We start from the raw sequence: 53,638 nt of genomic DNA, 5'->3' as shown, positions 1-53,638 counted from the left end.
GCGCGATCAGCACGATCTCCTCGAAGGCGCCGCGATGTGCAAGCCGGTAGAGCCGCTCGGCGATATCGTCGGCGAAGCGCTCCTTGCCGATACGATGCCAATCGGTGTCCTGAACCGCACTGCGATGGACCGAGGGGCCGTCATTGTAGCGGCCCGGGCGGTCGCTGCCTTGTTCGCGGGTGGCGGGATTTTCCTGCTCCATTTCCTGTACCACTTGCAGGTCGGGGAATCGCGTGTCGCCCCGGTTGCGCAGGAACAGCGCCTTCTCACCGTCGGCGACCACAATCCACAGCCCATGCTTCAGCTTGATGTCGCTCATATCGGCTCCTCCGTTTCCTGACCGACCCCAGATGAGGCCGCATGGCCCGATGCCCTGCAGTCCGGGGCTTGCATGGCAAACGTCGGCTCCGCCAAATTCGTTCCGAGACGATGGCTCATCGCTGGTCTAAGACCGCAGTCAACGCCCTGCAGCATTAATCTACTAATTTGGTAGAATTTAGAAAAAAACGTTTTGCGACGCCGAGCGCAAGCGACTAAAAGGGCCGCAGATCGGGGCCAGCAACAGCATATTGAATCCACCCGGCTCCCGGCTGTGGAATAATTTTCTCCTGCCCTTCGCAGTTGCGAAAAAGCGATTGCCTGCCATCGCCGGATGCGCGAGTGCTTTCCTTCTGGTTTTTCGCGCCGCCGCGTAAAACTGGCAGACTGTTCCAGGATTCCTTGTCGTCATGCCTGAGGCCAATGCCAAGCTCAACGCCTTTCCCGTTTTCATGCGGGTCGAGGGCGAAGCGGTGGCCATCGTCGGCGGCGGCGAGGAGGCACTGGCCAAGGCCCGGCTGCTCGACCAGTCAAGCGCGGTGCTGCGCATCATCACCGATGCCGCCGAAGCCGAGTTGCTGAGCTTCATCGCTGCCACCAGCGCCGTCCACATCGATGCCGCCTACGATGCCGCGCATCTGGAAGGCGCGACCTTGGTGTTTGCCGCCAGCGGCGAGGAAGCGCACGACCGCCGCGTCGCCGCCGACGCGCGCCGGCTGGGCATTCCGGTCAATGCAGTCGACCGGCCCGAGCTTTGCGATTTCTTCACGCCGGCGCTGGTCAACCGCGCCCCGGTCGCGATTGCCATCGGCACCGAAGGGGCAGGCCCGGTGCTTGCCCAGATTCTGCGCAGCCGTATCGACCGCATGCTGTCGCCGTCGCTCGGTGCGCTGGCGACGCTTGCCGCTTCGTTCCGAGGTGCTGCCGAGCGACTGCCGAAGGGCAATGGCCGCCGCCGCTTCTGGAGCGATTTCTTCGCCGGCGCGCCGGCACGCGCCGTAGAGGCCGGAGAGCTTTCGCAGGCGCATGATGCAGCACTCGACCTGCTTGTCTCCAACGCGCCGGCTGCAGGCCACATCGCGCTGGTCGGAGCGGGGCCGGGCGCGGAAGACCTTTTGACGCTGCGGGCGCATCGGTTTTTGATGGAAGCCGACGTCATCGTCTATGACGCGCTGGTTCCGGAGGCGATCGTCGTCATGGGCCGTCGCGACGCCGAGCGCCTGCCGGTCGGCAAGCGCAAGGGCTGCCATTCGAAGAGCCAGGCCGAGATCAATGCGCTGCTGGTCGAGCTTGGCCATGCCGGCAAGCGCGTCGTGCGGCTGAAGTCGGGCGACCCGCTGGTGTTCGGCCGGGCTGGCGAGGAAATGGCCGCACTTCGCGACGCCGGCATCGCCTATGAAGTGGTTCCCGGCGTCACCGCGGCCTTTGCCGCAGCCGCCGATTTCGAACTGCCGCTGACGCTGCGTGGCGTGTCCTCGTCGATGGTGTTCACGACCGGCCACGATCTTAAGGGCAATTCGCTGCCGGACTGGGCCAAGCTCGCCATCTCCGGCGCAACGGTCGCCGTCTATATGGGCCGCTCGGTCGCGGCCGAGGTTGCGGGACGGCTGATCGAAGCCGGTCTGTCGCCGGACACGGCGGTCGCCGTGGTCGAGAATGCCAGCCTCGGCAACCGCCGGCGCTTCCACGGCACGCTGGCCGATTTGCCGTCGCTGGAGGCGCGCGCCGACCTCACCGGCCCGGTGATGACCATCATCGGCGATGCGGTCGCCGGCGCCAATTTTGAACGTTCCGAGCCGCTCGCGGCACACAGGCATGAGGGCGTTGCCAGCACGGCCGCCGAAGGAGTTGAGCAATGAAGGTTCTGACCGCAAACAGGCTTACCGACGGCATCGCCGTCTGGTACGCCGATGGCGGCTGGGCCGAGACGATCGGCAATGCCGACCTCGCCCATGACAAGGCGGCCGAGGACCGGCTGGAGGCGATCGGTGCCGCGGCCTACGCCAACAATGAGGTAGTCGACGTCAATTTGATCGACGTCACCGTGGTTGACGGCGTGGTCGAAGCGGTGCGGCTGCGCGAAAAGATCCGCGCCGCTGGCCCGACCATCCGTGGCGACCTCGGCAAACAGGCCCATCCGGAAACGATCCGGGCATAATGTGAAAGCGGGCGGACGCGCCCTGAAAGACGAAGCATGTACCGTTACGATGAGTTCGACCAAGATTTCGTTCAGGCCCGTGTCGCCGAGTTCAGCGACCAGGTCCAGCGGCGGCTTGCCGGCGAGATCACCGAGGACCAGTTCCGGCCGCTCAGGCTGATGAACGGTGTCTATTTGCAGCTGCACGCCTATATGCTGCGCATAGCGGTGCCCTATGGCACGCTGAACAGCCAGCAGCTGCGCATGCTCGGCCATATCGCCCGCAAATACGACAAGGGCTATGGCCATTTCACGACGCGGCAGAACATCCAGTTCAACTGGCCGGCGCTGTCGGACATCCCGGCGATCCTGGCCGATCTGGCCAGCGTCGAGATGCACGCCATCCAGACCAGCGGCAACTGCATACGCAATGTCACCGCCGATCATTTCGCGGGTGCCGCCGCCGACGAGGTCGCCGATCCGCGCCCCTATGCCGAAATCCTGCGGCAATGGTCGTCGGTGCATCCGGAGTTTTCGTTCCTGCCGCGCAAGTTCAAGATCGCGGTGACCGGTGCCGAGCGCGACCGCGCCGCCATCCAGACGCACGACATCGGCTTGCATTTGAAGAAGAACGCGGCCGGCGAACTCGGTTTCGCCGTCTATGTCGGCGGTGGCCAGGGCCGCACGCCTATGGTCGCCAAGAAGATCCGCGACTTTCTGCCGGAAGCCGATCTTCTCTCCTACTGCACGGCGATCCTGCGCGTTTACAACCTCTACGGCCGCCGCGACAACAAGTACAAGGCGCGCATCAAGATCCTCGTCCACGAGACCGGGGTCGAGGAGATCACCCGCCAGATCGAGGCCGAATGGCAGGAACTGAAGGACGCCGAGCTGAAGCTCCCGGAAGCCGACATCCGCGCCATCGACGCCTATTTCGCGCCGCCTCGGCTGACCGCGCGGCCGGAAGGCGATGCGGCGGTGAAGCTGGCACGGCTCGATTCCAAAAGCTTCTCCGAATGGCTCGACCAGAATGTCGTGACCCACCGCCATCCCGACTATGCGGCAGTGACGATCTCGCTGAAGGGCATCGGCGAGGTGCCGGGCGACGCTTCCGACAGCCAGATGGAAGCGGTTGCCGACATCGCCGAGAAATACGCATTCGACGAGTTGCGTGTCAGCCATGAGCAGAACCTGATCCTGCCGCATGTCGCGCGCGCCGACCTCAAGGCGGTATACGATGCGCTGGTCGATATCGGCCTGGCGACGGCCAACTCCAACCTGATCAGCGACATCATCTCGTGCCCTGGCCTCGACTATTGCGCGCTGGCCACGGCGCGCTCCATTCCGGTGGCGCAGGAAATCTCGCAGCGCTTCGCCTCGCTAGAGCGCCAGCGCGAGATCGGCGAGCTGAAGCTGAAGATCTCCGGCTGCATCAACGCCTGCGGCCACCACCATGTCGGTCATATCGGCATTCTCGGTGTCGAGAAGAAGGGTGCCGAGCTCTACCAGGTCACGCTCGGCGGTTCGGCCGACGAGAACACCTCGGTCGGCGAGATCATCGGCCGCGGCTTCTCGTCGGAGGAGATCACCGACGCCATCGAGCAGATTGTCGAAACCTATCTCGGCCTTCGCCTCGATCCCTCAGAACGATTCATCGACGCCTACCGCAGAGTCGGTCCCGCGCCGTTCAAGGAGGCGCTCTATGCTGGCGAAACCAAGGCCGCTTGACCGGATCGTCGACGTCGAGGCCGGCATCGCCGCCGAGGCGGCGGGGCTCGACGCGCTCTATGGTCACCTGAACCCGCTGCAGATCATCGAGCGTTCGACGCGGGAGATCTTTCGCGGCGGCATCGCCGCCGTGTCCTCGTTCGGCGCCGATTCGGCCGTGCTCCTGCATATGATCGCCGAGATCGACCGCACGCTGCCGGTGATCTTCCTCGATACCGGCAAGCATTTCGAGGAGACGCTCGGCTATCGCGACGCGCTGGCGGCCGATTTCGGATTGACCGATATCAGGGTGATCAAGCCCGAGGAGGCCGCGCTCGAAAGGGTCGATCCGACCGGCAACCTCAACGAGACCAACACCGACGCCTGCTGCAATGTGCGCAAGGTCGAGCCGCTGGCGCGCGGCGTCGAACCGTTCCGCGCCTGGTTCACCGGACGCAAGCGCTTCCAGGCCTCGACGCGCGCGGCACTTCCTGTCTTCGAAGCGGTCGGTTCGCGCATCCGCATCAACCCGCTGGCGCATTGGACGACGTCGGACCAGGCCGCCTACATGCGCGCGCATGCGCTGCGCGAAAATCCGCTGGTCGCCTATGGCTATCTGTCGATCGGTTGCTTCCCCTGCACGCAGCCGGTGCAGCCGGGCGAGGACGCGCGCAGCGGCCGCTGGGCTGGGCACGCCAAGACCGAGTGCGGCATCCATCTTTCCGGACTGGAGAAGTCGCTGACCGACGCATCGCTTTAGGGTATGTTGGTGTTCAGCCGGCCTGCAAACGGTGGTTCCTGCGCTTCCGGTGCTCACGTACCAAAGTCGCTGACTGGCGCGCCGCTCCAGAAATTTTGAGCTTTAGGACTTCTTGATGACTGAATTGACGACGGAGACCCGCCTCTGGACCCCGACGGGTTTTCGCGAGGACGAGTGGGTTCATGCCGAAAGCGCCGATGCGCTTACCGGCAATGGCCGCTTCATCCTGCCGCTGCAGGCGTTTCTGGGGCTCGACGCGGATGTGCGCCGATCGGCGAAGGAGCGCCTTGGCGTCCAGCTTCTGCCTGGCGACGAACTGGACAAGATCGCCGGGCTGCTCGACCAGTTGTCGCTGGTGGCGCTGGCTTTTCCGGCGTTCAATGACGGGCGGTCCTTCTCCAAGGGCGAATTGCTGCGCACGCGCTATCATTTCCAGGGTGCCGTGCGCGCCACCGGCCAGGTTCTGGTCGATCAACTGCCGCACATGCTGCGACTCGGCTTCGACGAATTCGAAGTGTCGAACCCGGTGCTGCTGAAGCGGCTCGAGGAAGGCCGCACCGGCGGCCTGCCGCTTTATTATCAGCCGGCCGCCGAGCCGGAGGCCAAGGGGCCGAAATACTCCTGGCGACGCAAACGCACGGGCTGACCCTGCGGTAACGCGTTGACGTCTTTACAACGCTCGCAAGCAGGCCTTCTCTCCGGCATCCGGACGGAAACATCCGCCGGATGATCGGGAGGAGAGCATGCGCTACGACTATGTCATCGCCGGTGGCGGTTCCGCCGGCTGCACGCTGGCGGCAAGGCTCTCTGAAGATCCCTCCAAAACGGTGTGCCTGATCGAAGCCGGCGGCGTCGGCAAGGACCTGTTCATCCGCGCGCCGGCAGGCGTGATTGCGCTGCTGCCGGGCCGGCCGAAGCTCAACAACTGGGCCTTCGAGACGGTGCCGCAGCCAGGACTTGGCGGCCGCAAGGGCTACCAGCCGCGCGGCAAGACGCTCGGCGGCTCCAGCGCCATTAACGCCATGCTCTACATTCGCGGGCATCGCAGCGACTATGACGGATGGGCCGACGTCGGCTGCGACGGCTGGTCGTGGGACGAGGTGCTGCCCTATTTCCGGCGCGCCGAAGGCAATCAGCGCGGCACTGACGCGCTGCATGGCGGCGACGGGCCGTTGCGAGTCGGCGAGCAGCAGGAGCCGCGTCCCGTCGCCCGCGCCTTTGTCGAGGCCTGCGGCGAAAACCAGATCCGATACAACGATGACTTCAACGGGGACGAGCAGGAAGGGGCAGGGCTCTACCAGGTGACGCAATTCTGGGGAGAGCGCCGCAATGGCGAGCGCTGTTCGGCGGCCGCCGCCTATCTGCATCCGGCGATGGACCGGCCGAACCTGACCGTTGTCACCGGAGCGCATGCCACCGGCATCGTCCTTGACGGCAAGCGCGCCACGGGCCTGCGCTACCGCGTGGGCAAGAACGAGGCGGTGGCGCAAGCCAAGCGCGAGGTCATCGTCTGCGGCGGCGCCTTTGGCTCGCCGCAGCTGCTGTTGTTGTCCGGCATCGGCCCGGCGGCCGAACTGGCGATGCACGGCATTCCGGTCGTCCATGAGGTGCCTGGCGTCGGCAAGAACCTGCAGGACCATCTCGACTTCATCATGGCCTGGACGTCGCGAGATGCCGACATGATGGGCATCGGCCTGCGCGGCACGCCCGGCCTGCTCGGGCATATGCTGCGCTGGCGCAAGAACGGCACCGGCATGATCGCCACGCCCTACGCGGAAGCCGGCGCCTTCCTCAAATCCGATCCGACGATCGGAAGGCCCGACCTGCAGCTGCATTTCTGCATCGCAATCGTCGACGATCACGGCCGCAAGCTGCATATGGGCTACGGCTTTTCCTGCCATGTCTGCGTGCTCCGGCCCTATTCGCGCGGCGAGGTCGGGCTGTCGACGCCGGACCCGCTGGCGCCGCCGCGCATCGACCCGCGCTTTCTCGAGGACGAACGCGATGCCACCCTTCTGCTCAAGGGGGTCAAGACGATGCGCGGCATATTGGAGGCGCCGGCGCTGGCGAAATACCGTCGCAAGGAAATCTACACCGCCGGCGTTTCAAGCGATGACGAACTGATGGCGCATATCAGGGCGCGCGCCGACACGATCTACCACCCGGCCGGCACCTGCAGGATGGGTGTCGATGAGATGGCCGTCGTCGACCCGCAACTCAAGGTACGCGGGATGCAGGGGCTGCGCGTCGTCGATGCTTCGGTGATGCCGACCCTGATCGGCGGCAACACCAATGCGCCGACGATCATGATCGCCGAAAAGGCTGCGGATATGATCCGCGCCGCAGCCTGAACGGTTTTATTGGTCGGACCAGGATTGTCATGCGGAAGCCGGGGACAAGGGTCTGGCCGGGCTTTTTAGCAAGTGCAAATCAATCTGGTCTGACCAATTGTGCGATTTGCGCTTTTCCTTTCGACGTCTTGCCCTTAGGATAGATCTATTATTTCGTGACCCGAAATAAATGGCCAGCAAGGGAGGAACCAGAATGGCAGGCAAGAAGATATTGATGCTCGTTGGCGAGTTCAGCGAGGAATACGAGATTTTCGTCTTCGAACAGGCCATGCATGCGGTTGGCCATACGGTCCATGTCGTGTGCCCCGACAAGAAGGCCGGCGACATATTGAAAACGTCGCTACACGATTTCGAAGGCCATCAGACCTATACGGAAAAGCTCGGCCACGACTACATCCTGAACAAGACCTTCGCCGAGGTGAACCCGGCCGAATACGACGCCGTCTATGCGGCCGGCGGGCGCGGGCCGGAATATATCCGCATCGATAAGCGGGTGCAGGCGCTGGTCAGGCATTTCCATGAGACCGGCAAGCCAATCTTCACCATCTGCCACGGCGTGCAGATCCTGATCGCGGTCGACGGCGTGGTGCGTGGCAGGGAAGTCGCGGCCCTGCAATATTGCGAACCGGAGGTTACGCTGGCCGGCGGCATCTACATCGATGTTGCGCCGACCGGCGCCCATGTCGACGGCAATCTGGTGTCGGCCAAGGGCTGGCCGGGCCTCGCCGCCTTCATGCGCGAATGCCTGAAGGTGCTCGGCACCGAGATCCGCGACGGCAAGGCCCTGATGCGCGACGAGCGCAAGGCGGCCTGAGCTGACTTAGGTGAGAATGCCGCCGCACCACTGGTGCGGCGGTCTTCTTTACGCGGCCATTCGGGCTTCGCGGAACGACACAAGTTTCCGGCGGCTCTCGTCCCACAGCGCAAGCTTGACGCAGCGCAGGCTGTCGAGAAGCGTGACGCGGCCGATGTCGCGCAGTTCCGGAAAATCGCGCAGCACTTCCGGAAGCCGGTAGCACGGCACCTTGGCCGAGAGGTGGTGGACGTGATGGACGCCGATATTGCCGGTGAACCAGTTCAGCACGGCCGGCAAGTCGTAGTAGGACGATCCATGCAGCGCGGCATGCTGGAATTCCCATTCGGTATCCTTCGCCCATTCCGTCTCTTCGAACTGGTGCTGGACGTAGAACAGCCAGACGCCGGCCGAACCGGCGAGAATGACGATCGGCAAGTGGACAACCAGGAACGCGCCTAGCCCGACGAACCAGATGAGGATCGCGGCGACAAGCGCGATGCCGAGATTGGTCGCCATGGACGACACCCAGGGCGTCAGGCCGCCCCGCATCATGCCGACCGGCAGCCTTTGCTCGAAGATGAAAAGCCAGATCGGCCCTAGGCCGAACATGACCAGCGGATGGCGATAGAGCCGGTAAGCAAGCCGGCCCCGCCATGACATTTGCCGGTATTCGGCGACGGTCAGGGTCTTGATGTCGCCCATGCCGCGCTCGTCGAGATTGCCGGCGCTGGCGTGATGGGTGGCATGGGCGCGCCGCCAGCAATCATAGGGCGTCAGCGTCAGGACGCCGAGCGCGCGGCCGATCCAGTCGTCCGCATAGCGATTGGCGAAGAAGGAGCCATGGCCGCAATCATGCTGGATCATGAAGATGCGCACCAGAAACCCGGCCGCGGGAAGAATGAGGATCAAACCCCACCAGTGGCCGTAGGAATAAGCGGCCGAGGAGAGCGCCCAGAGCGTCACGAAGGGGATGAGGGTGATGGCGAGTTCGAGCGCGCTGCGCCGCCGGTCAGGCTTCTTGTAGCGCGCCAGAATCTTCAGCCAGGCGCGCTTGCTATTGGCAACCGCCTCGGGGGAAATCATGTTCATCAGGAAGCATAAGCAACAGGCCCCGCCGCCGCAAGGCAAAGCTCACGCAAAATTACTGCGCGTAATTGTCGCGCGATGGCAGGCCATGGCGGCTGCGACCGATGTTCCCGTCTTCAGGAATACACGCCTAGTGGCGCTCGCTGGCGGCCACGCTGGCCTCCGCCCCGTCAAGACGGTCGAGCAACTCCCTGAGATGCTCGGGCAGGTCGGCCTGCAGGCGGAATGCCGGCAGGGTGCGCAGGAACCGCTTCGTCGTCTCGGTGCCGACCTGGCGCTTGATATCGGCGGCGAGTTCCTCGCGCCTGTCGCGCTTGTTGCCTGTCATTGTCCCAAAATCCTGTGTTGGCTTCGAAACTCCTCCAGGCCGGTAATGGTTCCCGCATTGCAGCGGCCTGGCAAGAAAACCCGGCCGTTACGGTAAAATTTGAATTAATATCGAAAGAGCGCCGGCAGCCTCCAATATGGCTTGCCCCTTGATTTTTGGCCGCCAAACCTCGATATCGGGCGCAAATCCAGACCATTCGAAAATGACGGGAAACGGCGATGAGCGACCAGGCAAAAGACGAACGCGCGCCCGAGGAAATCGAAGCCACTGAGGCGGCGGCGGGCGAACGTACCGAAGGCAGCGTCGACGGCGACTACGAAGCGCTTGTGCGGCTGCTGAAGGAAAACGAGGAACTGAAAGATCGGGCCCTTCGCGTTGCCGCTGAGATGGAGAACCTGCGCCGCCGCACCGCGCGCGACGTGCATGACGCGCGCACCTATGCGGTTGCCAATTTCGCTCGCGACATGCTGTCGGTGTCGGACAATCTGCGCCGCGCGCTCGATGCCGTCCCGGCCGAGGCCAAGGCCGCGGGCGACGCCGGTTTCAAGGCGCTGATCGAGGGCGTCGACCTCACCGAGCGCGCCATGCTGTCGGCACTGGAGCGGCATGGGGTGAAAAAGCTCGCGCCGGAAGGTGAGAAGTTCGACCCGAACTTCCATCAGGCGATGTTCGAGGTGCCCAATCCCGAGGTTCCCGCCGGCACCGTCGTCCAGGTGGTGCAGCCGGGCTATTCGATCGGCGAGCGCGTGCTCAGGCCGGCGATGGTCGGCGTCGCCAAGGGCGGCCCCAAGCAGGCGGCCGGCGAAGCACCGGTCGAGCCGGGACCGGTGAATGAGCAGGCGGAAAAGGACGCATGACCGGGGAATAGCGCGCTATTCGGCCGCCGCAACCACCATCAAAGCCGGAGGTATGATCGACGACGCCCCCGAAACCTGTCCGATTTCAGGGGCGATCAACCCAGTCGCCACTTCTGCTGTGCAGCGCTTGCCATGTCCTCAACCAAGCAGTTCGCACCCATAGCGCCTGACCACATCGGGAAATGTCTCCATGTCCGGCATTCCTTCGCCGTCCGGAGGAATGCGCCTGTCGTTGGCGGGCACACTGGTTGCCCTCAAAAGGTCCTCGAAACCACCGGGCGTGAAGAAAAACAGCATCCGGGCCGGCCCACGCTTGACCGTATAGCGGTGCGGCACATCGCGTGGCCCAAAGAGAAACGAACCGGGCCCAGCCATTATCTTCTTGCCGCCGATCTCGAACTCGATCTCGCCTTCCATCACCTGGAATGACTCGTCCTCGCGATGATGGACATGCAGCGGCGCCTCGCCTTCGTTCTCGAGCACTTCGATCAGCGTGAACTGGCCCGCCGTCTGGGCTGCCGTCGCCTTGATCACCGCCAGCGAGCCAAGCCACCAGCGCGCCTCTCCTTCTAGGGCGTGGCTGCAAAAGGCGCTGGGGATGCCCCTGTCAGCTTCACCGCCTGCCACTGCCGCGACAGAGTGGTAGCCGACCTTGAGCGAGGCGATGTTGACCATCGAGCAATAGTTTGTGATGCCGGGCAGCGTGGCCCAGACCTCTCGAGCCGCCTTTGCGCTGTCCATGTCCGCCCATTCAAATATCTCCGTCCAGCCTCCCGCGGATTTGAGGAGGCGACGATTGAGGAAACCCTTGAGCTTCCGCACCTCGTCATTCACTTCATCCCTGGTTTGCAAGAACATCTGCTCGGTGAATCCGGGCTTCAATGCAAATTCGGTGACTTCAACGACTTTCGTGTCCATGACTTCCTCCTTCGCAATCTGGCTTTCGCCCTTGTTTCGCCTCCTCATTCTCTTCGTTCAAGATGTGCTCGTCCGGCCCTTGCCCTTGAGCCAGCAGAGCGCCATTCCCGTTGCCGTTTCGGCGGCGAGATCCACCGTCATGCCGCGTATCCGCATCGCGCTGAACGTCGGAAAGTCGAACAGGAAGCTGATTGCCTGAACGACATCATCGCCGGGATCGTCCTTCGCCAGTGCCTCGCGCACGAAGCCGGCCACCATGTTCCGCAGATACTCTTCCCATTCCCGCATGGCCGGAAGCTCCCGCTCGCGCAGGTCGCTCTCGAGATGCCGTCCACCACGATGGTAGAAGGCGAATAGCGCGTTCGCGACCCGGCGTAACCGCTCTTTTGGGTCTGTCGCCCCGCCGATTATCTCGGTCACTGTTTCGGGCGACGGAGGACGCAGGCGCTCCATCAGCAATTCGCCGCAGGCAGGCACCAGGTCATCCAGGGTAGGAAAATGCTTGTAGACGGTGCCAACGGCGACATCGGCCTCCGTGGCGATGTCCTTCCAAGTCGTGCCAAAGATCCCGTTCTGGGTGTGCAGCTTGATTGTCGCTTCGAGAATCCGCTGCCGCGTCTTGGCGAAGGCGACAGTCCGGGAACCCATGCTGTAGCGGCGAGGAGACATAGTCGCTCACTCGAAAAATTTGAATGAACTATTCAATCATTTAATTTGCCTAAGGTCAATCCAGTTTCGTGGGGGCCACTCGCTATTCCCCGCTCACTATTTCATTATTCACCCATGAACCCGATCGACCTTCTCGACTATGCTGGCGTCGCCGTCTTTGCGGCGAGCGGGGCACTTGCGGCCTCGCGCAAGCAACTCGACATTATCGGCTTCCTGTTCCTGGCCAGCGTCACCGCCATCGGCGGAGGCACGTTTCGCGACGTCATCCTCAACCTGCCGGTGTTCTGGGTCGGCAACTCCAGTTATGTGCTGATCTGCATGGTGGTCGCGGTGCTGGTCTTCTTCAGCGCACACCGGGTGGAATCGCGCTGGAAACTGCTGCTTTGGCTCGACGCCATCGGCCTTGCCGCCTTTTCGGTGATGGGCGCGGCCAAGGGTCTGGCGATTACCGGGTCGCCGGTCGTCTCCGTTGTCACCGGCGTGCTGACGGCCACTTTCGGCGGCATCCTGCGCGATCTGCTGGCCGGCGAGCCGTCGGTGCTCCTGAGGCCGGAGATCTACGTCACGGCCGCCCTTGCGGGTGCCACGCTGTTTACACTCGGCGATCTTGCCCGGCTGCCGCCACTGGCATCCGGCCTGGCGGGCTTTGCCGCGGCGTTCCTGGTGCGCGGCGGCGCGCTCAAATTCGGTTGGACCTTTCCGTCCTACAAGAGCCGGCCCGGCCGGAGGCCAGAAGACATCCCCTGAAAATCAGGATGCTGAGCGAGATGCCTGCCACGCCTTGAGCAGCGCCTTCGGCGCTTGCGCCATAAAAGTGCGTTCGAGCCGGTGACGCAATTCGTCGGGTGCAATCACATGCACCCTGACGAGGATCGCCGGCCAACCCTTGTAGTGATCGGTCTCGAAATAGATTTCCGGTGCTGCTTCGAGCAGCATCTCCTTCTCGTCGAGCGGACACATCAGCACAACGGTGTCGGCATCCTTTACCCTGGCCAGCAGCTTCTTGCCGACCTTCAGCGCCGGCGTGCCATAGGATGTGCTTTCGATGACGTCCGGCAGGTCGCGCGCGGCAAGCCGCAATGTCTGCAAAGCACCGGAAAGATCGTTGCCCAACGTCTCAGGCGGCGAAGCGCTGGGCTTCCCCGCCATAGTAGTTGACGTAGCGGGCGCCGATCTCCTTGACCGGCATGACCACGAACACGTCGACGGTCGAGAATTCGTGATCGATGACGCAGCCGTCGCCGATGCGGGCGCCGACGCGCAAATAGCCCTTGACCAGCGGCGGCATCGCCGCGATCGCCGCCTTGGCGTTGATTGCCTCGATCGGCATCAGGTCCATCGAGCAGTAGCGGCCGGCGACTGCCCGGACATCCCAGGCCGAGTCGGTGCGGCAGTGATGGGCAAGATAGGTGAGCGCCTCGGCATGCGCCGCCGGCACGACGCCATGGAACGAGGCGCAGCCGGTCATCACGCCGATGCCGTAATGGTTGATATATGCCCAGATGCCTTGCCACAGCGCCTCGATGGTGCGCTTGGAGCGATATTGCGGCAGGACGCAGGAGCGGCCGAGTTCGAGGAAGCGCTGGCCGGGGTGGCGGGCGATCAGCTTGGTCAGTTCGAACTCGCCTTCGGAATAGAAGCCGCCGGCCGTCGCCGCGATTTCCTGCCGCAGCAGCCGGTAGGTGCCGACGATGCGGCGGTGCTCGGGGCCGGCAAGCGAAGTGTCGAGGACGAGCAGATGATCGCAGAGCGGGTCGAAACGGTCGGCGTCGCGACGATCCTGCGCCTGGAACAGATCCTTCCTGGCTCCAAGCTCGTCATAGAATACCCGGTAGCGCACTTCCTGCGCGGCGGCGATTTCGGCCGCATTGCGGGCCAACCGCACTTCGAGATTGCCGATACGGCCCAGAGGTGCCCCAGTTGCGACGGCATCGGCGGTCCGCGCGGCGAGCATGGCGCCGCCGGCGTTCGGCCGAGTGTCACATTCAGGCATAACTGTATGCACGAGTGATTCTCCTTCGAGCCATCCCTCTTGGCACGGGGATACGGTGTAGGTGCAACAGGATTGTGACAGTACCGTGATACGGCGCGACGGGCAATACTTCGTCGGCTGGCGAATACGGTCAACCGGCTACGTTTACGTGATGAGAGACAGCCGATGCGGGCGTCAGGCCGCGACCTGACCCTCGACGGCGTGGACCAGGGCGTCGGGGTCGAGAGGCTTGGTGACGAAGCCGCTGGCGCCGTGGGCGAGCACCGCGTGACGGGTCTTTTCCTGGCTATCGGCCGACAGCACCATGATCGGAACCGGCGGCACGGCCATCTCTTCTTCATGGCGGCGGATGGCGGCTATCGCGTCCAGCCCGTCCATGACCGGCATATGCAGGTCCATCAGCACCACGTCGAAGCGGTGCTTGAGCCCGGCATCGGTGATGGCCTCGACGGCTGCCTTGCCGTTGCCGACCACCTTGACGCGGTGCCCGGCCTTGAGAAGCGTGGCGCGGGCAAGCATGGCGTTGATGTCGTTGTCTTCGGCGATCAGCACCGACAGGCCGTGCTCGCGGCGGCCAGCGCCGGCACGCACGGGCGGGGCGCCGTGCTTGTCCGATTTCGGCTGGGGCAGGACCGGCGCATGGCTGGTCAACAGCACGCGCAGCAGCGTCTCGCCGCGCACCGGCCTGGCCAGGAAGGTGGCATAGCCATTGGCGCGGAACTCGCCAAGCATGCCGCGATCGGTCGGCGCGATCAGCGTGATCGCCTCGCAATCGGCAAAGCCGTTCTGGCGCAAGCGCTTGAGCAGGCGTCCATCGCTGTTTTCCATCGCCGCATCGACCAGCAGCACGTCGCAGCCGGCGGCGAAAGGTGTCGCTTGGGCAAGCGTCGTCGCCAGATCGACCGCGCCGCCATGGGCGCGGATGGTGCGGGCGATGGCGTCCGCCTCGATGGCGTTCTTCGAAACGATCACGGCACGGCGGCCGGCCAGGATGCTCTGCCGGTTCTGCGGCGGCTCGGTTGCCGCAGTGGCGGGGAGCTCGAAGACGAATTCGGATCCCTCGCCAAGCCGGCTCGACACCAAGATCGAGCCACCCATGGCATTGACCAGGCGCCTTGAGATGGCGAGGCCGAGGCCGGCGCCGCCATGCACCCGGGTCGAGGTGCCGTCGGACTGCTCGAACTCCTCGAAGATGCGTTCCATGTCCTCCTCGCGCAGGCCGGGACCGGTGTCGGTGACGGTGAAACAGATACGGTCGGTGGTCTCGGTGCGCGCCCGCGCCACGCTCACCAGCACGCCGCCGGTGTCGGTGAATTTGATGGCGTTGCCGATGAGGTTGAGCAGCACCTGGCGCACCCGGCCGGGATCGGCGGTGATCATCTGCGGCACGTCGAGCTCGACATAGCAGCCAAGCCCGATGTTCTTGCCGAAGGCGCGCGCCGCCATGAGTTCGATGATGTTGTCGGCGATCTCGCGCAGCGATGTCGGCTGCGGTTCCGGGTCGAAACGGCCGGCCTCGATCTTGGAATAGTCGAGCAGGTCCTCGATCAGCGCCAGCAGGGCGCTGGCCGAGGTCGAGACGGCGCCGACATAGGTCCGCTGCTCGGGCGACAGATCGGTGTCGACCAGGAGCTTGGCCATGCCCATGATGCCGTTCATCGGCGTGCGGATCTCGTGGCTGACGGTGGCCAGGAAGCGCGACTTCGCCTGGCTGGCATATTCGGCCCGCTCGCGGGCGGTGATCAGCGAGGATTCGGCGCGCTTGCGTGCGGTGATGTCGCGGGCGATCGCGCGATGGGAGACGGTGCCGTTGTCCTTGTCGCGTACCGACAGCTCGATCCATGAAAACCAGCGCGGGCCGCTCGGCGTGCGAATTGCGACGTCGGTGGAACTCAGGCATTCGTGATCCGAGAAGGCGGCGTCGGGAACGATGCCGACATCGATGCCAAGCTCGGACAAGGTCTTGCCGGCAAGGTGCCGCTGGTCGATCTCGACGAGATCGGCGAAAACCTTGTTGGCAAAGACGATGTTGCCGTCGCGATCGCGATGGACAACGAGATCGCCGAGTGCGTCGATCAGCCCGCGGAAGCGCTCCTCGCTCTCCTGCATCTCCCACATGCGGTCGGCCAGCGTCTCGATCTCGGCGCGGCTGCGGGCGGCGGTCTCGTCGAGCAGGGCCGCCGTGCGGCGTTCATTGCGCTTGGCTCGCAGGTGCATGCCGAGACCGGCCAGGCCGGTCGCTAGCAAACCGATGGTGACGAAGATCGGTGCGCCGGTCAGGTGAGCCAGTCCAGCCAACACGGCGGTGGCGACGATGGTCAGGAAGGGCAGGCCTTCGGGGTTGGCCGGCGGCGATGCGGGTGCCAGCGGCGGCGGTGCGATAAGCAGCCGCTTTGGCGCCTCGGGGCCCGGCCCGTCGACGCCTTCGGCACTGCTCGGAGCTCTGATGCCGGATTCCGCGATCATGCGGAAAGCCTTGCCACAGAGAGATTATGGAAGACTGCGGCGGATCGTTCGAATTTTAGCGATCGCGCCGTTTTGCCTTGTCAACGCTGCATATCGACCACGACGCGGCCCCTGATCTTGCCGTCGACGATGTCGCGCGCGGCCGCGACAATACCGTCGAAACCGATGGTCGTGGAAAGCGTGGCGAGCTTCTTATGGTCGAGATCGGTGCCGATACGGCGCCATGCCTCGAGTCGGACCGGCTTCGGCGCCATGACTGAATCGATGCCGAGCAATGAGACGCCGCGCAGGATGAAGGGTGCGACGCTCGCAGGCAGGTCCATGCCGCCGGCCAACCCGCAGGCGGCAACCGCGCCGCCATAGGACGTCATCGACAGCACGTTGGCCAGCGTATGGCTGCCGACCGCGTCGACGCCGCCGGCCCAGCGCTCCTTGGCCAGCGGCTTTGCCGGCTGGGCAAGCTCATCGCGTGAGATCACTTCGGCAGCCCCGAGATCGATCAGGTAGGGGCTTTCGGCATTACGGCCGGTCGAGGCGATGACATGGTAGCCGAGGCTGGACAGGAGCGAGACCGCGACCGAGCCGACGCCGCCGGCGGCACCGGTCACCACCACCGGGCCGCGATCGGGCACGATGCCGTGCCGCTCGAGCGCGATGACGCAAAGCATGGCGGTATAGCCTGCCGTGCCGACCGCCATCGCATCATGCGGGCTCATGCCCTCAGGCAGCGGCACCAGCCAGTCGCCGTTGACGCGGGCGCGACCGGCGTAAGCGCCGAAATGCGTCTCGCCGACGCCCCAGCCGTTTAGGATGACCTTGTCGCCCTTGCGCCAGTCGGCATGGGACGAGGAGACGACGGTGCCGGCGAAATCGATGCCCGGCACCAGCGGCCAGCGCCGGATGACCGGCGCCTTGCCGGTGATGGCCAGCCCATCCTTGTAGTTGACCGTCGTCGCTTCGACCGCGACGGTGACGTCGCCTTCCATTAGCTCGGTCTCGGTTAGGTCGGTCACCGCCACTGACTGCTTTTTCTCTGCGTCGCGCGAAACGAGGATGGCTTTGAAGGTTTTGGACACTTTTTTCTCCTCGAAATTGCGATGCGCGGACTGTGCGGCGACGGCCCGGCGAGGTCAATCTTTCAAGCGAGTCGGGCGTTCAGGCGTCCGGCCCCTGGGGCTTGGCTTCGCGCCGCCAGCCGATCAGTTCGTCGAAGACGACCAGTGCTGCGCCAACCGAGATGAAGGCGTCGGCGAGGTTGAAGACGGCGAAGGACCAAACCGGCGTGTGGAACAATATGTAGTCGATGACGTGGCCATAGACGGCGCGGTCGATCAGATTGCCGAGCGCGCCGCCGATGATCAGGGCAAAGCCGGTGCGCGAAAGGACATGGCCGGCCGGCGTGCGCGTCGCGAGATAGAGCACGAAGGCGACGACGAGGGCGGCAATGACCACCAGGCCGGTGTCGCCGAAGGACGAGAACATCGAGAAGGCGATACCGGTGTTGTAGGTGCGAAAGAGCGCCAGGAACGGTACCAGGTCGACCTTCTCCTGAAAGGCGAGGCCGGTCTCGACCAGTTGTTTTATCCACTGGTCGAGCCCGATGGCGACGACGACCAGCACGGCATAGGGGGACCATGACTTCACGATTTGGTGTTCTCCAGCCCCAGCTTCAGCGCGCCGCGCCGGATCTCGTACAGCATGACGCCCGTCGCCACTGCGAGGTTGAGCGAATCGGCGCGGCCGGCCTGCGGGATCCTGAGCAACCGGTCGCAGCTTTCGGCCAGGCTGTCGGGCAGGCCCTGCTGCTCGTTCCCCATCAACAGCAGCACCGGGCTCCTGGAGAAATCGACCGAGCGGTAGTCGACCGCGCCCTTCAGATGCGTTCCGGCGACGAGGCCGGAAAAGCTCTTTCGCCAGGCGAGGAAGGCTTCGGGCGTCGCCTTGGCCACAGGCACGGCGAAGATCGAGCCCATGGTGGCGCGCACCGTCTCGACGGAGAACGGATCGGTGGTTTCGCCGACCAGGATGACGCCCTTGGCGCCGACGGCATCGACGGTGCGGATGACGGTGCCGAGATTACCGGGGTCGCGCACCCGGTCGAGCGCCACCCAGACATCGCCGTCCCTGGCGCGGATGTCCTTCAGCGGCAGGAGTTTCTGGGCAAAGACGCCGACCACCATTTGCGGATTGTCGCGGCGGGTAATCGCCGTCAGCACCTTTTCGGAAACTTCGAGCACGGTGCCACCGGCGGCGACGGTGCGCGCCGCGACCTTTTCGACCGCCGCATTGCCGCGCCCTGCCTTGGCGAAGATCAGCGTCTTGATCGACCAGCCGAGGTCGAGCGCGTCGATGACCAGCTTGAGGCCCTCGGCCATGAAGGCATTCTGCTGGTCGCGGAATTTCTTCAAGGCGAGCGCCTTGATGTCCTTGACCAGCGGATTGGCGAGGCTGGTGACTTCCTTGACCTGCCCTGGCGCGCCTGCGTGTCGCTCGCTCATTCAGGCCACCCAGCGCGAAAATAGCGAGGTGGACAGCGCCCGGCCGGCGGATTTCTCGCGGATGATCAATTCGCCCGACTCCACCGTGCCGCCCATGCCGGCAAAAGTGTCGCGCATCAAGGCGTGGATGGCGAAGAAGGAGGCGCGGATCGAATAGGCGGTCAGCACCACGGCGAGCGGTTTGGGCGTCAGGATCGCGCGGCAGAGGTCGGTCAGGCCCGGCAGATCCTCGAACAATTGCCAGACCTCGCCCTTGGGCCCGCGGCCATAGGCGGGCGGGTCGAACAGGACGATGTCGTAGCGGCTGCCCCGGCGCTCCTCGCGCTCAGCGAACTTCACCGCGTCGTCGACGATCCAGCGGATCGGCTTGTTGCCCAGCCCGGCCATCTCCTGGTTCTCGCGCGCCCAGCCGATCGCCTTCTTGGAGGCATCGACATGGGTGACCTTGGCCCCGGCGCGGGCCGCCACCAGCGAGGCAAGCCCGGTGTAGCCGAACAGGTTCAGCACCTTGACCGGCCGCTTCGCCGCCGCGATCAGGCCGGCCATATGGTCCCAGTGCGAAGCCTGCTCGGGAAAGACGCCGACATGGCGAAACGAGGTGAAGCGGCCGAGATAGTCGATGCCGTCATGCTTCATCGGCCAGGTCTCGCCGAGCGGCGTCCGCGGGAAGCGCCAGCGGCCGATGCCTTCCTCGTCGGTGTCGCCGGTGAAGATGGCGTCGGCGCACTCCCAGTCTCTTGCCGGCAGCGCTTTCTGCCAGATCGCCTGGCCCTCGGGCCGCACGATGCGATAGGGGCCATATTGCTCGAGTTTTTGGCCGGCGCCGCTGTCGAGCAGCGCATAATCGCCATTGGGCGCAACTTCGAGGATCAGCGGCAGCCGTTCGGCGGGCAAGACGCCGTCGCGGCGGGCAAGGATGCGCGGTGTAGGCTTCGGTTCGGACCGGTCCTGCGCTCGTATCTCGTTTCTTTCGTCAGGCTTTGGCGACCGCTTGACCGGATGACCGCCGTCGCGTGGGCGTGACTGCTCCGTCCCGGATCTCGCAGGCTGGCGCGGGCGGTTGTCGCGGTTTCGGTCGCGAAAGGATTTCAAGAAAGGTCTCCGGAACGGCAGGCCGCTTTTGACATAGGGCCACCGGCTTCGCAACAAAATGGTCCGGCGCATGCGATGGACCTCGCCCGAGGAAACAGGCAAATCTGGGATCATGTCCCGCTCCGAACGCCTGCTCGACCTGATCCAGATCCTGCGCCGCCATCGCCGGCCAGTGAGCGGGCGCACGCTTGCCAGCGAAATGGGCATCTCGATCCGCACGCTCTACCGCGACATCGCGACGCTGCAGGGGCAGGGCGCGCCAATCGAGGGCGAGGCGGGGCTGGGCTATGTGCTCGGCTTCATGCTGCCGCCGCTGATGTTCACCGATGAAGAGATCGAGGCCATCGTGCTCGGCTCGCGCTGGGTGGCCAAGCAGCCGGATTCGCGGCTATCGGCCGCCGCCACAGACGCGCTGGCCAAGATCGCCGCGGTGCTGCCGGACGATCTGCGCGAGGACCTCGATGCCAGCACGCTGCTGGTCGGGCCGGCCGCTGGCGCCGTCGAAGGCATAGATCTCAGCCTGGTGCGGCAGGCCATCCGCAATGAGCGCAAGCTCGGCTTCCTCTACCGTGACGCCGGCGGTGCTGCCTCCGAGCGCATGGTCTGGCCGTTTGCACTCGGCTTCTTCGCCAACGTGCGGGTCGTCGTGGCCTGGTGCGAGGCGAGGCAGGATTTTCGTCATTTTCGCGCCGATCGCATCTCCGGGCTCCAACGCCACCGATGTCCGCTACCCGCGCCGGCGGCAGGCCTTGCTCAGGGAAGGGCGAACGACGCTGGATACGCCGCGGTTCCCGCCTGGCGGTTGATCCCGTCCGAACTTTTTCGTGTTCTTCAAATCGGCTGCTGCCAGAATCTGACAGTGGGACCGCCTATGTTCCTCCAATCGAAACACTCTGGAGAGCAGGCATGAACCCCCCTAATTTCGTCATCCTCTATGTCGACAGCCCCGAGCGAAGCGGCGCCTTCTATGGCGCGCTGCTCGGACACCAGCCGGTCGAGGCGTCGCCAACCTTCGTGCTGTTCGTGCTCGACGGCGGCTTCAAGCTCGGCCTGTGGTCGCGCCACACTGTGGAGCCGGCGGCCGCGGCGGCGGGTGGCGGCGCCGAGCTGGTCTTTGCGCTGGATACGCCTGATGCGGTCGACGCCGCCCATGAAGACTGGGCCGGGCGAGGCCTGAACATCTTGCAGAGGCCAACCGACATGGATTTCGGCCGAACCTTCGTCGCGCTCGACCCCGACAATCACCGGCTGCGCGTCTACTGGCTGAAAGAGGCAGGGCAGTAGGACAGGCGTATCCCCCTACTCGTCTACACCGTCTTAGCGCTTGAGCGCCTTGTAGACGGCGATGCCGGCGGCGAGGTCCTCGAGGGCTGCGCCGACCGATTTGAACAGCGTGATCTCGTCGGCGCTCTGCCGGCCCTGCTTTTCACCGCGGGCCAGTTCATGCAGATCGGCGACGATGGCTTCCGGTTTCAGCACGCCGGAGGCCAGCGGCTGGACGATATCGCCCGCTTCCTTGGTGGCGCCGGCGCGGGTGTCGACATAGACGCGGGCGCGCGCAATCGCCTCGTCGTCGCTTTCGCGCATCGTCGGCGTGAAGCCGCCGACCAGGTCGACATGAGCGCCTGGTTTCAGCAGTGCGCCCCTGATCAGCGGCGCCGTCGTGATGGTCGCCGACGAGACAATGTCGGCCTCGCCGAGTTCGGCATCGAGGTCGCCGGCGGCGCTGGCCGGGAAACCCTCCGCGCGCAATTCAGCCGCGACCTTTTCGGCATTGGCCGGCGTGCGGTTCCAGATGCGGATGGTCTTGATCGGCCGTACCGCCGAGTGCGCCTTGGCGAGGAACGGCGACAGCGCGCCGGCGCCGACCACCAGCAGCCGCGACGCATCCTCGCGGGCGAGGTAGGACGCGGCCAGCGCCGAGGCGCAGGCGGTGCGCCACTGCGTCAGCCGCTGGCCGTCGATCATGGCCTCGGGCTCACCGGTCGCGCCATCGAGCAGGAGATAAAGCCCCATCACTGCGGGTTTGCCGATGGCGTTGTTGTCGGGCGATACGGTGACGATCTTGACGCCGATATGGCCGCCCGCCGAGATGCCGGCAGCGTTGAAATCGGTCCAGGCCGGCATCAGCAGCAACGTAGAGGCCGCACCATCGGGCCGTTCGATGGTGTGATGGTGACGGACCGGCTGCAGAGCGCCGTCGCGAAAGGCACTGCGCAACGTCTCGACCAGTCCCTTGAAGCTCAGGGCATGGTCGACCTCGGCGGCCGAAATGGTCAGCATGAAAAACTCCGTGGAGCGAAAGGCACCAAACCGTGCTTCAGGCCGTCGGCTTCGGCAAAGCTGTCCCTTGGGCCGGCCCTTGCGGCGCCGCAGGGGCGCGGCTGACCGCCTGGCGCAGGTTCTCGGCCTCGACCCCGCGCTGGCGCGCCAGCTTGCGGTAGCGGCCCTGCTTGACCCAAGTCGCCAGGCTGCCGACGACCATGCCGACGGCGAGAGCCAGGAACAGGAAGATGAAGAGGGGCAGCGTGAGCGTCAGCGCCGGGTTGCCGGGATTGAACGGATCCAGCGTGAAGGCGACCAGTTCGCGGTTGGCGACGGCCAGCGCGATCAGGATGACGGCCAGCGGCACGAAGACCACGATGAGCATGAAGCGATTGAACATAAGGTTTCCTGTCGAAAGGCCGGGTTGACCCCGCGCGGCGCCTATTTGCCGCCGTTCAGCCTTTCACGCAACTCCTTGCCGGTCTTGAAGAACGGCACCCACTTCTCCTCGACCTCGACGGATTCGCCGGTGCGGGGGTTGCGTCCGGTGCGGGCGGGGCGGTTTTTCACCGAAAAAGCGCCGAAACCGCGCAGTTCGACCCGGTTGCCTTCGGCAAGGGCGTCGGTGATCTCGTCGAAAATGGCGCCGACGATGTTTTCGACGTCGCGCAGGAAAAGATGCGGATTGCGCGTGGCAATGATCTGCACAAGTTCGGATTTGATCATGAGAACGGTCCCCGTGAAAGCACTGCGGTCAAATTATGAGGATGATTTTATTTGCTTTTTCATCCGTCCCAAACGGCCCGTCAAGGGTGCCAGACCGAAACGAGACCGTCAAGAAACAAGCGGTCCGCTCCAATTTCTTGAATCACGTCACCGCCGGCGTCGGGGAGGCCGAGCGCGCCGGCAATCGTCCTGGCCATTGTCTTGGAGAACAGGAAGCTGCCGCGCCCTTCCGTGTCCTTCCATTCCACCACCTTGAGCTTGGCGTCGACGCCCTTGGTCGCCAGCCAGTCGATCGCCTCGGTTTCGCCGCCGACGGCGTCGATCAGGTGGTTGGCAAGCGCCTGGCGGCCGGTGAAGATCGAGCCGTCGGCAAGCGCCAGCGCCTGCTCGCGGGTCATCTTGCGCCGTTCGGCGACGATGCCGACGAACCAGTCGTAGCTGTCGAGGATGAGCTTGCGGACCATGGCGCGCTCGTCGTCATTGGTCGGCTTGAAGGGCGAGGGCGAGGCCTTCAGCGGCGAGGATTTCACTTCCTCCAGCTTGATGCCGAGCTTGTCCATCAAGCCACTGACGTCGGGATACTGGATCAGCACGCCGATCGAGCCGACGATGGAGGATTTGCGGGCGACGATGTGGTCGGCGGCACTTGCGATCATGTAGCCGGCGGATGCGGCGAGCGTGCCGACCTCCGCCACCACGGGCTTGTCGGCGGCGAGCTTGCGCACCTCTTCGAAGATCGATTCGCCGCCGACCGTGGTGCCGCCGGGGGAATCGATCGACAGGATGACGCCTTTCACCTTCGCGGACTGGCGGATGGTTTCCAGCCGTTTGATCAGATCCTCGTCCTCGGTGATGGTGCCTTCGATCCTGACCTTGGCGATGTGGTCGACCGCCGAACCGGTGAAGTCGTCGCTGTAGACCCACGCCGACAGCGCGATCAGTGCGGCGGCCGCGACGCCGAGCGCGGCAACGCGCCAGAATGTCAGCTTGCGGCGCAAACGGCGGCGGTCGATCAGGTCGTCGGCTCTCAGTGCCATGGTCAGCCTCACGGTCGATGGGAAGAGATGCTTTTAAAGCAAGCGCCAACGCCCGGCTACCGTTTCCTAAGGTTTGCGCAGGACACAAGATTGTCTGCGGCTGCGAAGCGGCGTTTCACGAAAAATTAACGCTGCCTGTCCCTATCTGCTATGAAGTGCGGAAATTGTGTCGCCTTCATTTCCGTTTGTAAGACAGCGGCCGTCATATTTTTGCGGTTTTCCTCGGCTTGTGCTTGCTTGCGGGGACCGGCATCCCACCTATAGGCGGTGTTTTGGCGGGCAAGGGTTTATTAGAAAATAGTCATGCTAGCGCGATCGAACGAACAGACCAATGCCGAGACGGCTTTGGCGCCTGCGGCGCCAGCCGGCACGCGTGGTGACGCCTTCGACCTCGCGCAGCGGCATTCGCGCCGGGTGCGGGTGCTGAAATTCGCGGTACCGCTGCTTGCAGCCATCATCGCCGTTGCCTTTCCGGTCTACTCCTATCTCGCCGCGCCCGTGTCGATCTCGGTGCAGGCCGACGGCAGCGCCTTCTCCGACGGCAAGCTGGTGATGGCCAATCCCAAGCTTAACGGCTTCACCAAGCAGAAGCTGCCCTATTCGCTGACGGCGCTGCGGGCCATCCAGGACGTCGGCAAGCAAGGCATCATCGATCTGGAAGGCATCAATGCCAAATTGCCGCTGGCGCCCGACAACGTGGCGACCGTCAACGCGACGCGCGGCATCTACGATCGTGACGGCAACACGATGAACCTGACCAGCGACATCACGGTGACGACAACCGATGGCATCGAGGCCAAGCTCAAATCCATCTTCCTCGACATGGGCAAAGGCACTATGAAGACGAATGATCCGGTCGATGTCAGCCGCGGCGGCTCGCGGATCACGGCGGACACGATGTCGATCCAGGACAATGGCAAGGTGCTGGTTTTCGAAAACAGAGTGCGCGTCAACATCGACGCCGCCAGCCTGAAGGCGGCGGAGGCAAAGAGCGGAGAATCGAATGCGTCCCAGTAGTTCGGCACGGCTTGTGGGCGCGGCATCGGCGCTCCTGCTGCTCGGCCTGGTGCCTTCGTTTGCCCAGTCCGGCGCGACCAGTCAGTCCGGCCTCAAACTGTCGGGCGACCAGCCGATCCAGATCGAAAGCGACAAGCTGGAAGTCCGCCAGGCGGATAGTGTCGCCGTGTTCAGCGGCAACGTTACCGTCACGCAGGGGCCGACCATGCTCAAGGCCGGCAAGATGACAGTGTACTATGTCAAGGATCCCAATGCCGCAAAGGGCGCGGCCGCAGGAGCCTCGGCGATGACCGGCTCGGCCAACATCGACCATCTGGTGGTCGAGAACAAAGTCTATATGAAGTCGGATGACCAGATCGCCACCGGCGACAACGGTACTTTCGACATGAAGACGCAGGTGCTCGTTCTGTCCGGCAAGGAAGTGGTGCTGTCGCAAGGCCCCAACGTGCTGAAGGGCTGCAAGCTCACCGTGCAGATGAAGACCGGCCTTGCCAATGTCGACGGCTGCGGCGGGCGCGTCATCATGTCGATGACACCGCCACCGAAGCAGGGAGCGCCGAAGAACTAATGGCCGGCGTAGCGTCGCTGCTGGCCCGCCTTCCGGGGCGGGCCGCCGGCAAATTAGGGACACCGGCCACGGCCAACGTCGATTCCGCGAAGTTCAAGGGCACCTTGATCGCCAAGGGCCTGACCAAGAGCTACAAGGGCCGCAAGGTCGTCAGCGGCGTGACCATCGGCGTGCGTGCCGGCGAGGCGGTCGGGCTGCTCGGCCCGAACGGCGCCGGCAAGACCACCTGTTTCTACATGGTCACCGGCCTGGTGCCGGTGGATGAAGGCACGATCGAGATCGACGGCTTCGACGTCACCTCGATGCCGATGTATCGCCGTGCCCGGCTCGGCATCGGCTACCTTCCGCAGGAAGCATCGATCTTCCGTGGTCTGAGCGTCGAACAGAACATCCGCGCCGTGCTCGAAGTGGTCGAGAAGAGCCGCAAGGAGCGCGAGCGCAGCCTCGACGAACTGCTCGAGGAGTTCCACATCAGCCATCTGCGCAAGGCGCCGTCGCTGTCGCTTTCCGGCGGCGAACGGCGTCGCCTCGAGATCGCCCGCGCCCTGGCGACGCGCCCGGCCTACATGCTGCTCGACGAGCCTTTCGCCGGCATCGACCCGATTGCCGTCGCCGACATCCAGCAGCTTGTGCGCCATTTGACGGCGCGCGGCATCGGTGTGCTGATCACCGACCACAATGTGCGCGAGACGCTCGGCCTCATCGACCGCGCCTACATCATCCATGCCGGCCAGGTGCTGACGCATGGCCGCGCCGACGAAGTGGTCGCCAATGCGGATGTGCGTCGTCTCTATCTCGGCGAGGGTTTTACGCTCTGAGCGTGAAATACGTTTCCCCGCAGTGAATTTGGGGCAATTCTCGGTTGTTTTTTGCTTTTTTTCGCCCGGATAACGCTCCGGTAAGCGACTCTTGCTAGCGTTTCGCTTGACAAGCAAAAGCCGGGCCAGTCTCTATGCCCGGTCGGAAAATTTGTTCCGGCTGTTCCGATGCGTAGACTTCCCAGTGGGTAGAGAAGGCGTTTGAAACCGAACCATGGCTCTGGCGGCAAAGCTACAGCTACGACAGTCCCAGTCGCTGGTGATGACGCCGCAGCTGATGCAGTCGATTCGGCTGCTGCAGCTTACTCATGTCGAGCTGGACCGCTTCATCGACGACGAGATCGAACGCAATCCGCTGCTTGAGCGCGCCGAGCCGCAGGACGATGCGGCGAGCGACCAGGCGCAGAAGAACGACGCCGCGCCTGAGCCCGCTTCAGACGGGGACTGGTTCGAAGCCGAGACGCAATGGAGCGCCGAGGCGATCTCGGACAAGCTCGACTCCTCGCTGGAAAACCTTTTTCCGGACGATCCCGGCACCAGCGAACGGCTCGGGCCCGACCTTACGGCGCAATGGAAATCGGCCTCCGGCGGCAACGCCGGCGGATCGTCGTCCGAGGGCTTCGACGTCGGCGACATGGCGGCCACGGCAATCACGCTGCGCGAACATGTCGGCGAGCAGATCGCCCTTGCCTTCGCCGATCCGGCGGCGCGGCTGATCGCCGGCGAGCTTGCCGACGGCCTCGACGAGGCCGGCTACCTGCGCGCCGACACCGCCGAAATCGCCGTCCGTCTCGGCGCGAACGCGGCGGCGGTGGCCAAGGTGCTTGACGTTTGCCAGACATTCGAGCCCGCCGGCCTGTTTGCCCGCGACCTTGCGGAATGCCTGTCGCTGCAGCTTGCCGTGCGTGACCGGCTCGATCCGGCGATGAAGGCGCTGGTCGCCAATCTGGAGCTTTTGGCGCGGCGCGATTTCCAGACGCTGAAACGCATCTGCGGTGTCGACGAGGAGGATCTTCTCGACATGCTGGCCGAAATCCGGGCGCTCGACCCGCGGCCCGGCACGGCATTCCTGGGCGGCGCCAGTGACGCGATCGTCGCCGACGTCGAGGTGCGGGCGGCCAATGATGGCAGCTGGACGGTGGAGCTCAATGCCGAGACGCTGCCGCGCGTGCTGGTCGACCATATCTATTTCGCGCGGGTTTCCGGCCACGCGAAAAACCAGACGGAAAAGGATTTCCTGGCCGAGTGCCTGCAGAACGCCAACTGGCTGACGCGCAGCCTTGATCAGCGGGCGAAGACCATTCTCAAGGTGGCGTCGGAAATCGTGCGCCAGCAGGACGCGTTTCTGGTCCATGGCGTGCGTCAGCTGAAGCCGCTCAATTTGCGCACGGTGGCCGATGCCATCGGCATGCACGAATCGACCGTCAGCCGGGTCACGGCGAAGAAATACATGCTGACGCCGCGCGGCGTGTTCGAGTTGCGTTATTTCTTCACCGCCTCGATCGCTTCGGCGGGAGGCGGTGATGCTCATTCCTCGGAAGCGGTGCGCGACCGCATCAAGCAACTGATCGACGAGGAAAAGCCCGTCGACGTGCTTTCCGACGACGCCATTGTCGATATGCTGAGGGAAAGCGGCGTCGACATCGCGCGGCGCACCGTCGCCAAGTACCGGGAAGGCATGAACATTCCCTCGTCGGTGCAGCGGCGGCGCGAAAAACGGGCCCTGGCCAGCGTCGGGCGTTGATACGGTCCCAAAACGGGCCCTGCGAGACGGCCGGATTTCCACAGTTCTCGTGCTTCATTGACAAGCCGCAATGAAGTGGCTAGAAGCCCGCCCGCATGAGACGGGCTCGAAGCCCGCATGCGAATGGTCCGTCACGGTGAAGGCCACGGGACGGCCAAGAAGGCGGCTTGTGATCAATCGGAAAGTCCGGATTTAAAAACAGCGGGAGTGCCGCCGCAAAGCTTGTGCGCACGGACCACGAGTATAAACTCGGGGCAGTTTGAAGCCTGAGCAGGGAAGGTCAGTTTTCAGATGAAACTGCGCATATCGGGAAAACACATGGATATCGGCGATGCGTTTCGTACGCGCATCAACGACCGTGTCGGCGAGGCGATCGGAAAATATTTCGACCGCGGTTTTTCAGGGCATGTCACGGTCATCAAATCAGGGTCGCGCTATTCCGCCGACTGCATGATCCGGCTCGATTCCGGCGCATCGCTGCAGGCGACCGGCGACGCCCAGGATCCGACGCTGGCCTTCGAGGCTGCGGCAGACCGCCTGGAGACGCGGCTTCGGCGCTACAAGCGCCGGCTGAAGTCGCACAATTCCGGCAATGGAAACGGCGAACCCACCGACATCGCCTATACGGTGATGGCCCCGCTTGCCGATGACGACGAGGAGATACCGGACAATTTCGCGCCGGCCATCGTCGCCGAATCGACAATGACGCTGCGCACCATGTCGGTGGCGTCGGCCGTCATCGAGCTCGACACGAAGGACAGCCCGGTTTTCGTCTTCCGCAATGCCGGGAACGATCATCTCAACATCGTCTATCGCCGGCCGGATGGGAACATCGGCTGGATCGATCCGTCCACGACCAAAGTCGCACAGGGATAAGAAGCCAGCCGCGCGAGGGGGCGAGGACTGGCGGGCGGCGGGCGAACAAGGGAATTTCAAGCATGGATCTGAGCGATCTGATCAACGTTCCGGCGATCATGCCGGCGTTGAAGGCGAACTCAAAGAAGCAGCTGCTGCAATTGCTGTCCGAAAGGGCGGCGGGGATTTCCGGCATTCCGGAGCGGGAGGTGTTCGACACCATCCTGCAGCGCGAGCGGTTGGGTTCCACCGGCGTCGGCAACGGCATCGCCATTCCGCATGGCAAGCTGGCCGGGGTGAAGCGCATTGCGGGCGTCTTTGCCCGGTTGGAGACACCGGTCGATTTCGAGGCACTGGACGATCAGCCGGTCGATCTGGTGTTCCTGCTCTTGGCGCCGGAAGGTGCGGGCGCCGACCACCTCAAGGCCTTGTCGCGCATCGCGCGTGTGCTGCGCGATGCCGACACGGTGGCCAAGATCAGGGGCACGCGCGACGCGGTCGCGATCCATGCGCTTTTGTCGGACACACAGGCCTCGCACGCGGCCTGAAGTTTCTTTGGGATAAATCTTCCAAGGTCCGCCGCAGGCGGCCCTGTCCATTTCAGTGGCCAGCAGTCGCTTTAGTGGATAGCGACGGTGGTCAGGTCGTTCTCAAGCGCGCCCGCCAGAGCCCGGTCACGGGCATCCGAAAGCAGGATCGGCTGGCCGTTGGCGGCAAACAGCGCCCACAGCTCCATGCCGGGCGCGATTTCGCCGAGGCCGGGGAAGCGCCCGCGCAGATCGTCGCTCGACACTTTCCTCAGATAGGCGACCGTACCTTCGCCGAGATGGGCGAATTCGCCGCTGGACATGGCGAGATTTTCGTCAGTTCTGGTCATTTCAAGCCTCCTTGACGCGAGGACGCCGCTCAAGGCCGCCTCGCATGAGAGCCATCGGTGAGGATCAGTCTTTCACCGATATGTTTATTTTCCGTACCAGCCGCTCGGCCTCCGGGCGGTCGAGATCGATCGACAGCAGGCCGTTCTTCAGCTCCGCCGCGATCACCCGCATGCCGTCGGCCAGCACGAAACACCGCTGGAACTGGCGCGCGGCGATGCCGCGGTGGAGGAATTCGCGCTCGGTGTCGTCATTTTGACGGCCGCGCACGATGAGCTGGTTCTCCTCCGTGGTGACATCGAGATCGCTTTCGGCGAAGCCTGCGACGGCAAGCGTGATGCGCAGCCTTTCGGCATTGCCGTCAGCACCGCTGAGGCGCTCGATGTTATAGGGAGGGTAGCTGTCGCCGGACTTCGCCAGGCGTTCGAGCGTCTTTTCCATGGCGTCGAAGCCAAGGAGAAGCGGACTCGAAAAGGGCGTCATTCGGCTCATGTTACAGTGTCCTCTCAAGAGCGACATAAACTGGAAAAACCCAGATGGCATTTTTCCCGATGGTCTTGATATGGTCTGCCCCCCGGCCAAGTTCAAGCCATCAAAAACCCCGCCCAAAAAGACTCCCAGACAAGGAATTGAAATGCCCCATACCCGCAAGATCATCATCGACACGGATCCCGGCCAGGATGATGCCGTCGCCATATTGCTGGCGCTCGGCAGCGCCGAGCTGGACATCGTCGGCATATCAGCTGTTGCCGGCAACGTGCCGTTGAACCTTACCGAAAAGAATGCACGCAAGATCTGCGAGCTGGCCGGACGGCCCGATATCAAGGTCTATGCCGGCGCCATCCGGCCGCTGGCACGCGAACTGGTCACCGCCGAGGAAGTGCATGGCAAGACCGGCCTCAACGGGCCGCAGCTGCCCGACCCTACGATGACGCTGCAGGACCAGTATGCGGTCGATTTCATCGTCGAGACGCTGATCAACGAGCCGAGCGGCACGATCACGCTCTGCGCGCTCGGGCCGCTCACCAACGTCGCGCTGGCGCTGATCCGCGAGCCGAGGATCGCGCCGCGCATCAAGGAGATCGTTTTGATGGGCGGCGGCTTCTTCGAGGGCGGCAATGTCACGCCGACTGCCGAATTCAACATCTATGTCGACCCGCATGCCGCCGATGTCGTGTTCAAGGCCGGCATTCCGATCGTCATGATGCCGCTCGACGTCACCCACAAGGCGCTGACCACCGCCACGCGCACCCAGGCTTTCCGCAAGCTTGGCACCAGGGTCGGCACGGCGACGGCGGAGATGCTGGAGTTCTTCGAGCGCTTCGACGAGGAGAAATACGGCACCGACGGCGGGCCGCTGCACGACCCCTGCGTCATCGCCTATCTGCTGAAGCCGGAGCTGTTCAAGGGCCGCAACTGCAACGTGACGGTCGAAACCTCGTCCGAGCTGACCATGGGCATGACCGTGATCGACTGGTGGGGTGTGACCAAGCGGCCGCAGAACGCCATGGTGATGCGTGACATCGACCACGACGCGTTTTTCGCGCTGCTGCTGGAGAGGCTGGGGCGGCTCTGAAAGCCTCCTTCTCCCCGTTCACGGGGAGAAGGTCCCGGCAGGGGGATGAGGGGCCGCGCAAACGTCGATAATTGCCTGCAACACCGGAGCTGCCCCTCACCCGGTCGCTGCGCGACCACCCTCTCCCCGTAAACGGGTGAGGGAAGGGTGCGCTCACTTCGCCTTCGAAAAAGCCAGCCACAGGCCGCCGCCGACCAGGAAGCTGCCGCTGATCCGCGACAGCAGCTTGACCCGGCTGGCCGACAGCAGGCGTCCGGCGCGGGCGGAGGCGAGTGCGTAGGTCGAATCCGACACGGCGGCGAAGATCATCGCGGTGAGGCCCATGACCGTGATCTGCAGCGCATAGTTGCCTTCCGGGGAAATAAATTGCGGGAAGAAGGCGCCGAAGAACACCAGCGTCTTCGGGTTGCTCAGCGCCACCAGCAGGCCCTGCAGGAAGAAGCCGCCGCGCGGCTTCCGCGCCGTCCCGTCGGCGTTCAGCGTGCCCTTCGAGCGGAACATCTGCACGCCCATCCAGATCAGATAGGCGGCGCCGATCAGCCTCACCCATTCGAACCAATGGCCCATGCCCGCGATCAGCGAGGTCAGGCCGATGCCGACAATGGCGATCATGATGGCAAGCCCGGCCTGGGTGCCGGCGACATTGGCAAGGCCGGCGCGCGAGCCGTGACGGATGCTGTTGGCGATGATCAGCGTCACTGTCGGTCCGGGCACCAGGATTATGACGAGACAGGCAAGCAGATAGGCGGCGTAGAGTTCCAGCGACATGGGGGTTTCCTCGACAGAATGCCGCTATGCGACGCGGCCATGTCAAATCAATGCATGGGATCGCCGTCGGCGCAAGCCGGTGGAATTGGCACCGATAGAACCAGGCTGGCTTCAGGAGGAGGCGACCTGCCATGGCAGCGTCGCCTCATAGGCCGCTCCCGCCTTGAGCACGGCAAGGTCGCCGCGCGGCCGTCCAATCAGCTGCATGCCCATCGGCCGGCCCCTCTCGTCGAAACCGACCGGCACGTTGAGGGCCGGACAGCCGCCCAGCGTGGCGAAGGCGGAAACCTGCATCCAGCGGTGATAGCTGTCCATGTCGCGCCCGGCCACCTGGTTCGGCCAGTGGGTGGAGACCGCGAAGGGAAAGACCTGCGCGGTCGGCAGCGCGACGAGGTCGAAGCGCTCGAACAGCGACAGCAGCGTTTTGTGCCACGACGAGCGCCGCACCGTTGCGGAGTGGATTTGCGGCGCGGTGAGGTGCAGCGCCTGCTCCACTTCCCACACGGCCTCGGGCTTGAGAAGTTTGCGCTTTGCCGGATCGTCGTAGTGGGCTTTCAGCGCGCAGCCGCTGCTTGCCTGGCGCAACGTGACAAAAGCCTGCCACAGCGCTTCGAAGTCGACATCCGGCACCAGCGCCTCGCTTTGGAACGACGCGCCGGCGATCCTGCCCAAAGCTGCCTCGCAAAGATCGAGAATGCCTGCTTCCACCGGCAGATGGCCACCGAGATCGCCGAACCAGGCGATGCGGCCGCCGCCCGCCGGCGTTTGCAGTCCTTCCAGGAAAGAGCCCTGCTTATGATGCGAGAGCGGCGCGCGCGGATGGTAGCCGGCCTGCTCGTCGAGCAGCAGTGCGATGTCGCGCACATTGCGGCCCATCGGACCTTCCACGCCCATCTGCGCATGGAAGACATCGATGTCGGGACCGGCCGGGACAAGCCCCTGCGATGGGCGGAAGCCGTAGACATTGTTGTAGGCGGCTGGATTGCGCAGCGAGCCGCCGAAGTCGCTGCCGTCGGCGACGGGGAGCATGTCGAGCGCCAGCGCGACCGCAGCACCACCGCTCGAGCCGCCGGCGGTCAAGGCCGGGTCGAAGGCATTGAGCGTCGGGCCGAACACGCTGTTGTAGGTGTTCGAACCCAATCCGAATTCGGGAACATTGGTCTTGCCGATGATGATGGCGCCGGCCTTGCGCACGCGCTCGACGAAGAAATCGTCCTCCCCGGGGACGAAATCGGCAAAGATCGGCGAGCCGAAGGTGGTTCTGAGGCCCTTGGTCAAGGCAAGGTCCTTGATGGCGATCGGCAGGCCGAATAGGGATCCAGCCTCGCCGCCTCGCGCCAGGTGGGCATCGGCCCTGTCGGCTTCCGCCAGGATGTCGGCGGGTTCGCGCAGCGACACGATGGCGTTGACCTGTGGGTTCACCGCCTCGATGCGGTCGAGGAAGGCCGCGACCACCTCACGCACCGACAGGCGCCGTCGCCTGATTGCCTCGGCAAGCTCCATGGCGGACAGCCGGCAAATCTCGCTGGCCGGCGCCACGGCATGTTTCGTCACGGGTCGCATGGCTGTCATCCCCTTAAGCCCGCAGGTCTAGCTGGCAGGTTCTTGCAAGGCGGCGTCGACATCTTTTGCCAGCGGGATCGCCGGCTGGGCGCCGGGCTTCAGGCAAGCAAGCGAGCCGGCGGCGGCGGCGCGGACGAGCGCCTGCTCGAGCGGCAGGCCGGACGACAGGCCGGCGCCGAAATAGCCGCAAAAGGTGTCGCCGGCGCCGACGGTGTCGACCGGGGTGATCTTCAGCGCCGGCACCGTCAGGAAATCGTCCGGCGTCGCGGCCAGCACGCCGTCACCGCCGAGCGTGACGACGATGGTGCGCCCGGTCTTGCCGGCATAGTCGCGCATCCGCGCCGAGCGGTCGCGGCCGGCGAGCGACAGCGCCTCGCCATAGAGGTCGAATTCGGTTTCGTTGGCGACGGCATAGTCGGCCTTGGCAAGCAGGTCGGACGCCTCCGCGAGAAACGGCGCGGTGTTGAGCACACTGATCGCGCCGGCCGCCCGGGTCGCGTCGAGCGCGGCCTCGACGGTCTGCAGCGGGATCTCGTGCTGCAGCAGCACGACATCGTTCTTTTTCAGCAGGGCTTTGGTAATGTCGGCCGGCAGCACCGAATCGTTGGCGCCCGGCACCACGGCGATGACGTTCTCGCCGTCGGCGCCGACCAGGATCAGCGCCGTGCCAGTCGAGGCGAAGCTCTCTCCGACGCCAGACAGATCGACTTTCCCGTCCCTGAGCAATGCGGTTGCCTCGGCGGCGAAACTATCCTTGCCGACCGCGCCCACCATGCGCACCTTGGCGCCGGCGCGCGCGGCAGCCAATGCCTGGTTGGCGCCCTTGCCGCCGGGCGCGGTGGCGAAATGCGAGCCGCGCACCGTCTCGCCAGGTGCTGGCAAGCGGTCGACATTGGCGATGAGGTCGAGGTTGATCGAGCCGACAACGATAATCAAGAAGTGCCTCCTGCTGATTGCGCGGGAGGCTAACCCGTAAGACTGCCGGTTGCCAGTCCATCCGGGTGCCGCGTGCGTCTCTTGTCATTCGCAGCGCACCGTGACCATGCCCTGATAGTTGCCGGCCGGAAAGATGCCTGAAGATTTGGTTGCGGCGAGGTCGACCTGGATGGTGTGGGTGCCGTTGGTGACGCGCTGCGGCGAACTGCCTGGGATGTCGGTGCCCGAGCCATCGAGGCGGAAGACGGTGGCGAAAGTGGTGTTGGTGTCGCCGCCGCTTGGCGCGGAGGTAAAGGCGATAGGCGGCGGCGCCGAAACCGAAAAGCAATCGAGCAAATTGAGTATGGAGCAGAGCAGGGAGCTTGCGGTGATGGTGGCGCCGGCGCTCGACCCGCCGGCCTGCTTGGAGCCGAATATGTTGATCGCTGGGTTCGGCGTCATCGTTCCCGAGGCGCCGATCATGATCATGCAGGTGCCGATGATCGCCGACTGTGCCGGCAGGCAGAAGCCGGCGAGCGCGGCGAAGGCAAGCAGCGCGCTGCTATTTCTTCTTCTTTTTCTTGCCATGGCCGTTTCCGGTTCTGATGCTCCAGCCTTCGTCGGCCCATCCGGGTGATGTGGCGGCAGGGGCGGGGGTCACACTTGCCGTCTGGCCGTCGGCGCCGAGGCCCATCTTCAGCAGCTTCAGTTCAAGCTGCAGTCGCTCGACCTCGAGCTCGTAGAGGCGGCTGCAATCGACGCGCTTCGGCTTCCGCCCCAGCGGGATCACCACGCGGCCGTAAGTGGCGAGGTCACTGTTCGACTGGCTGTTGCTGTTGCCTCTGATGACGCCGACGTCGAGATAGGCGCCGCTGCCGGAAACTGCGGAGCGGCAGGTCGTGCCGTCGGACGCATGAACCTCGTCCTGGCCCTGGGGCAAGGTGACGCCGGGCAGAGTGAAGCCCGTCTGGTTCTGGTTCAGGTTCAGGATATCCTCGGCAAACCCCTGATTTACGACCGCCCAAGCGGGCAGCAAGGAAAGGGTCAGAACCTGCGATGCCCGAAAAACTTTCCGCATATCTGTGCCCTTATTTGCGTCTGCTCGCTTGGAAAGGGGATACTCTCGGTACAGATACGCACTTTACGCTCGGTCGCGCCGTCGAACGGCACGACCACCAGAACTGGGCGCGATGCCTGGCCAGCCAGCAGGAAGGCGTTCGGCGTGATCCTGGCATCGACGGGTTGGAAATTCTGGTCATAGACATGGATTTCGACGCGTATGCGCTGGTCATACGGGTTGCCCGGGAAGACCCGCACGGCGAAGGCGTCGGTAAAGGACCTGACCTCGCCGCGCATCGGCGTCATCGACTGGCCCGACGCGGCAATGGGAACGAGGGCGACAGCCAGTGCCGCCGCCAGAATTCGAACATGTGTCAAAGCTCCCTCCTTTCGCGAGGGTGTCATTCGCAGCGAAGCGTGACCGTTGCCTGATAGTTGCCGGCGGAGAAGCGGTTGCTGCCGCCCTTGGTGCCGGCGAGATTGACCGCGACGGTCGAAGTGCCGGGCGCGGCAAGCGCGGTCGTGGTGCCGGTTTCCGCAATGGTGTGGGCACCGGTGGAGGCGAAGGTCGGCGTCCAGGTGGTGGCCGTGACATCAGAGGCGGGCACGGTGGTGGATGTGACCGGATCGACGCTGAGCGAGACACCGCCCGTGGTGTCCACCTGGACGCTGCCGGCCGAACCGCCGGCATTGTGGGAGCTCAGCGACTGAAGGTTGGTGCTGACGGTCATCGTGCCGTTGGAATTCACCGTCAGCGTGCAGGTCGCGGTTATGGTGCCGTTGAACAGGACGTTTCCGGTCGCGGCCGATGCCGTCTGGTCGATACAGGCAACAAGAACAGCTGCACCGATGGCGGTGCGGAAGAGCTTCATCGAATCCTCCTATCAAGCCGGACAGTCCGACCTAATCCAAAGGTATCCTCGCTTTATCGTGGTTAATTTAGGGTAAACTTAAATAATATTGCTTCGGCGTAACAAAGAAAACCGGCGAAACCATAGGTTGTCGCCGGTTGTATAGCTTCTAATCGCTGGAGAGTAATTATAGGAATACTTGTTGATACTGATATCTGCGGTTTTATGCAACTGAAACGGAAAAAATCGACGTTTCAGGACGCGACCTGCCCTGCTTCCCAGCCGAGGATGGCGCGCTTGCGTGTCAGGCCCCAGTGATAGCCGGTAAGCGCTCCGGATTTGCCAAGTGCGCGATGGCACGGCACGACGAACGACATCGGGTTGGCGCCGACCGCTGCGCCCACAGCTCGGCTGGCGTTCGGTGCGCCGATCCTTTCGGCGATCGAGGAGTAGGTGCAGGCCTTGCCCATCGGGATGCGCAACAGGGCTTCCCAGACGCGCAGCTGGAAGTCGGTACCGATCATCACCACGCGCAGCGGCTGGTCGGCGCGCCACAGCGTCGGATCGAAGATGCGCGCCGCATAAGGCGCGGTGGCGCTCATGTCCTCGACATAGTTGGCGTTCGGCCAGCGGCTGGACATGTCGGCGAAGGCCGCCCGCTCGCCGCCTGGATCGTTGAAGGCGAGACCGGCCAGCCCACGGTCGGTGACCATGATCAAGGCGATGCCGAAGGGCGAGATGTGGTAGCCGTAGCGGATGGTGAGGCCGGCGCCACGCGTCTTGTAGTCGCCCGGCGACATCGCTTCGTGGGTGACGAAGAGATCGTGCAGCCGGCCAGGTCCTGACATGCCAAGCTCGAACGAGGTTTCGAGCAGCGGCATGCCTGAATCGAGCAGCTTGCGCGCATGGTCGAGCGTAACCGCCTGCAGGAAGGCCTTGGGCGACAGACCGGCCCAGCGGGTGAACAGTTTTTGCAGGCCGGTCGGGGTCTCGCCGACCTCCTCGGCCAGAATCTCCAGCGAGGGCTGGTCGCGATAGTCGAGACTGATCTTCTCGATGGCGCGGCGGACCACCTCATAGTCGCTGCCTTCGGGCGTGATGTCGTTCTCAAGGATCGCGGTCGGTTTCATGCGGGTATTCATGGTCATCTGGGCGTTCATGGCAATATCTCCTTGACCGCGAATATCGTTCTTCCTGCCCTTTGCCACCACCCGAAACTTGCCTTCCCGCTGCCCGTACCCAGATAGAGTCGGCTCGAACGGAAGTGGACAATCATGTTCGGCGAGAAGGTAAATCTGACCGGGGCAAGGGAGACCTTGCTGTTGACGCTCTACGGCAAGGCGCTGGAGAGCCGGCTACCCCATTCGCTGCTTGAGGATCGGTTCGCCGACGAGGCGGTGCGCAAGATCGATTATGATTTTTCCAGGCTCAAGGTTGATAGCAATCTCGGCATCGGGCTGGCGATCAGAGCAAAGACGCTAGACGTCCACGTTCAGGACTTTTTCGCCAGAAATCCCGACGCCATCGTGCTGCATCTGGGCTGTGGGCTCGATACCCGCATATTTCGCGTCGATCCGCCAGAAGGCGTGGACTGGTTCGATGTCGACTATCCGGACGTCATCGCGCTCAGGCGCAGGCTTTACCCGTCCCGGCAGCATTACCATTTGATCGCTTCGTCGGTGACGGAACTGGACTGGCTGACTGAGGTGCCCCGAAATCGCCCGGCCATGGTGGTGGCGGAAGGATTGACACCCTATCTCGCCGCCGAGGAAGGGCCACGTTTGTTTTCACGGCTTGTCTCGCATCTTGCCAGTGGCGAGCTGATGTTCGACGCCTACAGCCATTTCGGCCTGAAGCTGCCTTCGCCTCAATCCGTCGGTCAGGGCGACGGGCGCCGAGGTCCACTGGGCCATCGAGGATCCGCACGAACTGGAGCGCGCCGTTCCGAAGCTGCGGTTCGTCGAGGACATCTCGGCCTACAAGCCGGAACACGCCGCCCGCATGGGCAGGGTAGCGAAATTGTTCGTTCGCCTTTGGAAATACATTCCCGCACTGCGCAAGATCGGCAGGCTTTTGCGCTATCGGTTCTGAAGCGCTGGTTCAGCGCGCCTTGGCGGTTGCCAGCGCGCGTGAAAAGGCCGTGGCAAAGCTCTCGCGGTCGTCGGGGTTGAGGAAGGTGCCGATCGAGACGGACTTCCCTTGAGCCTCCACCACCATCCTGGTGATGCCGATCTCGGCATGGCGGGCGATCGAGAAACGCGACCAGAACGGATTGAAGCGATGCGCTTCCGATTTGCCTGACGGCGCCGTCTTGCGGATGTCGAGGCTGGTTCGGGAGACCGACACCTCCTCGCGGGCGCGGGCGGCGCGGTAGTTGGCGCGGAAGGCGATGTAGACGCCGATCACGTCGAGGCCGAAGAAGCCGAACACCGGCCATGCGCCGCGCGACAGGAAGAACGCCCCTGTCACCAGCCAGCCGAACAGCAGCGTGCCCATCAGCACGAAAAAGCCGGTGCGGCCGAGCGAACGGTGCGGTGTCAGCAAAACGTGGAAGAAGGGCTCGTCGGCCTGGAAAGAGGCGTTTGTATCGCTCATGCCGGGATATTATAGGAAGGGTATGGCGAGCCCCAAGTCCAAAAAATCCCCGATGCCCAAAAATTCCCCGATGCCCAAGAAGGAATTGCCGCCCGGCCGGCGCGACGGCTCGAACGCCAAGCCGCGACCGAGGCCGGTCAGATCACGGTCGCTCTACAGCGCGGCCGAAGTGCATGAGATCTTCCGGCGCTTTTCCATACAGCGGCCGGAGCCGAAGGGCGAGCTCGAGCATGTCAACGCCTTCACGCTGCTGGTGGCGGTGGTGCTTTCGGCTCAAGCCACCGATGCCGGCGTCAACAAGGCGACGCGGGCGCTGTTCAAGGTCGCCGATACGCCGCAAAAGATGCTGGCGCTGGGCGAGGCCAAGGTCGGCGACTACATCCGCACGATAGGGCTCTGGCGCAACAAGGCCAGGAACGTCATTGCGCTGTCGCAGGCCTTGATCGCGGACCATGGCGGCGAGGTGCCCGACGACCGCGAGCAACTGGTCAAGTTGCCGGGGGTCGGGCGCAAGACCGCCAACGTCGTGCTCAACATGGCCTTCGGTCAGCACACGATGGCGGTCGACACGCATATACTGCGCATCGGCAACCGGCTCGGCCTGGCGCCCGGCAAGACGCCGGAGCAAGTCGAGCAAGGGCTGCTGAAGATCATACCGGACGAATACATGCGCCACGCGCATCACTGGTTGATCCTGCATGGCCGCTATGTCTGCAAGGCGCGCAAGCCGAATTGTCCGGCCTGCGTCATCGCCGACATCTGCAAGGCGGCGGAGAAGACGACCGATGTGCCGGCGCCGCTGGTGCCGATCGGGCCGCTCGGTCTGGCGGACGAAGTGGCTAATTCTCCTCCACGAACACCTCTTCGCGCTTCTTCTTGACCGCGGGCAGGAAGACGATGACGAGCACCGCGAGCGCAATGAAAAGCAGGCCGGCACTGATCGGTCTCGTCACGAAGGTGCTCGGGTCGCCGCGCGAGAGAATCATGGCGCGGCGCAGGTTTTCCTCAAGCAGCGGGCCAAGCACGAAGCCGAGCAGCAATGGCGCGGGTTCGCAGCGCAGCTTGGTCAGGAGGTAGCCGAGGATGCCGAAGAAGGCGACGGCGTAGAGGTCGAACACGTTGGTGCTGACGCTGTAAACGCCGATCGAGCAGAACGCCATAATGATCGGGAAGAGCACGTAGTAAGGGATCGTGAGGAGCTTCACCCAAAGCCCGATCAGCGGCAGGTTCAGGACGATCAGCATCAGATTGCCGATCCACATCGAGGCGATGATGCCCCAAAACAGGGCCGGCTGTTCGGTCGCGACATTGGGGCCGGGTACGATGCCCTGGATGATCATCGCGCCGATCATCAGCGCCATCACCGGGTTGGCCGGAATGCCGAGCGTCAGCATCGGGATGAAGGAGGTCTGGGCGCCGGCATTGTTGGCCGATTCCGGTCCTGCGACGCCTTCGATGGCGCCCTTGCCGAATTCCCCCGGATTTTTCGATACGCGCTTTTCGACCGTGTAGGAGGCAAAGGCGGCAAGGATCGCGCCGCCTCCCGGCAGGATGCCGAGCGCCGAACCGATGATCGTTCCGCGCACGATGGGCGCCGCCATGCGCCGAAAATCCTCGCGGGTCGGCATGAGGCCGGAGACCTTGCGGATCAGCACGGAGCGCTCATGCTCGTTCTCGAGGTTGCGCAGGATCTCGGCGACGCCGAAGACGCCGACCGCCACCGCGACGAAATTCAGCCCGTCCGCATATTCGGTGATGCCGAGCGTGAAGCGCGGCGTGCCGGTGTAGATGTCGGTGCCGACAATGCCGAGCAGCAGGCCGAGCACGACCATCGCCAGCGCCTTGACGATCGAGCCATGGGCAAGCGCGACGGACGAGACGAGGCCGACGATCATCAGCGAAAAATATTCGGCCGCGCCGAATTCCAGCGCGATCGCCGTCAGCGGCGGGGCAAAGATGGCGACGAGGAAGGTCGACACCGTGCCGGCAAAGAACGAGCCTATCGCCGCGATCGCGAGTGCCGCCCCGGCGCGGCCATTCTTGGCCATCTGATAGCCGTCGATTGCGGTGACTGCCGAAGAGGATTCGCCGGGCATATTGATGAGAATGGCGGTGGTGGAGCCGCCATATTGCGCGCCGTAATAGATGCCGGCGAGCATGATGAGGGAGGACACCGGGTCACCGATCTGGAAGGTGATCGGCAAGAGCATGGCGATGGTTGCGGTGGCGCCGATGCCGGGCAGGACGCCGATCAGCGTGCCGAGAAGGACGCCGATCAGGCAGAAACCAAGATTTGTCAGCGATGTCGCCGTCGAAAAGCCGAGCGCAAGGTTGGCGAGGAGTTCCATGGTCATCTCCTCACATTGGCAGCCACGGGCCAAAGCGCTGGAACGGCAGGCCGAGTGCGTAACTGAAGACGAGGAACGCAAACAGCGTCAGGCCGGCCGACAGCATGAGCGCGGTCAGCGGCTTCATGCGGGCGCTGGCAAACGATGCGATCAGCGCCGTCAGGAAGATCGACGGGATGAAGCCGAGGCCGCGCACCGTCAGGCCGAAGAAGATCGGAGCGGGGAGGATGAACAACATGCCGCGCCAAGCAATGTGGCCGATCGGCTCGCTCTCGAAGCGCACCGCCTGGACGAGGATGACGACGCCAAGCAGGATCAGCACGACCGCCAGGGCCAACGGGAAATAGCCTGGCCCCATGCGGAAGGCGGTGCCGATTTCGAGACCGAGCGACTGAGCCGCGAAAAATGCGCCGAAAGCGATGAACAGCGCGGCGCATAGGCCGTTGGTCCTGTCGATTGCGAAAGGTTTCATGACGTTCCTCCCAGGCTCGCGTCTGGAGCGCGAGACGCTGCATGCGAAAACGGGGCCGAAGCGAAAACGGGGCGCTGGTGGCGGCCCGTTCGAAATCTCAGTCGGCGTACTGGCCGGCGGCTTCGATGATCGGCTTCCAGCGCCCGATCTCGCCTTCCAGCTTGGCCTTCAGCGCGGCCGGCGTCGCGTCGGCCTCGGGTGACGGCTTGGTGCCGAGTTCGGCGAAACGGGCGGCGACGTTCTGGTCCTTCAGTGCGACCTGCAGCGATTTCGACAGCCGTTCGGTGATCTCGGCCGGCGTGCCCTTGGGGGCATAGATGCCGTGCCAGATGCCGACCTGCACCTCGGGAAGGCCGCCTTCCGTCGTCGTGGGGACGTCCGGCAGCACGTCGAGGCGTTCCGGCGAGGTCACTGCGTAGGCCTTGATCGTGCCGCCCTTGATCTGCTTCGTGGTATTGGTCGTCTGGTCGCACATGATGTCGACCTGGCCGCCGAGAAGGTCGGTCATCGCCGGGCCAGTGCCCTTGTATGGCACGGTAACCAGCGGCGTCTTGATGCCGCTCATGAACAGCATGCCACACAGATGCGAGGCCGCACCTATGCCGGCATTGGCCACGGTGATGCTGTCCTTGTTGGCCTTGGCGTACTCGACCAGCCCCTTCAAGTCGGTCGGCTCGAGGTCCTTGCGGCCAACAATGGTCATCGGCACCTCGGTGACGAGGCCAACATATTCGAAGGCGTTCAGCGTGTCGTATGCGAGCTTCCGGTATAGCGTCGCACTGGTCGCCATGCCGATATGATGCAGGAGCAGCGTATAGCCGTCCGGCTCCGCTTTAGCGACGCGACCGGCGCCCAGCGTGCCGCCGGCACCGCCGACATTCTCGACGATGACCTGCTGGCCGAGATCCTTCGACATGGCTTCCGCGACGAGGCGCGTCACCGTGTCGGTCGGGCCACCGGCCGCAAACGGCACCACGACAGTGATGGTGCGTTCGGGATAGGTCTGGGCGCCTGCGGCGAACGGATAAAGGATGGCAGCAGCGGCGGCTGCGAGAGCGGCGACAAATTTTCTCATAGTGGTTCCTCCCAGAATTCTGATCTGCAACCACTGCGCGGAGTTCCTCTCAACACCGGCTGTGGATAGAGCAATAATTAGCGCAAGCTAGCAGATTGCAATCGGACTGAAACGGCAAACTGCTGATATCCGCAACTGTCCGCACCCAATGGGTGAAGGGATGCGCAATCTAGTAGCCGTAGCCGCGTGCCATTGCCGCCGCAAAGACCGGGATCAGCAGGAAGATGAACGCTTCGGCGCGCACATAGCTGCGCGCGGATGCGAGTTCCGCCGCCGGTACCCGGAAGCCGGGGCTACCTGCCTGTTCCAGGAGATGAAGCGGACGGTCGGGATGATCGACAGCAGACCGACGGTGGCGAAGGCCGCCATCTTGGCCCAGAACATCCAGTTGTAGGCATAGAATTCCCAGCCCTTCAGGCCATAGAAGACGCGACCGATGCCGACGATGATGATCAGCGTGGCGATGATGCCGTAATGGCGATCGATACCGGCAAGCCGCTTGAGCGTCGCGGCGGGCAGGTCGCTGCGGATCAGCACAAATTCGGCGCCGATGATGCCGGCCAGCGAAAACACCAGCAGATGATGGATGATGGCCAGCACGAGGTCGGTGGTATCCATGCTTTCTCCCTTCGATCGGACGGCGCGGCAAGGAGCGCCTGAATCGGCACCGGCCGAAGAGTAGCATCGTCGATCAAAATTCCCAGATACGCCGGTGGTGGACATCTGGCCGTCGGCGCTATTGACGCCATCTGCTGACAGTCCGGTCGTCCTGGAAGATGATCCATGCTGTCGTGGCCCTTGCCCCACGCAAGCCATTTGCTAGGCGCAGGACAGCTCAACCGAGGCAAATCCCATGGTCAGTCCAAAGGCAGCCGGCGCACCGGTCATCGAAACGGCGCGCACCATTCTCAGGACGCACCGGCTGGATGATTTCGACACCTATGTCGCCATGTGGGCCGATCCCGGCGTCACCCGTTTCATCGGCGGCAAGCCGCGCACGCGCGAGGAAAGCTGGATGCGTTTCCTGCGCCATGCCGGCCTGTGGTCGCTTCTGGGCTACGGCTTCTGGGCAATCGAGGACAAGGCCACCGGCAGCTTCATCGGCGAGGCCGGCTTCCACGACCTCAAGCGCGATATCGAGCCGTCGATCGAGGGCGTGCCGGAGGCCGGCTGGGCGCTGGCACCTGAGGCGCACGGCCAGGGATTGGCCAGCGAAGTCGTGAGACGGGTTCTCGCCTGGGGCGACGAGATGTTCAAGGGTGCAAGAACCGTCTGCATCATCGATCCGGAAAACACCGCATCGCTGAATGTCGCGGCAAAGTGCGGCTACAAGGAATTGCTGCGGACCACCTATCACGATGCGGCGACGATCCTCCTGGAACGGCAGGCTTAGAGCAATTCCAGGAAAGTGCTCAGCGGCCCCGTTATCCGAGCTTGCGCAACTTGCGCGCAAGCTCGCTCCAAGGGTCGTCGATGCCCGGTCCTGCACCAGGTTTCAGCAGGGGCGTCGAAGCGTCGAAAGGTTGCGGTCCGGCGATCGCATAGCCTTGCGCATAGTCGACGCCGATTGTCTTCAAGGCCTCGACGATGCTTTCGCTTTCGACGAACTCAGCAATGGTGCGCTTGCCCATCACCTTGCCGATATGATGGATCATCTCGACCATGGCGCGGTCGATCCGATCGTCCAGCATGTCCTTGACGAAGCTGCCGTCGATTTTCAGATAGTCGACGGGCAGGTGCTTCAGATAAGCGAAGGACGACATGCCGGAGCCGAAGTCGTCGAGGGCGAAGCGGCAGCCCAGTTCGCGCAGGTCGGCTTTGAAACGCATGGCGTTGGTGAGGTCGGCAATCGCGCTGGTCTCCGTGATCTCCAGGCAGATCATGCCCGGCGGAATGCCATGGACGTCGAATTGTTCGCGCAGGAAGCCGAGGAAGGTGTCGTCGCCGAAACTTGCGCCGGATAGATTGACCGCGCAGGTGGCGATGGGAGCGGCCTGCGGGTTGGCAAGGCGGGCAGCCAAAACGCCGAAAGTGTTGCGCACGACCCAGCGGTCGATCGACGGCATCAGGCCATAACGCTCGGCTGCCGGAATGAAGCTGGCCGGCGAAACGATGAGGCCATCCTCGTCGGTCAACCGCAGCAGTATTTCGACATGGGCACCGGCCTCGGCCGCGGCGGCGTTGAGCGGCCAGATCTTCTGCGCATGAAGCTTGAAGCGGTCCTCTTCCAGCGCGGCGTGCAGGCGTTGCACCCAGGCCATTTCGTTGCATCCGATTGGTTTTGAATGCTCTTAACTGTCTGACGTCTGTAATGCAGGAGAGCAGGCACAGACCAGAAACCGTGGACACGCCGGCGCTTTACGCGTGGGGATCGGCTTTCGATAGGGCATGTTCGAGCATCGATGCGTCTTCCCCGAAAGCGCGCGTGGCGCGGGCTGCCGCCGCCAGCAGGGATGGCGTCATGCGCCGCAGAAAGGCCGCATCGACACGTGTGCTCGGGCCGGCCAGCGTCAGCACGCCAAGCAGAGTGCGCCCCGGGCCGAACACCGGTGCGGACACGCCCGCCGTCTCGGGGTCGCGGTCGCCCACCGACAGATAATGATAGGTCGCGCGGATGGTTTCGTAGGGCTCGCCCGGCTCGCCGGAGAACGCCGCCAGCACGCGGCCTCCCGAACCCAGTCGCAGCGGCAGCACGTCGCCTTCCCTGATGGTGTAGCGGATCGGATGCTTGGATTCGACACGGTAGAGACAGGTGCGGAAATCGCCCGAGCGGACGTAGAAGGCGACGCTCTCCCAGCTCTGCTCGGCCAGGTCGCGCATGATCGGCAGCAGGATGTCGACCGCCGCCACCGAACGCTGGTAGATCGCGCCAAGCCGGAAGGTTGCCGGGCCGACGCGGTAGCGGCCGTCATCCAGGCGTTCCAGCAATTGACCGCGCAGCAGCGAACCCGCCAGCCTCAGGATCGTGCTCTTGTAGAGACCGGTGCGTGCGGCGATTTCGGCAAGGCTGAGCGACTTGTCAACCGAGGCGAAGGCGTCGAGAATGGCGATGGCGCGATCGAGTGCGGCAACGCCGTCCGCTGATGCGGATCTGGGCCGTATGTCATTCATCTGTTTGACGATTTCGTTTCGGTTCCCGGTTCGGACGAAGACCCCAACCGGGCAAACTATGCCGGATGCCACGCATTCTGTCCAGTAGAATGCTGTTCCTGTTGACAGAACGCGGTAACATCTGCTTGAACTTGGAGGCGGGTCTGAATTCAGGCCACGTTTCTGGCAGGCACCGGAGGAGGTGTCGCGATTTGGAGGAATCCCATGCTGAACAGACGCAAATTCCTGACGAGCACCGCCGCGGCAGGCGCCGCCGGTTTCGCCGCACTGCACTTCACACCCGCTTTCGCACAGGACGCACCGCAGATCCAGATCTTCGTGCCGGCTGCGCCCGGTGGCGGCTGGGACCAGACGGCGCGCACTATCGACCAGGTGCTGCGTTCTGAAAAATTGATTTCCGGCTCGCAGATCACCAATGTCGGCGGCGCCGGCGGCACGGTCGGCCTGCCGCAGTTCGTCAACCAGTGGAACGGCAAGGGCAATTCGCTGATGGTGGCCGGCATGGTCATGGTCGGTGCCATCATCGCCAACAAGTCGGCCAACAACCTCACCGAGGTGACGCCGATCGCACGCCTCACCGGGGAATTCGAAGCGCTGGTGGTGCCGGCCGCCTCGCCGTTCAAGACGGCCGCCGATTTCGTCACCGCGCTGAAGGCGGACCCGACCAAGGTGCCGGTGGCCGGCGGCTCCGCCGGCGGCTCGGACCATATCCTGTTCGGCCTGATCGCCAAGACGGCCGGCGTGCCGGCGACCAACCTTTCCTACGTGCCGTTCGCCGGCGGTGGCGAGGCACTCTCGGCTTTGCTCGGCAACCAGGTCGCGGCCGGCATTTCCGGTTATGGCGAGTTCGCCGAACAGGTCAAGGCGGGCGCGCTGCGGCTGCTCGCGATCTCGGCCGACAAGCGCCAGGATGGCATCGACGCGCCGACGCTGAAGGAGGCCGGCATCGATGTCGAACTGTTCAACTGGCGCGGCGTCTTTGCACCGCCCGGTGTCTCCGACGCTGACAAGGCGGCGATGGTCAAGTTGGTCGAGACAATGGCCAAGAGCGAGGCCTGGGCAACGGAGTGCAAGAACCGCAACTGGACGCAGATCCTGCTCACCGGTGACGACTATGCCAAGTTCCTCATCGAGGACACTGCCCGTATCACTGCGATCCTCAAGGATCTCGGCCTCGCCTGATGCTTCCCAAGGGGGCGGCCCGCGCCGCCCCTTTCTGGAGGCTCCGCAACCGCATGGACATGCGATCCATCGCGGGTGAGACTGCGATCAGGGCCGGCCGTGGGAGGCTGGCCATCTTGGGAGGACATTCATGAGCACCAGCGACCAGCAGGCGCCGCCGCGGCACCTTGCAATGCCCGAATTGTTGATCGGCATCGGGCTTCTCGCCTGCGCCGCGGCCGTGGCCTGGCAGACGTTGGCGATCCCGGTATCGCCGCTTTACTCCAAGGTCGGCCCGACCGTCTTTCCCTATCTCACCATGACAGGCATGTTGGTGCTTTCCCTGCTCCTCATCGTCGCCGCGCTGAGGGGCGGCTGGCAGCCGGAGGAGGAAAAGGAAACGCCGACCGACTGGAAGGCGATGGGCTTCGTGGCTGCCGGACTGGTCGCCAACCTGCTGCTGATCCATCCGCTGGGCTTCACCGCCGCCTCGGTGATCATGTTCGTCCTCATCTGCTACGGGTTCGGCAGCAAGCATCCGTTGCGCGATGCACTGCTTGGACTGATCCTGGCGCTCGCGGCCTATTTCGGTTTCGCCAGAGCGCTCGGCGTCAACATTGGTGCCGGCTTCATCGAGAACCAGCTGAACACGGTCATCAACGCGATCATCGGCATGGCGAGGGGCTGAAGCGATGGAAACCCTCAATCAACTCGCCCATGGATTTTCGGTCGCCTTCACGCCGGTCAACCTCATGTGGTGCCTGCTCGGCACGACATTGGGAACGGCGATCGGCGTGCTGCCCGGCCTCGGGCCGGCGCTGACCATCGCCTTGCTTTTGCCGATCACCTACCAGGTGGCGCCGGAAGCCTCCTTCATCCTGTTCGCCGGTATCTATTACGGCGCCATGTATGGCGGCTCGACGACGTCGATCCTGCTCAACACGCCGGGCGAAAGCGCCACCATCGTCACGGCGCTGGAAGGCAACAGGATGGCACGCTCCGGCCGCGGCGGCGCGGCATTGGCGACGTCGGCGATCGGCTCCTTTGTCGCCGGCACCATCGGCACGCTCGGCGTCGCCTTCCTGGCGCCGATCGTGGTCAAGTTCGCGCTGGCATTCGGGCCGGCCGAGTATTTCTCGCTGATGGTGCTGGCCTTCATCACCGTGTCGGCGGTGCTCGGCTCGTCGTCGGTGCGGGGGCTCACCAGCCTGTTCGCCGGCTTCGTCATTGGCATGATCGGCGTCGACCTGCAGACCGGCCAGCCACGCTTCACTTTCGGCATGGGCGAACTGCTCGACGGTGTCGACGTCATCATCGTTGCGGTCGGCCTGTTCGCGGTCGGCGAGACGCTCTACATGGCGTCGCGCCGCTACGCCGGCAAGGACGAGATCGTGCCGCTGAAAGGCTCGCTCTACATGACCGCGGCCGAATGGGGTCGCTCGTGGAAGGCGTGGCTGCGCGGTGCGGCGATCGGCTTTCCGATCGGCGCCATGCCGGCCGGCGGCGCCGAAATCCCGACCTTCCTGTCCTACGCCATCGAGAAGAAGCTTTCGAAACACAAGGAGGAGTTCGGCACGGTCGGCGCCATCGAAGGCGTTGCCGGTCCGGAAGCGGCCAACAATGCCTCGGCCGCCGGCGTGCTGGTGCCGATGCTGACGCTCGGCCTGCCGACCTCGGCGACCGCGGCGATCATGCTGTCGGCCTTCCAGAGCTACGGCATCAATCCAGGGCCGCTGCTCTTGACGACGCAGGCCAATCTGGTTTGGGGCCTGATCGCCAGCCTGTTCATCGCCAACGTCATCCTGGTCATCCTCAACCTGCCGCTGATCGGGCTCTGGGTGCGGCTGTTGAAAATCCCGGCGCCGCAGCTCTATGCGGGCATCCTGGTCTTTGCCACCGTCGGCACCTACGGCATCTCGCAATCGCCGATCGATCTCGTCATCCTCTATCTGCTGGGTGCTGCCGGCTTCCTGATGCGGCGCTTCGATTTCCCGACCGCGCCTGTGATCATCGGCATGATCCTCGGGCCACTCGCCGAGACGCAGTTCCGTCGGGCGATGACCATCTCAAATGGCGACTGGTCGGTGTTCTACACGCACAAGCTGTCGCTGACGCTGCTGACGCTGGCCTTCATCGGCCTGGCGGGGCCGCATATCTGGGCCTTCATCGAGCATCGCCGGCGGCGCGGGCCAGAGAATGTGCCCGGCGATGCCTGACCTGTCTGGAGCATCATGACCGATCTGCTTTCCGGCATCCGCGTCCTCGATCTGACCAATGTGCTGGCCGGCCCGTACTGCGCCTACCAGCTAGCACTGCTCGGCGCCGATGTAATCAAGGTCGAGGCGCCGCAAGGCGGCGACCTGGCGCGTCAGCTCGGTGCCTCGCCGAAACTTAACCAGGCCGGCATGGGCGCCTCGTTCCTGGCGCAGAACGCCGGCAAACGATCGGTGGTGCTCGATCTGAAGAAGGAAGTCGATCGCGAGCGCTTCCTCGATCTGGTCGCCTCCGCCGACGCACTGGTCGAGAATTTCCGGCCGGGGGTCATGGACCGACTTGGCCTCGGCTATGAGAGGCTGAAAGAGGTCCGCCCCGGCCTAGTCTATTGCGCCATATCGGGGTTCGGCCAGACCGGGCCGATGCGCGACAATCCAGCCTATGACCAGATCATCCAGGGCCTTTCCGGCGTCATGAGCATCACCGGCACGCCGGAGACGGCGCCATTGCGCGTCGGCTACCCGGTCGCCGACACGCTGGGCGGGCTGGTCGGGGCGTTTGCGATCGCCGCGGCACTGGTGAAGCAGAGAGTGTCCGGCGAGGGCGCCTTCCTGGACGTGTCGATGCTGGAATGCACGCTCTCGGCATTGGGCTGGCCGGTGTCCAACTATCTGACGGCCGGCGTCGAGCCGCAACCGATGGGCAATGAGAACATGACGGCGGCTCCTTCCGGCGCGTTCCGCACCGGCGACGGCCTGCTCAACATCGCCGCCAACAAGCAGGAGCAGTTCGTTACGCTGTGCCAGTTGATCGGTCGGCCGGAACTGGTGTCGGATCCGCGCTTTGCCGAGCGCGAGACGCGCAAGAGGAACCGCGTTGCGCTGAAAGGGCTGATCGAGGAAGCCCTGGCGGGCGCCTCGGCCGCCGTCTGGGAAGAGAAGCTCAGCCGCGCCGGCGTGCCGGCGGGGCGGGTGCTGACGATCCCGCAAGTGCTCGACGAAAAGCAAGTCATCGAACGCGACATGACCACGCGCTTCGATGGCCTGCCCGGCCTGGACAGGCCGCTGACCGTCGTGCGCGGCGGTTTCATGGTCGACGGCGCGGCCCCCTTGCCGACCAGGGCGCCACCGGTGCTGGGCGAGCACATGGACGAGATTTTCGCCGACCTGCCGCCGCGAGCCAAGACAAGGGCGCGGGCATGAGCGGTCCGGAGAAGAAGACCGGCCGCGAGCGCGGCGAGGAGTGGTGGCAGACCGATATCATCGAGATGCGGCCAGGCGTGATCCGGCTGCGCGGCTATGAAATCCAGGAGCTGATCGGCCGCGTCAGTTTTCCGGCGATGATCTGGCTGATGCTGCGCGGCGAACTGCCAGGCGAGGAGCAGGCGGCGCTGCTTGGCATCGCGCTGGGCGCGGCCGTCGATCACGGTCCGCAGGCGCCATCGATCGCCATTGCCCGCATGGCAGCGACCTGCGGCGTCGGCATCAACAGCGCCATGGCCTCGGCCATCAATGTGCTCGGCGACGTGCATGGCGGCGCCGGCGAACAGGCGCTTTCCTTCTATGGCGATGTTGCCGCGGCTATGGATCAAGGCACGGCGCTTGCCGATGCCGTGACGGCGCGGCTCGATCGGTTCCTCGCCGAGGAAAAGGGCTATGTGCCGGGTTTCGGCCATCGCTTCCATCCCATCGATCCACGCGCCCCGCGCCTGATCGAAGTGACCCGCGATTTTGCCGCGCGCAGCGTCATCGGCGGGCGCTTCGCCGACATCGCCGAAGCGATTGAGGTCGAGCTTGCGCAGCGCAAGGGCAAAACTATCCCGCTCAACATCGATGGCGCTACCGCCGTGATCTATGGCGAGCTCGGCTTTCCGCCGGCGCTGACGCGCGGCCTGTTCGTGCTGTCGCGCTCGGTGGGCATATTGGCGCATGCGTGGGAGCAATCGCAGCAGAGCGACCGCAACAAGGGGCCACTGCCACGGGAATGGCTGTGGGCCTATACAGGCACGCCTGTGCGGCCATTTCCCGGGCGCGACGAGGAAAGCCACTGAGGCGACGCGTCAGAGCCCGCCGGCGGGCTCAGCCTGGGGGAGCTTCAAATCCCTGAGCAGCGTGGAAAGATCCGGCTCGTCGATGAGCAGCGCCGCGTCTTCCGGCGCCAGCCATGCCCGCTGTCGGCTTTCGGCCTCCTGCCAGTTCGCCAGTTCCTCGGTCACTTCCAGCAGGTAGACAATGACGTCGACACGGATGAAGCCGCTAGCCAGCCTTTTCCAGTAGGAATAGCTGCCGGCCGGGTCTTTCAATGTCTTGCCGAGAACGCCGGCTTCCTCCCGCGCCTCGATCATGGCTGCCTTGCGCCCGCTCTTGCCCTTCATCGGCCAGCCCTTGGGCACGATGAACCGCCTGGTCGTGCGCGACGTGACCAGCATGACCTCGATATCGCCATCCGCGCCCAGCCGAAAGGGAATGGCCGCGACCTGGCGGATCCGGTCACCCTTTTTTGCCCTGCGTACCGCTTTCTTCTTGGTCGGCGCCATTTGCCCAAAACCCAGTCGAGACAGCATCTCCGTTGCGCGAGAGAGCTGCCGTCGTGCAAACCCCAAACCCGCCCTCGATGCAATGTGACATTTCCGGCAGATAAGTCGGCTAAATAAATCGAAAATGCCGGCTTGTCAGCGGCAGCCCGTTAGAACTGCGTTGCCCAGCACCGTGCAAGGCGGCTTGACCACCGGCACCTGCGGTCGAGGCTGCGGCACGATTTGACGATCCTCGGCGCGATATTGCTGCTGCTGTTGCTGGAATTGCCGCCGCTGCATCCTGTTTTGCAAGGCCTGCAAGTCGTTCTGCTGGATCAGAATATTACGATTTGTTGGAGTAACGGCTTGCGCCAAGGCATACGGGGCTGCAACCGGCAGCATGACTGTTGCCAGCATGGCCGACATGAAGACCGTCGATAGACGAAGCTGCGGCATCGATCCGCTCCCGCGTGAAGAACCTGCCATTTATATAGGGCATTTGACCGGCGGTGCCATGGGCGATGGGGCCTGGTGCCGGTGGCGTTCAACGCCGACATCATGCCACTGCTGCAGACGGCACCACCTTGAAGATCAATGCGGTCGCGGTGGATTCGGGACAACCGATCAGCTTCGCCATCTCGCTCAACGGCTTCGGCGGCGCGCTGGCCAGAACTGCCGAACTCTCGGCCGACTGAGCGCCGCCCGCGCGAACGCTCAGAAGGCGTGTTTGAGCGCGCTCAGTCGACCTCGCGCAGGCGATATCCGACGCCGGTCTCGGTGGTGATGTAGCGCGGCTGGTCGGGCGTCCTCTCGATCTTCTGCCTGAGCTGGCGGACGTAGACCCTGAGATATTGCACATCGGTGGAATCGCCCCAGACCTGCTTCAGCAGGAAATGGTGGGTCAGCACCTTGCCGGCGTGCTGCACCAGGATGCGCAATATGTCGTATTCCTTCGGCGAGAGTTTTACCTCCTTGCCTTCGACCTTGACGATGCGCTTGACCAGGTCGACCATGAGGTCGCCGGTGTGGAACACCGGCTTCTCGCCCTGCTGCTGGAACTTGTGGCGCAGCGCCACGCGGATGCGCGCGACGAGCTCGTTCATGCCGAACGGCTTGGTGACATAATCATCGGCGCCGAGCTCGAGCGCCTGGACGATGCCGGTCTCGTCGGTACGGCTGGACAGGATGACCACGGGAATATCGAGGCCGTCGTCGCGCCACTTGCCGAGCAGCTCGTGGCCGGTCATGCCGGGCAGGCCGAGATCGAGCAGGATCAGGTCAGGGCGCTCCGTTTCCATGAGCTCAATCGCCGCCTTTGCGTTTGGCGCCTCCGAGACCGCATAGCCCTGGCTGCCGAGGCCGACGCGAAGCAGTTTGCGGATCGGCGGTTCGTCATCGACGACCAATATGGTGACGTTCTGATGCGTCATGCCAAATCACCAACAGTCTGGTCGTCCGATTTGGGCTCGGTCACCTCAGGCAGCTCCGTCGGCACCGGCATGCGGATGGTGAAGATCGCGCCCGGGCGGTCTGT

61 protein-coding genes and 2 pseudogenes (2 of these 63 only partly in view) are annotated in these 53,638 nt (G+C 64.1%); 26 read left to right on the top strand and 37 right to left on the bottom strand.

What is annotated here, in order from left to right:
- A protein-coding gene (locus tag AC04SI_RS09825) for a baeRF12 domain-containing protein (RefSeq protein ID WP_404278115.1) crosses the window boundary here: on the bottom strand, positions 1–319 show its 5' portion. The gene continues 131 nt to the left of window position 1, outside the view; 319 of the gene's 450 nt are visible here — the first part of the coding sequence; its start codon is at positions 317–319; its stop codon lies off the left edge, out of view.
- A gap of 409 nt (positions 320–728) precedes the next feature.
- On the opposite strand from AC04SI_RS09825, the gene cysG reads away from it, so the two are divergent.
- From cysG to AC04SI_RS09790, 7 genes are all read left to right on the top strand, one after another.
- Positions 729–2,177 (top strand): siroheme synthase CysG, encoded by a 1,449-nt coding sequence (gene cysG / locus AC04SI_RS09820; protein ID WP_404278113.1) that lies wholly within the window; start codon positions 729–731, stop codon positions 2,175–2,177.
- A complete protein-coding gene (locus AC04SI_RS09815) occupies positions 2,174–2,476 on the top strand; it encodes a DUF2849 domain-containing protein (RefSeq protein WP_006200414.1) in 303 nt (100 codons plus the stop codon). Before cysG ends, AC04SI_RS09815 begins: the two co-directional genes overlap by 4 nt.
- 36 nt (positions 2,477–2,512) lie before the next feature.
- Complete coding sequence (locus AC04SI_RS09810; RefSeq protein ID WP_006200413.1) at positions 2,513–4,183, top strand: nitrite/sulfite reductase; 1,671 nt, start codon at positions 2,513–2,515, stop codon at positions 4,181–4,183.
- Positions 4,158–4,922, top strand: coding sequence for a phosphoadenylyl-sulfate reductase (locus AC04SI_RS09805; RefSeq protein WP_006200412.1), 765 nt, complete (start codon positions 4,158–4,160; stop codon positions 4,920–4,922). The genes AC04SI_RS09810 and AC04SI_RS09805 overlap by 26 nt, the downstream gene beginning before the upstream one ends.
- Positions 4,923–5,037: 115 nt before the next feature.
- Positions 5,038–5,568, top strand: coding sequence for a DUF934 domain-containing protein (locus AC04SI_RS09800; protein WP_404278108.1), 531 nt, complete (start codon positions 5,038–5,040; stop codon positions 5,566–5,568).
- Between the two features lie 97 nt (positions 5,569–5,665).
- Entirely contained in the window at positions 5,666–7,273 is a 1,608-nt protein-coding gene (locus AC04SI_RS09795; protein ID WP_488474160.1) for a GMC family oxidoreductase, read from the top strand.
- A gap of 193 nt (positions 7,274–7,466) precedes the next feature.
- On the top strand, positions 7,467–8,087 hold the full coding sequence (locus AC04SI_RS09790; RefSeq protein ID WP_006200409.1) for a DJ-1/PfpI family protein: 621 nt from the start codon (positions 7,467–7,469) through the stop codon (positions 8,085–8,087).
- A 48-nt stretch (positions 8,088–8,135) separates the two neighbouring features.
- Here AC04SI_RS09790 and AC04SI_RS09785 read toward each other — a convergent pair whose 3' ends face one another.
- Both AC04SI_RS09785 and AC04SI_RS09780 read right to left on the bottom strand, forming a co-directional pair.
- A complete protein-coding gene (locus AC04SI_RS09785; protein WP_404278106.1) occupies positions 8,136–9,158 on the bottom strand; it encodes a fatty acid desaturase in 1,023 nt (340 codons plus the stop codon).
- A gap of 127 nt (positions 9,159–9,285) precedes the next feature.
- A complete protein-coding gene (locus AC04SI_RS09780) occupies positions 9,286–9,483 on the bottom strand; it encodes a hypothetical protein (protein WP_404278104.1) in 198 nt (65 codons plus the stop codon).
- A gap of 218 nt (positions 9,484–9,701) precedes the next feature.
- Between AC04SI_RS09780 and grpE the strand changes: the two genes are divergently transcribed.
- Positions 9,702–10,340 (top strand): nucleotide exchange factor GrpE, encoded by a 639-nt coding sequence (grpE, locus tag AC04SI_RS09775; RefSeq protein ID WP_404278102.1) that lies wholly within the window; start codon positions 9,702–9,704, stop codon positions 10,338–10,340.
- A gap of 138 nt (positions 10,341–10,478) precedes the next feature.
- Here grpE and AC04SI_RS09770 read toward each other — a convergent pair whose 3' ends face one another.
- Positions 10,479–11,258, bottom strand: a complete 780-nt coding sequence (locus tag AC04SI_RS09770) for a cupin domain-containing protein (RefSeq protein WP_404278100.1) — start codon at positions 11,256–11,258, stop codon at positions 10,479–10,481.
- Between the two features lie 57 nt (positions 11,259–11,315).
- Positions 11,316–11,927 carry a TetR/AcrR family transcriptional regulator gene (locus tag AC04SI_RS09765; RefSeq protein WP_404278098.1) on the bottom strand — a complete coding sequence of 204 codons (612 nt, stop codon included), beginning with the start codon at positions 11,925–11,927 and terminating at the stop codon, positions 11,316–11,318.
- A gap of 114 nt (positions 11,928–12,041) precedes the next feature.
- Between AC04SI_RS09765 and AC04SI_RS09760 the strand changes: the two genes are divergently transcribed.
- Positions 12,042–12,674, top strand: coding sequence for a trimeric intracellular cation channel family protein (locus tag AC04SI_RS09760; RefSeq protein WP_404278096.1), 633 nt, complete (start codon positions 12,042–12,044; stop codon positions 12,672–12,674).
- A gap of 3 nt (positions 12,675–12,677) precedes the next feature.
- Here AC04SI_RS09760 and AC04SI_RS09755 read toward each other — a convergent pair whose 3' ends face one another.
- The 7 genes from AC04SI_RS09755 to AC04SI_RS09725 all read right to left on the bottom strand — a co-directional run bounded on the left by AC04SI_RS09755 (position 12,678) and on the right by AC04SI_RS09725 (position 19,976).
- A complete protein-coding gene (locus AC04SI_RS09755; protein ID WP_488474159.1) occupies positions 12,678–13,076 on the bottom strand; it encodes an MmcQ/YjbR family DNA-binding protein in 399 nt (132 codons plus the stop codon).
- The gene (gene olsB / locus AC04SI_RS09750) at positions 13,045–13,920 is read right to left on the bottom strand and encodes a l-ornithine N(alpha)-acyltransferase (protein WP_404278321.1); all 876 of its coding nucleotides are present in this window, start codon (positions 13,918–13,920) and stop codon (positions 13,045–13,047) included. The genes AC04SI_RS09755 and olsB overlap by 32 nt, the downstream gene beginning before the upstream one ends.
- Positions 13,921–14,094: 174 nt before the next feature.
- On the bottom strand, positions 14,095–16,386 hold the full coding sequence (locus AC04SI_RS09745) for a response regulator (protein ID WP_404278092.1): 2,292 nt from the start codon (positions 16,384–16,386) through the stop codon (positions 14,095–14,097).
- A gap of 80 nt (positions 16,387–16,466) precedes the next feature.
- Complete coding sequence (gene acuI, locus AC04SI_RS09740) at positions 16,467–17,462, bottom strand: acrylyl-CoA reductase (NADPH) (protein ID WP_404278090.1); 996 nt, start codon at positions 17,460–17,462, stop codon at positions 16,467–16,469.
- A 79-nt stretch (positions 17,463–17,541) separates the two neighbouring features.
- Positions 17,542–18,030 (bottom strand): signal peptidase II, encoded by a 489-nt coding sequence (gene lspA, locus AC04SI_RS09735; protein WP_404278088.1) that lies wholly within the window; start codon positions 18,028–18,030, stop codon positions 17,542–17,544.
- Positions 18,027–18,884 (bottom strand): TrmH family RNA methyltransferase, encoded by an 858-nt coding sequence (locus tag AC04SI_RS09730; RefSeq protein WP_404278086.1) that lies wholly within the window; start codon positions 18,882–18,884, stop codon positions 18,027–18,029. Before AC04SI_RS09730 ends, lspA begins: the two co-directional genes overlap by 4 nt.
- Positions 18,885–19,976: an RsmD family RNA methyltransferase gene (locus AC04SI_RS09725; RefSeq protein ID WP_404278084.1), complete on the bottom strand. Its 1,092-nt coding sequence runs from the start codon at positions 19,974–19,976 to the stop codon at positions 18,885–18,887. It abuts the gene before it with no gap.
- Between the two features lie 112 nt (positions 19,977–20,088).
- Between AC04SI_RS09725 and AC04SI_RS09720 the strand changes: the two are divergent.
- Together AC04SI_RS09720 and AC04SI_RS09715 are read left to right on the top strand one after the other, a co-directional pair.
- Positions 20,089–20,782 (top strand): annotated as a pseudogene (locus tag AC04SI_RS09720) (helix-turn-helix transcriptional regulator).
- A gap of 100 nt (positions 20,783–20,882) precedes the next feature.
- Positions 20,883–21,260 carry a VOC family protein gene (locus AC04SI_RS09715; RefSeq protein ID WP_404278082.1) on the top strand — a complete coding sequence of 126 codons (378 nt, stop codon included), beginning with the start codon at positions 20,883–20,885 and terminating at the stop codon, positions 21,258–21,260.
- Positions 21,261–21,293: 33 nt separating this feature from the next.
- On the opposite strand, the gene lhpI is transcribed toward AC04SI_RS09715, so the two are convergent.
- From lhpI to sppA, 4 genes are all read right to left on the bottom strand, one after another.
- The gene (lhpI, locus tag AC04SI_RS09710) at positions 21,294–22,259 is read right to left on the bottom strand and encodes a bifunctional Delta(1)-pyrroline-2-carboxylate/Delta(1)-piperideine-2-carboxylate reductase (protein ID WP_404278080.1); all 966 of its coding nucleotides are present in this window, start codon (positions 22,257–22,259) and stop codon (positions 21,294–21,296) included.
- Between the two features lie 37 nt (positions 22,260–22,296).
- Positions 22,297–22,641, bottom strand: coding sequence for a DUF1049 domain-containing protein (locus AC04SI_RS09705; protein ID WP_120013965.1), 345 nt, complete (start codon positions 22,639–22,641; stop codon positions 22,297–22,299).
- Between the two features lie 41 nt (positions 22,642–22,682).
- Positions 22,683–22,967 carry an integration host factor subunit beta gene (locus AC04SI_RS09700; RefSeq protein ID WP_006200394.1) on the bottom strand — a complete coding sequence of 95 codons (285 nt, stop codon included), beginning with the start codon at positions 22,965–22,967 and terminating at the stop codon, positions 22,683–22,685.
- Between the two features lie 80 nt (positions 22,968–23,047).
- Complete coding sequence (sppA, locus tag AC04SI_RS09695; protein WP_404278069.1) at positions 23,048–24,004, bottom strand: signal peptide peptidase SppA; 957 nt, start codon at positions 24,002–24,004, stop codon at positions 23,048–23,050.
- A 303-nt stretch (positions 24,005–24,307) separates the two neighbouring features.
- Between sppA and lptC the strand changes: the two genes are divergently transcribed.
- From lptC to ptsN, 6 genes are all read left to right on the top strand, one after another.
- A complete protein-coding gene (gene lptC, locus AC04SI_RS09690) occupies positions 24,308–25,021 on the top strand; it encodes an LPS export ABC transporter periplasmic protein LptC (RefSeq protein ID WP_404278067.1) in 714 nt (237 codons plus the stop codon).
- Positions 25,008–25,589, top strand: coding sequence for an LptA/OstA family protein (locus AC04SI_RS09685; protein ID WP_120013968.1), 582 nt, complete (start codon positions 25,008–25,010; stop codon positions 25,587–25,589). The genes lptC and AC04SI_RS09685 overlap by 14 nt, the downstream gene beginning before the upstream one ends.
- Entirely contained in the window at positions 25,589–26,407 is an 819-nt protein-coding gene (gene lptB / locus AC04SI_RS09680) for an LPS export ABC transporter ATP-binding protein (RefSeq protein ID WP_006200390.1), read from the top strand. Before AC04SI_RS09685 ends, lptB begins: the two co-directional genes overlap by 1 nt.
- Positions 26,408–26,621: 214 nt before the next feature.
- Positions 26,622–28,151: an RNA polymerase factor sigma-54 gene (gene rpoN / locus AC04SI_RS09675; RefSeq protein WP_404278064.1), complete on the top strand. Its 1,530-nt coding sequence runs from the start codon at positions 26,622–26,624 to the stop codon at positions 28,149–28,151.
- Between the two features lie 291 nt (positions 28,152–28,442).
- A complete protein-coding gene (gene hpf, locus AC04SI_RS09670; protein WP_040582113.1) occupies positions 28,443–29,027 on the top strand; it encodes a ribosome hibernation-promoting factor, HPF/YfiA family in 585 nt (194 codons plus the stop codon).
- Positions 29,028–29,089: 62 nt separating this feature from the next.
- Positions 29,090–29,554 (top strand): PTS IIA-like nitrogen regulatory protein PtsN, encoded by a 465-nt coding sequence (gene ptsN, locus AC04SI_RS09665; RefSeq protein WP_404278062.1) that lies wholly within the window; start codon positions 29,090–29,092, stop codon positions 29,552–29,554.
- A gap of 71 nt (positions 29,555–29,625) precedes the next feature.
- On the opposite strand, the gene AC04SI_RS09660 is transcribed toward ptsN, so the two are convergent.
- Together AC04SI_RS09660 and AC04SI_RS09655 are read right to left on the bottom strand one after the other, a co-directional pair.
- On the bottom strand, positions 29,626–29,883 hold the full coding sequence (locus AC04SI_RS09660) for a BQ00720 family protein (RefSeq protein ID WP_404278060.1): 258 nt from the start codon (positions 29,881–29,883) through the stop codon (positions 29,626–29,628).
- Between the two features lie 64 nt (positions 29,884–29,947).
- The gene (locus AC04SI_RS09655; RefSeq protein ID WP_192183391.1) at positions 29,948–30,373 is read right to left on the bottom strand and encodes an Hsp20 family protein; all 426 of its coding nucleotides are present in this window, start codon (positions 30,371–30,373) and stop codon (positions 29,948–29,950) included.
- Positions 30,374–30,515: 142 nt separating this feature from the next.
- Between AC04SI_RS09655 and AC04SI_RS09650 the strand changes: the two genes are divergently transcribed.
- The gene (locus AC04SI_RS09650; RefSeq protein WP_404278058.1) at positions 30,516–31,457 is read left to right on the top strand and encodes a nucleoside hydrolase; all 942 of its coding nucleotides are present in this window, start codon (positions 30,516–30,518) and stop codon (positions 31,455–31,457) included.
- A gap of 153 nt (positions 31,458–31,610) precedes the next feature.
- Here AC04SI_RS09650 and AC04SI_RS09645 read toward each other — a convergent pair whose 3' ends face one another.
- From AC04SI_RS09645 to AC04SI_RS09610, 8 genes are all read right to left on the bottom strand, one after another.
- The gene (locus AC04SI_RS09645) at positions 31,611–32,225 is read right to left on the bottom strand and encodes a LysE family translocator (RefSeq protein WP_006200381.1); all 615 of its coding nucleotides are present in this window, start codon (positions 32,223–32,225) and stop codon (positions 31,611–31,613) included.
- Between the two features lie 111 nt (positions 32,226–32,336).
- Positions 32,337–33,797, bottom strand: a complete 1,461-nt coding sequence (locus AC04SI_RS09640; RefSeq protein WP_404278056.1) for an amidase — start codon at positions 33,795–33,797, stop codon at positions 32,337–32,339.
- 18 nt (positions 33,798–33,815) lie between these two features.
- Positions 33,816–34,724: a ribokinase gene (locus AC04SI_RS09635; RefSeq protein ID WP_488474158.1), complete on the bottom strand. Its 909-nt coding sequence runs from the start codon at positions 34,722–34,724 to the stop codon at positions 33,816–33,818.
- Positions 34,725–34,808: 84 nt separating this feature from the next.
- Positions 34,809–35,291: a hypothetical protein gene (locus tag AC04SI_RS09630; protein WP_404278051.1), complete on the bottom strand. Its 483-nt coding sequence runs from the start codon at positions 35,289–35,291 to the stop codon at positions 34,809–34,811.
- The gene (locus AC04SI_RS09625) at positions 35,266–35,781 is read right to left on the bottom strand and encodes a hypothetical protein (protein ID WP_488474157.1); all 516 of its coding nucleotides are present in this window, start codon (positions 35,779–35,781) and stop codon (positions 35,266–35,268) included. The genes AC04SI_RS09630 and AC04SI_RS09625 overlap by 26 nt, the downstream gene beginning before the upstream one ends.
- Positions 35,748–36,140, bottom strand: a complete 393-nt coding sequence (locus tag AC04SI_RS09620) for a PDZ domain-containing protein (RefSeq protein ID WP_404278047.1) — start codon at positions 36,138–36,140, stop codon at positions 35,748–35,750. Before AC04SI_RS09620 ends, AC04SI_RS09625 begins: the two co-directional genes overlap by 34 nt.
- Positions 36,141–36,163: 23 nt before the next feature.
- Positions 36,164–36,634 (bottom strand): hypothetical protein, encoded by a 471-nt coding sequence (locus tag AC04SI_RS09615; RefSeq protein WP_404278045.1) that lies wholly within the window; start codon positions 36,632–36,634, stop codon positions 36,164–36,166.
- Between the two features lie 233 nt (positions 36,635–36,867).
- A complete protein-coding gene (locus AC04SI_RS09610) occupies positions 36,868–37,773 on the bottom strand; it encodes a methylated-DNA--[protein]-cysteine S-methyltransferase (protein WP_404278043.1) in 906 nt (301 codons plus the stop codon).
- 114 nt (positions 37,774–37,887) lie between these two features.
- Here AC04SI_RS09610 and AC04SI_RS09605 point away from each other — a divergent pair, with 114 nt between their 5' ends.
- A complete protein-coding gene (locus tag AC04SI_RS09605) occupies positions 37,888–38,784 on the top strand; it encodes a class I SAM-dependent methyltransferase (protein ID WP_488474156.1) in 897 nt (298 codons plus the stop codon).
- Here AC04SI_RS09605 and AC04SI_RS09600 read toward each other — a convergent pair.
- Positions 38,714–39,208, bottom strand: a complete 495-nt coding sequence (locus AC04SI_RS09600; RefSeq protein ID WP_404278039.1) for a DUF2244 domain-containing protein — start codon at positions 39,206–39,208, stop codon at positions 38,714–38,716. The genes AC04SI_RS09605 and AC04SI_RS09600 overlap by 71 nt on opposite strands.
- 22 nt (positions 39,209–39,230) lie before the next feature.
- On the opposite strand from AC04SI_RS09600, the gene nth reads away from it, so the two are divergent.
- A complete protein-coding gene (gene nth / locus AC04SI_RS09595; protein ID WP_404278037.1) occupies positions 39,231–40,088 on the top strand; it encodes an endonuclease III in 858 nt (285 codons plus the stop codon).
- Here the strand turns inward: nth and AC04SI_RS09590 are convergent.
- The 4 genes from AC04SI_RS09590 to AC04SI_RS09575 form a co-directional block, all read right to left on the bottom strand.
- Entirely contained in the window at positions 40,048–41,556 is a 1,509-nt protein-coding gene (locus tag AC04SI_RS09590) for a tripartite tricarboxylate transporter permease (protein WP_404278035.1), read from the bottom strand. The genes nth and AC04SI_RS09590 overlap by 41 nt on opposite strands.
- A gap of 10 nt (positions 41,557–41,566) precedes the next feature.
- Positions 41,567–42,028: a tripartite tricarboxylate transporter TctB family protein gene (locus AC04SI_RS09585; RefSeq protein ID WP_404278033.1), complete on the bottom strand. Its 462-nt coding sequence runs from the start codon at positions 42,026–42,028 to the stop codon at positions 41,567–41,569.
- 97 nt (positions 42,029–42,125) lie between these two features.
- The gene (locus tag AC04SI_RS09580) at positions 42,126–43,103 is read right to left on the bottom strand and encodes a tripartite tricarboxylate transporter substrate-binding protein (RefSeq protein ID WP_404278031.1); all 978 of its coding nucleotides are present in this window, start codon (positions 43,101–43,103) and stop codon (positions 42,126–42,128) included.
- 213 nt (positions 43,104–43,316) lie between these two features.
- Complete coding sequence (locus AC04SI_RS09575) at positions 43,317–43,721, bottom strand: DUF2214 family protein (protein ID WP_404278029.1); 405 nt, start codon at positions 43,719–43,721, stop codon at positions 43,317–43,319.
- Between the two features lie 235 nt (positions 43,722–43,956).
- Between AC04SI_RS09575 and AC04SI_RS09570 the strand changes: the two genes are divergently transcribed.
- Positions 43,957–44,496, top strand: a complete 540-nt coding sequence (locus AC04SI_RS09570) for a GNAT family N-acetyltransferase (protein WP_404278027.1) — start codon at positions 43,957–43,959, stop codon at positions 44,494–44,496.
- A gap of 31 nt (positions 44,497–44,527) precedes the next feature.
- On the opposite strand, the pseudogene AC04SI_RS09565 reads toward AC04SI_RS09570, so the two are convergent.
- Positions 44,528–45,367: pseudogene (locus AC04SI_RS09565) on the bottom strand (EAL domain-containing protein); the annotation flags it as partial.
- Positions 45,368–45,461: 94 nt separating this feature from the next.
- Entirely contained in the window at positions 45,462–46,214 is a 753-nt protein-coding gene (locus tag AC04SI_RS09560) for an IclR family transcriptional regulator (protein WP_404278025.1), read from the bottom strand.
- Positions 46,215–46,418: 204 nt separating this feature from the next.
- On the opposite strand from AC04SI_RS09560, the gene AC04SI_RS09555 reads away from it, so the two are divergent.
- The 5 genes from AC04SI_RS09555 (at position 46,419) to AC04SI_RS09535 (ending at position 51,639) form a co-directional block, all read left to right on the top strand.
- Entirely contained in the window at positions 46,419–47,396 is a 978-nt protein-coding gene (locus AC04SI_RS09555; protein WP_404278023.1) for a Bug family tripartite tricarboxylate transporter substrate binding protein, read from the top strand.
- Between the two features lie 130 nt (positions 47,397–47,526).
- Positions 47,527–48,063, top strand: a complete 537-nt coding sequence (locus AC04SI_RS09550; protein WP_404278021.1) for a tripartite tricarboxylate transporter TctB family protein — start codon at positions 47,527–47,529, stop codon at positions 48,061–48,063.
- A 4-nt stretch (positions 48,064–48,067) separates the two neighbouring features.
- Positions 48,068–49,591 carry a tripartite tricarboxylate transporter permease gene (locus tag AC04SI_RS09545; RefSeq protein WP_192183370.1) on the top strand — a complete coding sequence of 508 codons (1,524 nt, stop codon included), beginning with the start codon at positions 48,068–48,070 and terminating at the stop codon, positions 49,589–49,591.
- 15 nt (positions 49,592–49,606) lie between these two features.
- Complete coding sequence (locus AC04SI_RS09540) at positions 49,607–50,791, top strand: CaiB/BaiF CoA transferase family protein (RefSeq protein ID WP_488474155.1); 1,185 nt, start codon at positions 49,607–49,609, stop codon at positions 50,789–50,791.
- Positions 50,788–51,639 (top strand): citryl-CoA lyase, encoded by an 852-nt coding sequence (locus AC04SI_RS09535; protein ID WP_404278016.1) that lies wholly within the window; start codon positions 50,788–50,790, stop codon positions 51,637–51,639. Before AC04SI_RS09540 ends, AC04SI_RS09535 begins: the two co-directional genes overlap by 4 nt.
- A 9-nt stretch (positions 51,640–51,648) precedes the next feature.
- Here the strand turns inward: AC04SI_RS09535 and AC04SI_RS09530 are convergent, their stop codons facing one another.
- From AC04SI_RS09530 to AC04SI_RS09515, 4 genes are all read right to left on the bottom strand, one after another.
- Positions 51,649–52,125: an NUDIX hydrolase gene (locus tag AC04SI_RS09530; RefSeq protein ID WP_404278014.1), complete on the bottom strand. Its 477-nt coding sequence runs from the start codon at positions 52,123–52,125 to the stop codon at positions 51,649–51,651.
- A 135-nt stretch (positions 52,126–52,260) separates the two neighbouring features.
- Positions 52,261–52,560 carry a hypothetical protein gene (locus AC04SI_RS09525; protein WP_404278012.1) on the bottom strand — a complete coding sequence of 100 codons (300 nt, stop codon included), beginning with the start codon at positions 52,558–52,560 and terminating at the stop codon, positions 52,261–52,263.
- 281 nt (positions 52,561–52,841) lie between these two features.
- Positions 52,842–53,534 carry a response regulator transcription factor gene (locus AC04SI_RS09520; RefSeq protein ID WP_404278010.1) on the bottom strand — a complete coding sequence of 231 codons (693 nt, stop codon included), beginning with the start codon at positions 53,532–53,534 and terminating at the stop codon, positions 52,842–52,844.
- A protein-coding gene (locus AC04SI_RS09515; protein WP_404278008.1) for a DUF4118 domain-containing protein crosses the window boundary here: on the bottom strand, positions 53,531–53,638 show its end. Its footprint extends 2,628 nt past the window's final position; the window shows 108 of its 2,736 coding nt (coding positions 2,629–2,736); the start codon falls outside the window, past its right edge; its stop codon occupies positions 53,531–53,533. Before AC04SI_RS09515 ends, AC04SI_RS09520 begins: the two co-directional genes overlap by 4 nt.

The sequence above is a fragment of the Mesorhizobium sp. CNPSo 4689 genome (genome assembly GCF_057784325.1).
This window is presented reverse-complemented; position numbering and strand designations above follow the sequence as displayed.

Excerpts from the sequence above, each read along its gene's own strand:
- lptC (WP_404278067.1), top strand. The coding sequence starts at position 24,308 with ATGCTAGCGCGATCGAACGAACAGACCAATGCCGAGACGGCTTTGGCG.
- AC04SI_RS09655 (WP_192183391.1), bottom strand. The coding sequence starts at position 30,373 with ATGAGCCGAATGACGCCCTTTTCGAGTCCGCTTCTCCTTGGCTTCGAC.
- grpE (WP_404278102.1), top strand. The coding sequence starts at position 9,702 with ATGAGCGACCAGGCAAAAGACGAACGCGCGCCCGAGGAAATCGAAGCC.
- hpf (WP_040582113.1), top strand. The coding sequence starts at position 28,443 with ATGAAACTGCGCATATCGGGAAAACACATGGATATCGGCGATGCGTTT.
- AC04SI_RS09770 (WP_404278100.1), bottom strand. The coding sequence starts at position 11,258 with ATGGACACGAAAGTCGTTGAAGTCACCGAATTTGCATTGAAGCCCGGA.
- AC04SI_RS09615 (WP_404278045.1), bottom strand. The coding sequence starts at position 36,634 with ATGAAGCTCTTCCGCACCGCCATCGGTGCAGCTGTTCTTGTTGCCTGT.
- nth (WP_404278037.1), top strand. The coding sequence starts at position 39,231 with ATGGCGAGCCCCAAGTCCAAAAAATCCCCGATGCCCAAAAATTCCCCG.
- AC04SI_RS09535 (WP_404278016.1), top strand. The coding sequence starts at position 50,788 with ATGAGCGGTCCGGAGAAGAAGACCGGCCGCGAGCGCGGCGAGGAGTGG.
- AC04SI_RS09575 (WP_404278029.1), bottom strand. The coding sequence starts at position 43,721 with ATGGATACCACCGACCTCGTGCTGGCCATCATCCATCATCTGCTGGTG.
- cysG (WP_404278113.1), top strand. The coding sequence starts at position 729 with ATGCCTGAGGCCAATGCCAAGCTCAACGCCTTTCCCGTTTTCATGCGG.
- AC04SI_RS09560 (WP_404278025.1), bottom strand. The coding sequence starts at position 46,214 with ATGAATGACATACGGCCCAGATCCGCATCAGCGGACGGCGTTGCCGCA.
- AC04SI_RS09545 (WP_192183370.1), top strand. The coding sequence starts at position 48,068 with ATGGAAACCCTCAATCAACTCGCCCATGGATTTTCGGTCGCCTTCACG.
- AC04SI_RS09800 (WP_404278108.1), top strand. The coding sequence starts at position 5,038 with ATGACTGAATTGACGACGGAGACCCGCCTCTGGACCCCGACGGGTTTT.
- AC04SI_RS09705 (WP_120013965.1), bottom strand. The coding sequence starts at position 22,641 with ATGTTCAATCGCTTCATGCTCATCGTGGTCTTCGTGCCGCTGGCCGTC.
- AC04SI_RS09660 (WP_404278060.1), bottom strand. The coding sequence starts at position 29,883 with ATGACCAGAACTGACGAAAATCTCGCCATGTCCAGCGGCGAATTCGCC.
- AC04SI_RS09630 (WP_404278051.1), bottom strand. The coding sequence starts at position 35,291 with ATGGCAAGAAAAAGAAGAAGAAATAGCAGCGCGCTGCTTGCCTTCGCC.
- AC04SI_RS09755 (WP_488474159.1), bottom strand. The coding sequence starts at position 13,076 with ATGGCGGGGAAGCCCAGCGCTTCGCCGCCTGAGACGTTGGGCAACGAT.
- AC04SI_RS09570 (WP_404278027.1), top strand. The coding sequence starts at position 43,957 with ATGGTCAGTCCAAAGGCAGCCGGCGCACCGGTCATCGAAACGGCGCGC.
- AC04SI_RS09605 (WP_488474156.1), top strand. The coding sequence starts at position 37,888 with ATGTTCGGCGAGAAGGTAAATCTGACCGGGGCAAGGGAGACCTTGCTG.
- AC04SI_RS09520 (WP_404278010.1), bottom strand. The coding sequence starts at position 53,534 with ATGACGCATCAGAACGTCACCATATTGGTCGTCGATGACGAACCGCCG.
- AC04SI_RS09785 (WP_404278106.1), bottom strand. The coding sequence starts at position 9,158 with ATGAACATGATTTCCCCCGAGGCGGTTGCCAATAGCAAGCGCGCCTGG.
- AC04SI_RS09525 (WP_404278012.1), bottom strand. The coding sequence starts at position 52,560 with ATGCCGCAGCTTCGTCTATCGACGGTCTTCATGTCGGCCATGCTGGCA.
- olsB (WP_404278321.1), bottom strand. The coding sequence starts at position 13,920 with ATGCCTGAATGTGACACTCGGCCGAACGCCGGCGGCGCCATGCTCGCC.
- AC04SI_RS09540 (WP_488474155.1), top strand. The coding sequence starts at position 49,607 with ATGACCGATCTGCTTTCCGGCATCCGCGTCCTCGATCTGACCAATGTG.
- lptB (WP_006200390.1), top strand. The coding sequence starts at position 25,589 with ATGGCCGGCGTAGCGTCGCTGCTGGCCCGCCTTCCGGGGCGGGCCGCC.
- AC04SI_RS09555 (WP_404278023.1), top strand. The coding sequence starts at position 46,419 with ATGCTGAACAGACGCAAATTCCTGACGAGCACCGCCGCGGCAGGCGCC.
- AC04SI_RS09625 (WP_488474157.1), bottom strand. The coding sequence starts at position 35,781 with ATGCGGAAAGTTTTTCGGGCATCGCAGGTTCTGACCCTTTCCTTGCTG.
- AC04SI_RS09550 (WP_404278021.1), top strand. The coding sequence starts at position 47,527 with ATGAGCACCAGCGACCAGCAGGCGCCGCCGCGGCACCTTGCAATGCCC.
- AC04SI_RS09530 (WP_404278014.1), bottom strand. The coding sequence starts at position 52,125 with ATGGCGCCGACCAAGAAGAAAGCGGTACGCAGGGCAAAAAAGGGTGAC.
- AC04SI_RS09700 (WP_006200394.1), bottom strand. The coding sequence starts at position 22,967 with ATGATCAAATCCGAACTTGTGCAGATCATTGCCACGCGCAATCCGCAT.
- AC04SI_RS09795 (WP_488474160.1), top strand. The coding sequence starts at position 5,666 with ATGCGCTACGACTATGTCATCGCCGGTGGCGGTTCCGCCGGCTGCACG.
- AC04SI_RS09805 (WP_006200412.1), top strand. The coding sequence starts at position 4,158 with ATGCTGGCGAAACCAAGGCCGCTTGACCGGATCGTCGACGTCGAGGCC.
- AC04SI_RS09685 (WP_120013968.1), top strand. The coding sequence starts at position 25,008 with ATGCGTCCCAGTAGTTCGGCACGGCTTGTGGGCGCGGCATCGGCGCTC.
- AC04SI_RS09650 (WP_404278058.1), top strand. The coding sequence starts at position 30,516 with ATGCCCCATACCCGCAAGATCATCATCGACACGGATCCCGGCCAGGAT.
- AC04SI_RS09780 (WP_404278104.1), bottom strand. The coding sequence starts at position 9,483 with ATGACAGGCAACAAGCGCGACAGGCGCGAGGAACTCGCCGCCGATATC.
- AC04SI_RS09640 (WP_404278056.1), bottom strand. The coding sequence starts at position 33,797 with ATGACAGCCATGCGACCCGTGACGAAACATGCCGTGGCGCCGGCCAGC.
- sppA (WP_404278069.1), bottom strand. The coding sequence starts at position 24,004 with ATGGCACTGAGAGCCGACGACCTGATCGACCGCCGCCGTTTGCGCCGC.
- AC04SI_RS09580 (WP_404278031.1), bottom strand. The coding sequence starts at position 43,103 with ATGAGAAAATTTGTCGCCGCTCTCGCAGCCGCCGCTGCTGCCATCCTT.
- AC04SI_RS09645 (WP_006200381.1), bottom strand. The coding sequence starts at position 32,225 with ATGTCGCTGGAACTCTACGCCGCCTATCTGCTTGCCTGTCTCGTCATA.
- AC04SI_RS09730 (WP_404278086.1), bottom strand. The coding sequence starts at position 18,884 with ATGAGCGAGCGACACGCAGGCGCGCCAGGGCAGGTCAAGGAAGTCACC.
- AC04SI_RS09765 (WP_404278098.1), bottom strand. The coding sequence starts at position 11,927 with ATGTCTCCTCGCCGCTACAGCATGGGTTCCCGGACTGTCGCCTTCGCC.
- AC04SI_RS09745 (WP_404278092.1), bottom strand. The coding sequence starts at position 16,386 with ATGATCGCGGAATCCGGCATCAGAGCTCCGAGCAGTGCCGAAGGCGTC.
- AC04SI_RS09600 (WP_404278039.1), bottom strand. The coding sequence starts at position 39,208 with ATGAGCGATACAAACGCCTCTTTCCAGGCCGACGAGCCCTTCTTCCAC.
- AC04SI_RS09790 (WP_006200409.1), top strand. The coding sequence starts at position 7,467 with ATGGCAGGCAAGAAGATATTGATGCTCGTTGGCGAGTTCAGCGAGGAA.
- lhpI (WP_404278080.1), bottom strand. The coding sequence starts at position 22,259 with ATGCTGACCATTTCGGCCGCCGAGGTCGACCATGCCCTGAGCTTCAAG.
- AC04SI_RS09610 (WP_404278043.1), bottom strand. The coding sequence starts at position 37,773 with ATGAACGCCCAGATGACCATGAATACCCGCATGAAACCGACCGCGATC.
- ptsN (WP_404278062.1), top strand. The coding sequence starts at position 29,090 with ATGGATCTGAGCGATCTGATCAACGTTCCGGCGATCATGCCGGCGTTG.
- AC04SI_RS09715 (WP_404278082.1), top strand. The coding sequence starts at position 20,883 with ATGAACCCCCCTAATTTCGTCATCCTCTATGTCGACAGCCCCGAGCGA.
- rpoN (WP_404278064.1), top strand. The coding sequence starts at position 26,622 with ATGGCTCTGGCGGCAAAGCTACAGCTACGACAGTCCCAGTCGCTGGTG.
- AC04SI_RS09810 (WP_006200413.1), top strand. The coding sequence starts at position 2,513 with ATGTACCGTTACGATGAGTTCGACCAAGATTTCGTTCAGGCCCGTGTC.
- AC04SI_RS09585 (WP_404278033.1), bottom strand. The coding sequence starts at position 42,028 with ATGAAACCTTTCGCAATCGACAGGACCAACGGCCTATGCGCCGCGCTG.
- AC04SI_RS09590 (WP_404278035.1), bottom strand. The coding sequence starts at position 41,556 with ATGGAACTCCTCGCCAACCTTGCGCTCGGCTTTTCGACGGCGACATCG.
- AC04SI_RS09760 (WP_404278096.1), top strand. The coding sequence starts at position 12,042 with ATGAACCCGATCGACCTTCTCGACTATGCTGGCGTCGCCGTCTTTGCG.
- AC04SI_RS09815 (WP_006200414.1), top strand. The coding sequence starts at position 2,174 with ATGAAGGTTCTGACCGCAAACAGGCTTACCGACGGCATCGCCGTCTGG.